The organism is Streptomyces sp. S.PB5, from assembly GCF_030403745.1.
Classification (GTDB): Bacteria; Actinomycetota; Actinomycetes; order Streptomycetales; family Streptomycetaceae; genus Streptomyces.
Genome location: NZ_JAQMWP010000002.1, coordinates 1 through 57,671 on the forward strand (window position 1 = coordinate 1; position 57,671 = coordinate 57,671).

At 70.3% G+C, this 57,671-nt stretch carries 48 protein-coding genes, 1 tRNA gene and 1 rRNA gene (1 of these 50 running past the window's edge); 31 read left to right on the plus strand and 19 right to left on the minus strand.

Annotated features, from left to right (window positions below):
- The first annotated feature begins 140 nt into the window (after positions 1–140).
- From rrf to PH203_RS04940, 3 genes are all read left to right on the plus strand, one after another.
- Positions 141–257, plus strand: a 5S ribosomal RNA gene (rrf, locus tag PH203_RS04930).
- 114 nt (positions 258–371) lie between these two features.
- Complete coding sequence (locus tag PH203_RS04935) at positions 372–1,034, plus strand: DegT/DnrJ/EryC1/StrS family aminotransferase (RefSeq protein ID WP_289918229.1); 663 nt, start codon at positions 372–374, stop codon at positions 1,032–1,034.
- A gap of 97 nt (positions 1,035–1,131) precedes the next feature.
- Positions 1,132–1,207, plus strand: a tRNA-Thr gene (locus PH203_RS04940).
- 55 nt (positions 1,208–1,262) lie between these two features.
- On the opposite strand, the gene PH203_RS04945 is transcribed toward PH203_RS04940, so the two are convergent.
- Entirely contained in the window at positions 1,263–4,016 is a 2,754-nt protein-coding gene (locus PH203_RS04945) for a SpoIIE family protein phosphatase (protein ID WP_289916668.1), read from the minus strand.
- A 378-nt stretch (positions 4,017–4,394) separates the two neighbouring features.
- Between PH203_RS04945 and PH203_RS04950 the strand changes: the two genes are divergently transcribed.
- From PH203_RS04950 to PH203_RS04990, 9 genes are all read left to right on the plus strand, one after another.
- Positions 4,395–9,860 (plus strand): HAMP domain-containing protein, encoded by a 5,466-nt coding sequence (locus PH203_RS04950; protein WP_289916671.1) that lies wholly within the window; start codon positions 4,395–4,397, stop codon positions 9,858–9,860.
- A gap of 274 nt (positions 9,861–10,134) precedes the next feature.
- On the plus strand, positions 10,135–10,821 hold the full coding sequence (locus PH203_RS04955; RefSeq protein ID WP_289916672.1) for a response regulator: 687 nt from the start codon (positions 10,135–10,137) through the stop codon (positions 10,819–10,821).
- A gap of 147 nt (positions 10,822–10,968) precedes the next feature.
- Positions 10,969–13,686, plus strand: a complete 2,718-nt coding sequence (locus PH203_RS04960; protein WP_289916674.1) for a DNA translocase FtsK — start codon at positions 10,969–10,971, stop codon at positions 13,684–13,686.
- A gap of 280 nt (positions 13,687–13,966) precedes the next feature.
- On the plus strand, positions 13,967–14,806 hold the full coding sequence (locus PH203_RS04965) for a helix-turn-helix domain-containing protein (RefSeq protein ID WP_289916676.1): 840 nt from the start codon (positions 13,967–13,969) through the stop codon (positions 14,804–14,806).
- A 107-nt stretch (positions 14,807–14,913) separates the two neighbouring features.
- Complete coding sequence (gene rimO / locus PH203_RS04970; protein ID WP_289916679.1) at positions 14,914–16,401, plus strand: 30S ribosomal protein S12 methylthiotransferase RimO; 1,488 nt, start codon at positions 14,914–14,916, stop codon at positions 16,399–16,401.
- Positions 16,398–17,117 (plus strand): CDP-diacylglycerol--glycerol-3-phosphate 3-phosphatidyltransferase, encoded by a 720-nt coding sequence (gene pgsA, locus PH203_RS04975; protein ID WP_289916680.1) that lies wholly within the window; start codon positions 16,398–16,400, stop codon positions 17,115–17,117. Before rimO ends, pgsA begins: the two co-directional genes overlap by 4 nt.
- Entirely contained in the window at positions 17,114–17,650 is a 537-nt protein-coding gene (locus PH203_RS04980) for a CinA family protein (RefSeq protein WP_289916681.1), read from the plus strand. Before pgsA ends, PH203_RS04980 begins: the two co-directional genes overlap by 4 nt.
- Before the next feature lie 109 nt (positions 17,651–17,759).
- Positions 17,760–18,140: a helix-turn-helix transcriptional regulator gene (locus PH203_RS04985; protein ID WP_003993396.1), complete on the plus strand. Its 381-nt coding sequence runs from the start codon at positions 17,760–17,762 to the stop codon at positions 18,138–18,140.
- Between the two features lie 169 nt (positions 18,141–18,309).
- A complete protein-coding gene (locus PH203_RS04990) occupies positions 18,310–18,582 on the plus strand; it encodes a hypothetical protein (RefSeq protein ID WP_289916691.1) in 273 nt (90 codons plus the stop codon).
- Between the two features lie 39 nt (positions 18,583–18,621).
- On the opposite strand, the gene PH203_RS04995 is transcribed toward PH203_RS04990, so the two are convergent.
- The 4 genes from PH203_RS04995 to PH203_RS05010 form a co-directional block, all read right to left on the minus strand.
- Positions 18,622–19,383, minus strand: coding sequence for an SDR family NAD(P)-dependent oxidoreductase (locus PH203_RS04995; protein ID WP_289916693.1), 762 nt, complete (start codon positions 19,381–19,383; stop codon positions 18,622–18,624).
- A gap of 36 nt (positions 19,384–19,419) precedes the next feature.
- Complete coding sequence (locus PH203_RS05000) at positions 19,420–20,235, minus strand: DNA-formamidopyrimidine glycosylase family protein (protein ID WP_289916695.1); 816 nt, start codon at positions 20,233–20,235, stop codon at positions 19,420–19,422.
- 448 nt (positions 20,236–20,683) lie between these two features.
- Positions 20,684–25,597, minus strand: a complete 4,914-nt coding sequence (locus tag PH203_RS05005; protein ID WP_289916696.1) for an ATP-dependent helicase — start codon at positions 25,595–25,597, stop codon at positions 20,684–20,686.
- 144 nt (positions 25,598–25,741) lie between these two features.
- Complete coding sequence (locus tag PH203_RS05010) at positions 25,742–26,686, minus strand: hypothetical protein (protein ID WP_289916699.1); 945 nt, start codon at positions 26,684–26,686, stop codon at positions 25,742–25,744.
- Between the two features lie 80 nt (positions 26,687–26,766).
- Between PH203_RS05010 and PH203_RS05015 the strand changes: the two genes are divergently transcribed.
- From PH203_RS05015 to recX, 5 genes are all read left to right on the plus strand, one after another.
- Entirely contained in the window at positions 26,767–26,961 is a 195-nt protein-coding gene (locus tag PH203_RS05015) for a DUF3046 domain-containing protein (RefSeq protein WP_289916701.1), read from the plus strand.
- Positions 26,962–27,021: 60 nt separating this feature from the next.
- The gene (locus PH203_RS05020; RefSeq protein WP_289916703.1) at positions 27,022–28,263 is read left to right on the plus strand and encodes an AI-2E family transporter; all 1,242 of its coding nucleotides are present in this window, start codon (positions 27,022–27,024) and stop codon (positions 28,261–28,263) included.
- A 97-nt stretch (positions 28,264–28,360) separates the two neighbouring features.
- A complete protein-coding gene (locus tag PH203_RS05025; RefSeq protein WP_289916705.1) occupies positions 28,361–28,636 on the plus strand; it encodes a hypothetical protein in 276 nt (91 codons plus the stop codon).
- 276 nt (positions 28,637–28,912) lie between these two features.
- Positions 28,913–30,034 (plus strand): recombinase RecA, encoded by a 1,122-nt coding sequence (gene recA, locus PH203_RS05030; RefSeq protein ID WP_289916707.1) that lies wholly within the window; start codon positions 28,913–28,915, stop codon positions 30,032–30,034.
- 3 nt (positions 30,035–30,037) lie between these two features.
- Positions 30,038–31,063 carry a recombination regulator RecX gene (gene recX / locus PH203_RS05035; protein ID WP_289916710.1) on the plus strand — a complete coding sequence of 342 codons (1,026 nt, stop codon included), beginning with the start codon at positions 30,038–30,040 and terminating at the stop codon, positions 31,061–31,063.
- A gap of 51 nt (positions 31,064–31,114) precedes the next feature.
- Here the strand turns inward: recX and PH203_RS05040 are convergent, their stop codons facing one another.
- The 8 genes from PH203_RS05040 to PH203_RS05070 all read right to left on the minus strand — a co-directional run bounded on the left by PH203_RS05040 (position 31,115) and on the right by PH203_RS05070 (position 37,565).
- Complete coding sequence (locus PH203_RS05040) at positions 31,115–31,498, minus strand: rhodanese-like domain-containing protein (RefSeq protein WP_289918231.1); 384 nt, start codon at positions 31,496–31,498, stop codon at positions 31,115–31,117.
- A 113-nt stretch (positions 31,499–31,611) separates the two neighbouring features.
- Positions 31,612–32,142: a cysteine dioxygenase gene (locus tag PH203_RS05045; RefSeq protein WP_289916711.1), complete on the minus strand. Its 531-nt coding sequence runs from the start codon at positions 32,140–32,142 to the stop codon at positions 31,612–31,614.
- Positions 32,143–32,222: 80 nt separating this feature from the next.
- Positions 32,223–32,309: a putative leader peptide gene (locus tag PH203_RS49610; protein ID WP_313960178.1), complete on the minus strand. Its 87-nt coding sequence runs from the start codon at positions 32,307–32,309 to the stop codon at positions 32,223–32,225.
- Between the two features lie 106 nt (positions 32,310–32,415).
- Complete coding sequence (locus tag PH203_RS05050; RefSeq protein ID WP_289916713.1) at positions 32,416–34,011, minus strand: FAD-dependent monooxygenase; 1,596 nt, start codon at positions 34,009–34,011, stop codon at positions 32,416–32,418.
- 175 nt (positions 34,012–34,186) lie between these two features.
- Complete coding sequence (locus PH203_RS05055) at positions 34,187–35,101, minus strand: amino acid ABC transporter permease (protein ID WP_289916715.1); 915 nt, start codon at positions 35,099–35,101, stop codon at positions 34,187–34,189.
- Positions 35,098–35,763 carry an amino acid ABC transporter permease gene (locus PH203_RS05060; RefSeq protein WP_289916718.1) on the minus strand — a complete coding sequence of 222 codons (666 nt, stop codon included), beginning with the start codon at positions 35,761–35,763 and terminating at the stop codon, positions 35,098–35,100. The genes PH203_RS05055 and PH203_RS05060 overlap by 4 nt, the downstream gene beginning before the upstream one ends.
- 99 nt (positions 35,764–35,862) lie before the next feature.
- Positions 35,863–36,711: a glutamate ABC transporter substrate-binding protein gene (locus PH203_RS05065; RefSeq protein WP_289916720.1), complete on the minus strand. Its 849-nt coding sequence runs from the start codon at positions 36,709–36,711 to the stop codon at positions 35,863–35,865.
- A 77-nt stretch (positions 36,712–36,788) separates the two neighbouring features.
- Positions 36,789–37,565: an amino acid ABC transporter ATP-binding protein gene (locus PH203_RS05070; protein WP_289916722.1), complete on the minus strand. Its 777-nt coding sequence runs from the start codon at positions 37,563–37,565 to the stop codon at positions 36,789–36,791.
- Positions 37,566–37,830: 265 nt separating this feature from the next.
- On the opposite strand from PH203_RS05070, the gene PH203_RS05075 reads away from it, so the two are divergent.
- Positions 37,831–38,517, plus strand: coding sequence for a response regulator transcription factor (locus tag PH203_RS05075; RefSeq protein ID WP_289916724.1), 687 nt, complete (start codon positions 37,831–37,833; stop codon positions 38,515–38,517).
- 9 nt (positions 38,518–38,526) lie between these two features.
- Positions 38,527–39,906, plus strand: coding sequence for a HAMP domain-containing sensor histidine kinase (locus PH203_RS05080; protein WP_289916726.1), 1,380 nt, complete (start codon positions 38,527–38,529; stop codon positions 39,904–39,906).
- On the opposite strand, the gene PH203_RS05085 is transcribed toward PH203_RS05080, so the two are convergent.
- Positions 39,896–40,882, minus strand: a complete 987-nt coding sequence (locus tag PH203_RS05085; RefSeq protein ID WP_289916728.1) for a TAXI family TRAP transporter solute-binding subunit — start codon at positions 40,880–40,882, stop codon at positions 39,896–39,898. The two genes, PH203_RS05080 and PH203_RS05085, sit on opposite strands and share 11 nt — an antisense overlap.
- 106 nt (positions 40,883–40,988) lie before the next feature.
- Between PH203_RS05085 and PH203_RS05090 the strand changes: the two genes are divergently transcribed.
- Positions 40,989–41,399 (plus strand): MazG nucleotide pyrophosphohydrolase domain-containing protein, encoded by a 411-nt coding sequence (locus PH203_RS05090; protein WP_289916729.1) that lies wholly within the window; start codon positions 40,989–40,991, stop codon positions 41,397–41,399.
- Positions 41,400–41,688: 289 nt separating this feature from the next.
- Here the strand turns inward: PH203_RS05090 and PH203_RS05095 are convergent, their stop codons facing one another.
- Both PH203_RS05095 and PH203_RS05100 read right to left on the minus strand, forming a co-directional pair.
- Positions 41,689–42,906 (minus strand): cation:proton antiporter, encoded by a 1,218-nt coding sequence (locus tag PH203_RS05095; RefSeq protein ID WP_289916730.1) that lies wholly within the window; start codon positions 42,904–42,906, stop codon positions 41,689–41,691.
- 4 nt (positions 42,907–42,910) lie between these two features.
- Positions 42,911–43,396, minus strand: a complete 486-nt coding sequence (locus tag PH203_RS05100; RefSeq protein ID WP_289916731.1) for a TrkA C-terminal domain-containing protein — start codon at positions 43,394–43,396, stop codon at positions 42,911–42,913.
- 138 nt (positions 43,397–43,534) lie between these two features.
- Here PH203_RS05100 and PH203_RS05105 point away from each other — a divergent pair, with 138 nt between their 5' ends.
- The 5 genes from PH203_RS05105 (at position 43,535) to PH203_RS05125 (ending at position 47,974) form a co-directional block, all read left to right on the plus strand.
- A complete protein-coding gene (locus PH203_RS05105; protein ID WP_289916732.1) occupies positions 43,535–44,560 on the plus strand; it encodes a HAMP domain-containing sensor histidine kinase in 1,026 nt (341 codons plus the stop codon).
- On the plus strand, positions 44,557–45,234 hold the full coding sequence (locus PH203_RS05110) for a response regulator transcription factor (RefSeq protein ID WP_289916733.1): 678 nt from the start codon (positions 44,557–44,559) through the stop codon (positions 45,232–45,234). The genes PH203_RS05105 and PH203_RS05110 overlap by 4 nt, the downstream gene beginning before the upstream one ends.
- Positions 45,235–45,362: 128 nt before the next feature.
- Positions 45,363–46,889 (plus strand): tRNA (N6-isopentenyl adenosine(37)-C2)-methylthiotransferase MiaB, encoded by a 1,527-nt coding sequence (miaB, locus tag PH203_RS05115; RefSeq protein ID WP_289916734.1) that lies wholly within the window; start codon positions 45,363–45,365, stop codon positions 46,887–46,889.
- 47 nt (positions 46,890–46,936) lie between these two features.
- On the plus strand, positions 46,937–47,227 hold the full coding sequence (locus PH203_RS05120) for a hypothetical protein (protein WP_289916736.1): 291 nt from the start codon (positions 46,937–46,939) through the stop codon (positions 47,225–47,227).
- Positions 47,228–47,236: 9 nt separating this feature from the next.
- On the plus strand, positions 47,237–47,974 hold the full coding sequence (locus PH203_RS05125) for a class III extradiol dioxygenase subunit B-like domain-containing protein (RefSeq protein ID WP_289916738.1): 738 nt from the start codon (positions 47,237–47,239) through the stop codon (positions 47,972–47,974).
- Positions 47,975–48,037: 63 nt separating this feature from the next.
- On the opposite strand, the gene PH203_RS05130 is transcribed toward PH203_RS05125, so the two are convergent.
- On the minus strand, positions 48,038–48,304 hold the full coding sequence (locus PH203_RS05130; RefSeq protein ID WP_289916740.1) for an antitoxin: 267 nt from the start codon (positions 48,302–48,304) through the stop codon (positions 48,038–48,040).
- Positions 48,305–48,328: 24 nt separating this feature from the next.
- Entirely contained in the window at positions 48,329–48,673 is a 345-nt protein-coding gene (locus PH203_RS05135; RefSeq protein WP_289916741.1) for a hypothetical protein, read from the minus strand.
- A 182-nt stretch (positions 48,674–48,855) separates the two neighbouring features.
- Between PH203_RS05135 and miaA the strand changes: the two genes are divergently transcribed.
- The 6 genes from miaA to hflX all read left to right on the plus strand — a co-directional run bounded on the left by miaA (position 48,856) and on the right by hflX (position 57,169).
- A complete protein-coding gene (gene miaA / locus PH203_RS05140) occupies positions 48,856–49,794 on the plus strand; it encodes a tRNA (adenosine(37)-N6)-dimethylallyltransferase MiaA (protein WP_289916743.1) in 939 nt (312 codons plus the stop codon).
- Positions 49,795–49,902: 108 nt separating this feature from the next.
- Complete coding sequence (locus PH203_RS05145) at positions 49,903–50,406, plus strand: hypothetical protein (RefSeq protein ID WP_289918233.1); 504 nt, start codon at positions 49,903–49,905, stop codon at positions 50,404–50,406.
- A 116-nt stretch (positions 50,407–50,522) separates the two neighbouring features.
- Positions 50,523–51,392 carry a diaminopimelate epimerase gene (dapF, locus tag PH203_RS05150; RefSeq protein ID WP_289916745.1) on the plus strand — a complete coding sequence of 290 codons (870 nt, stop codon included), beginning with the start codon at positions 50,523–50,525 and terminating at the stop codon, positions 51,390–51,392.
- A 285-nt stretch (positions 51,393–51,677) separates the two neighbouring features.
- Positions 51,678–53,792, plus strand: a complete 2,115-nt coding sequence (locus tag PH203_RS05155) for an HD domain-containing protein (RefSeq protein WP_289916747.1) — start codon at positions 51,678–51,680, stop codon at positions 53,790–53,792.
- Between the two features lie 155 nt (positions 53,793–53,947).
- Positions 53,948–55,456: a M1 family metallopeptidase gene (locus tag PH203_RS05160; protein WP_289916749.1), complete on the plus strand. Its 1,509-nt coding sequence runs from the start codon at positions 53,948–53,950 to the stop codon at positions 55,454–55,456.
- Positions 55,457–55,672: 216 nt separating this feature from the next.
- Positions 55,673–57,169 carry a GTPase HflX gene (hflX, locus tag PH203_RS05165; protein ID WP_289916751.1) on the plus strand — a complete coding sequence of 499 codons (1,497 nt, stop codon included), beginning with the start codon at positions 55,673–55,675 and terminating at the stop codon, positions 57,167–57,169.
- A gap of 61 nt (positions 57,170–57,230) precedes the next feature.
- Here the strand turns inward: hflX and PH203_RS05170 are convergent, their stop codons facing one another.
- On the minus strand, positions 57,231–57,671 hold the final stretch of the coding sequence (locus PH203_RS05170) for a hypothetical protein (protein ID WP_289916754.1). The gene runs 762 nt beyond the window's last position; the window shows 441 of its 1,203 coding nt (coding positions 763–1,203); its start codon lies beyond the right edge, outside the window — the gene reads right to left on this strand; its stop codon occupies positions 57,231–57,233.

Consider the following 57,671-nt stretch of genomic DNA (forward strand, 5'->3'; position numbering starts at 1 on the left):
AGCCCAGTAATGGGTGGAGGTGACCGGTACTAATAGGCCGAGGGCTTGTCCTCAGTTGCTCGCGTCCACTGTGTTGGTTCTGAAACCACGAACGGCCCCGCACCCCTCGTGGTGTGGTGCGGCTGACAGTTTCATAGTGTTTCGGTGGTCATAGCGTGAGGGAAACGCCCGGTTACATTCCGAACCCGGAAGCTAAGCCTTACAGCGCCGATGGTACTGCAGGGGGGACCCTGTGGGAGAGTAGGACGCCGCCGAACAATTATTCAAAGGGTTGGACCCTGAACTTCGGTTCGGGGTCCAACCCTTTTTTGTTCTGCGTCACTTGAAGTTCACGTTGCGCAATCACCATCCGAGGCATGAGTACTGCTGCAATGCTCAGGGCCGCCGGCGTCGGAGTCAGTGACGAGGTCGTGGTGCCGGCGTTCGGGAACGTCGAGGTCGCCGAGGCTGTCGTGTTGGCCGGTGCGCTCCCGGTGTTCGCCGACATAGATCCGGTGAGCTACTGCCTTGACGCGTCCGCTGTCGAAGCGGCCGTTACGTCGCGGACCGCGGCCGTGGTCGTCGTACACCGGTTTGGGCGGTGGGCCGATATTCGGGCGCTCCATGCTCTGGGGCAGCGGCACGGGCTGCTGGTGTTGGAGCAGGGGGAGTCCGAGGTGCCGTATGACGAGGTGGCTCAGCGGCGGGAGCGGGCTGCTTATCTGGATGGGAAGTTGAAGGGTGTGCGGACCCCTGATGGGGGTGATGGGCATACCTATCAGCAGTACGTCGTGCGGGTGCCGGGGAATGGGCGGCCCGATCGGGATGCCTTTGCGCGGGCCTTGCGGGGCAAGGGAGTTGAGTGCCGGGTGCCGGTGAAGACGCCTGTGCACCGGTTGCCGGAGTTCCGGCGTTGTGTGTCGTTGCGGGAGACGGAGCTTGCCGCGGACGAGACGTTGGCGCTGCCTGTCGATGCCTCGCTGACCAAGCGGGACATGCAGCGGATCGTGGGTGCGTGCAACGCGCTCGGGGGGTTGTTGCAGGCCGCCTTCTGAGCGGGCTGTCGTACCTCGTGGGCGTGGTTGGGAGCACGGGTCTGTTCGGGGTATGATCTATTTCGTTGCCGCGAGGGAAACCTCGGAAAAGCGACAGGCCCCCTTAGCTCAGTCGGCAGAGCGTCTCCATGGTAAGGAGAAGGTCAACGGTTCGATTCCGTTAGGGGGCTCCAGTCAAAAGACCCCGCCCAATCGGGCGGGGTCTTTTTTGTGCTCTCTGCGTGCTTCTCAGTCCTTGTGGAGGCCCGGGACGCGCATGGCGAGGATCGCCATGTCGTCGGACGGGGCGTCCGACGCGAAGCGCTCCACCGCGCGCATGATGCGGGCCGCCACCGCTCCTGCCGTCAGGCCCGTGCAGGTGGTGAGGACGTCCGTGAGACCGTCGTCGCCCAACATGCGGGCGCCCTCACGGCGTTCGGTGACGCCGTCGGTGACGCACAGGAGGACGTCGCCCGGGTCCAGGGTGACCGTCTGCTCGTACAGCTCCAGGTCCTCGATGACGCCCAGGAGCGGCTGGGGTTCGGCGGCCGGTTCGACTGTGCCGTCCTGGCGCAGGCGGAGGGGGAGGGGATGGCCGGCGCAGACCACCTTCAGTTCGGCACTGCCGTCCGCCTGGGGGCGCATCTCGCCGTAGAGGAGGGTCAGGAAGCGGCTGCGGGCTCCCTCGTCGAGGATCGCGGAGTTGAGGCGTTCCAGGACCGCCGGGCCGCTGAGGCCCTCTCTGGCGAGGAGACGGAGGGCGTGACGGGCCAGGCCCGTCACCGCGGCCGCGTTCGGGCCCGTGCCGCAGACGTCGCCGATGGCGAAGCCGTAGGCGCCGTCGCTGATGGGGAAGACGTCGTAGAAGTCGCCGCCGACCTCGTTGCCCTCGCCGGCCGCCCGGTAGATGACCTCGACCTCGACGCCGTCGATCTCGGGGAGTTCCGGGGGGAGGAGGCTGCGCTGGAGGGACTGGCTGATGGCGGTGCGCTCGGAGTACAGGCGGGCGTTGTCCAGGGCCAGGGCGGCTCGTCGTGAGAGGTCTTCCGCCAGCTCCAGGATTTCCTGGCGGAAGTGTTCGTCCGTCGGCTTGCCGAGCGTCAGCATGCCGATGACCCGGTTGCGGGCCACCAGGGGCAGGACGACGGTCTCGCCGCCCACCGCTGAGGCCGTGGCCAGGGTCGGGCCGATGCCTGCGCTGAGGCGGCCGATGGGCTCGCCCAGGCCCAGGCTGCGCATGGAGGTGCGCAGGGCCGCCTGATGGGCCGCTTCGGCGGGCGCCGACCAGACGCGGGCGCCCGGGGTGGGTACCGGGTCGGGCGGGGAGATCTTCGAGAGCAACGACTTGATGCCGTCGATGAGTTCCTCGTCCTCGTGCAGGACGTACGACAGGTAGGGCTCGGAGGCCTGGTCGGCGATCGTGTAGACCGCGCACCAGGTGGCGAGGGTCGGGACCGTCATCTGGGCCATCAGGGCCAGGGTCTGGTCGCGGTCCAGGGTGCCCGCCAGGAGGTCGGAGGCTTCGACCAGGAAGCTGAGCGAGCCTCGGCGCAGGCGTTCGAGTTCGCCGAGGCGGGCCGACTCCACCGCCAACGCGATGCGGTCCGCGGCAAATTGGAGGCGCAGGGCCTCTTCGTTCGAGTATCTGCCGGGGCCCTCCGCGGCGACGCCCAGGGAGCCGGTGAGGCGGCCCTCGACCTTCAGGGGGACGGTGACGACCGAGCGCATGCCGGTGCCGTTCAACAGCGGGACGGCACCGGGGACCGCTGTGAGGTCCTCGTGGACGGCCGGCATGCGGGCCGAGCCGTAGCGCCCCGGTCCGGCCTCGACGGGGACGCGGGCGAAGCGCTGGCGTGCGGAGGGCAGGCCGGTGGAGGCGCGGACCTCCAACTCGGTTTCGTCGTCGGTGGCCAGGAGCAGGAAGGCGGAGTCGGCGTCGAGCATGTCCCGGGCGCGCTCCACCGTGCGCTGGAGGAGGCCGTCGAGGTCGTCCGGGGCCGGTGAGCCGATGAAGACCTCGAAGGGGTCGGCGCTCTGCCCGTCGGAGGCGGGTGAGGTGTCGGAGGCCGGGATGCGCAACGGGGTCTGCAGGACCGCGCGTTCGTGGTCGCGGACCAGGAGACAGACCGTGGAGGGCTCGCCGCCGGTGTCGCGGACGCGGAGGTGGGAGGCGTACACGGGGGTGACGCGGCCGTTGGCGCCCCTTATGCCGTAGCTGCCTTCCCAGCGGGAGAGTTGGAGGGCTTCCGCGATGCCGGTGCTGGTGCCCGGGGTGTGCGGCCAGGCGGCGAGGTCGGTGAGGGGCTTGCCGGTGACCTGTTCGGCCGGGTAGCCGAAGAGTTCCTCGGCGTCCTCGTTCCAGGCCGAGATGGCCGCCGTGCGGTCGATCTGGATGACGGCGACGCGGACGCGGCCGTCGGAGGCGAGGGGGAGGAGGTCCGCCGGGAGGGACGGGCCGGCGGTGCGGGTGCCCACCGGACGTTCGGGGAGGTCGAGTTGGAACCAGACCTGCTTGTGGGTGGGTGTGTATTCGACGCCCCAGCGGGCGGCCAGTGCCGCGCACAGCTGGAGGCCGCGGCCGCCCTCGCGGTCGGGGCTGCCCATGGTGGCCAGGGAGCCCTGCAGGGGGACCTCGCGCTCGGGGTAGTGGTCGGCCACCTCGATGCGTACACCGTCGTCGGTGCGCAGGCACAGGAGGTCCGCTGTGGTGCCGGCGTGGACCACGGCGTTGGTCACCAGTTCGCTCGTCAGGACCACCGCGTCGTCGACGATGTCCGCGAAGCCCCAGCCCTGGAGTGTGTCGCGGACGAAGGAGCGGGCGCTCGCGACCGATCGCCCGACGGGCTCGAAGCTGGCGGCCGCGCGCGCGGTGATCACAGAACTCCTCGACCGGTTGTCGATGTGCAGGGCTCCGTGGCCGACCGGCTCGTGCCGCTGCTGCGGCAGGCCGTCCGTCGGCCGACGGTCCGGGGGATGTCCCCCAGGGATCAGTCCGGTGGTCATGTTGTGCGGCCGCCCCTCCGATGCCCGCTCGTTCTCGTGCCACCGCCCAGAGCCGGACGGACCGGTGCGGCTGGACAGCCGCATGCAAGGTTACTTACCTTCCCCGTCGATGAGGATGCCGGTCTGCAGTGTTTCCGTCCGGAGGGTGTGCGGACGATGTGCGAAGCTGCCGAACTGTTATGGCCTGGTTCAGCCAGGGTGAAACACTGGGCAAGCTTCTTGTGAAGGTCCAGGCAGTCCGAGTGTGGTCAGCGCAATGCGGGCAGCAGCCCGACGTGCGGCCTGGTATATCCGGCAGAAATGCGCAGCAGTAACTGGTACTCCGAACAGTAGTACCGGAGCACAGCAGTAACGGTCGACCCTTGCGGGAGGGACACAGTGGAGTCTGGCGCAGCGACGCGGGGCACTAAAACGCGCGCGAAGGGCGGACAGTCCCTGAACAACCAGCGCAAACCGCGCGGTGGGACCACCGCGGTGGACACAGCTGCCCTGAACCGACTGCTGGCGGCTCTGGTCTCCATGCGAGACGGGAATTTCCGGAAGCGGCTCACGGTGTCGGGCGACGGCGTGTTGTCCGAGATCGCGGCTGTTTACAACGAAGTGGCCGACCGGAATCTGCATCTGACGGGCGAGTTGTCGCGGGTGCGGCGCATGGTGGGCCGTGAGGGCAAGCTCACGGAACGGCTGGAAAGTGGTGCCTGTGAGGGCTCGTGGCTGACCGCCGTCGACGCTTCCAACGCCCTGGTCGACGATCTCGTACGACCTGTCTCGGAAGTCGGCCGGGTGCTGTCCGCGGTCGCGGAGGGCGATCTGTCGCCGCGTATGGAGCTGCGGACGCAGGCGGCGGACGGGGCCGGGCATCCGCTGCGGGGTGAGTTCCTCAAGGTCGGGCGGACCGTCAACAACCTGGTCGACCAGCTGTCGACGTTCACCGACGAGGTCACGCGTGTGGCCAGCGAGGTGGGCACCGAGGGCAAGCTGGGCGGGCAGGCCAAGGTGCGCGGTATGTCCGGTTCTTGGAAGGATCTGACGGATTCCGTCAATACGATGGCGTACCGGCTGACGGCGCAGGTGCGGGACATCGCGCTCGTCACCACGGCGGTCGCCAAGGGTGACTTGTCCCGGAAGGTCACGGTTCACGTGGCCGGCGAGATGCTCGAACTGAAGAACACCGTCAACACGATGGTGGACCAGCTGTCCTCCTTCTCCTCCGAGGTGACCCGTGTCGCGCGTGAGGTGGGTGTCGAGGGTGAGCTGGGCGGGCAGGCGCAGGTGCCCGGTGTGGCGGGTGTGTGGAAGGACCTCACCGATTCGGTGAACCTGATGGCCGGCAATCTGACGGCCCAGGTGCGCGGGATCGCCCAGGTGACGACCGCGGTCGCCAGTGGTGATCTGTCGCAGAAGGTGACCGTGTCGGCGCGGGGCGAGGTCGCCCAGCTCGCGGACACGATCAACCAGATGACCGAGACGCTGCGGATCTTCGCGGACGAGGTCACGCGTGTGGCCAACGAGGTCGGTGCCGAGGGGCAGCTCGGCGGACAGGCGAACGTTCCGGGTGCCGCGGGGACCTGGAAGGACCTCACCGACTCCGTCAACACGGTCTTCCGGAACCTGACCATTCAGGTGCGGGACATCGCGCAGGTGACGACGTCGGTGGCCAACGGTGACCTGTCGCAGAAGGTCACGGTGGACGTGGCCGGCGAGATGCTGGAGCTGAAGAACACCGTCAACGGGATGGTGGACCAGCTGTCTGCGTTCGGTGCCGAGGTCACGCGCGTGGCGCGCGAGGTGGGTGTCGAGGGTGAGCTGGGCGGGCAGGCGCAGGTGTCGGGCGCTGCCGGGACCTGGAAGGACCTCACCGACTCCGTCAACACGGCGTTCCGGAACCTCACCGGACAGGTGAGGAACATCGCCCAGGTGACGACGGCGGTGGCCAACGGTGACCTGTCCCAGAAGGTCACCGTCGACGTCTCCGGCGAGATGCTTCAGCTGAAGAACACCGTGAACACGATGGTGGACCAGCTGTCGGCCTTCGCGGACCAGGTGACGCGGATGGCCCGGGACGTGGGCACCGAGGGCCGCCTGGGCGGTCAGGCCGTCGTACCGGGCGTTTCCGGGACCTGGAAGGAGCTCACCGACTCCGTCAACTTCATGGGTGGCAACCTCACCTCGCAGGTGCGGCAGATCGCCCAGGTGACGACCGCGGTGGCCCGGGGTGACCTGTCCCAGAAGATCGACGTCGACGCGCGCGGCGAGATCCTGGAGCTGAAGAACACCATCAACACGATGGTCGACCAGCTCTCCGCCTTCGCCGACCAGGTGACCCGGGTGGCGCGGGAAGTGGGTACGGAGGGTCGGCTGGGCGGGCAGGCGCAGGTGCCTGGCGTCGCCGGTGTGTGGCGGGACCTGACGGACTCCGTGAACGGCATGGCGTCCAACCTGACCGGCCAGGTGCGCAACATCGCCCAGGTGGCCACCGCGGTGGCCCGGGGTGACCTGTCCCAGAAGATCACCGTGGACGCGCGCGGCGAGATCCTGGAGCTGAAGAACACCCTGAACACGATGGTCGACCAGCTGTCGTCGTTCGCCGAAGAGGTCACGCGTGTGGCGCGCGAGGTGGGCACCGAGGGCATCCTCGGCGGTCAGGCCGAGGTGCAGGGGGTCTCCGGCACCTGGAAGGACCTCACGCAGTCCGTGAACTTCATGGCGAACAACCTGACCATCCAGGTGCGCAACATCGCCGAGGTCACGACCGCGGTCGCCAAGGGTGACCTGTCGAAGAAGATCACCGTCGACGCCAAGGGCGAGATCCTCGAACTCGTCAGCACCGTCAACACGATGGTGGACCAGCTGTCCTCCTTCGCCGAGCAGGTGACCCGGGTGGCGCGCGAGGTGGGCACCGAGGGCATCCTGGGCGGTCAGGCGCACGCGTCGGGCGTCACGGGCATCTGGAAGGACCTGACCGACAACGTCAACCTGATGGCCAACAACCTGACCATGCAGGTGCGGAACATCTCCCAGGTCGCCTCCGCCGTTGCCAACGGCGACCTGACCCGGACGGTGACGATCGAGGCGCGCGGTGAGGTCGCGCAGCTCGCCGACACCTTCAACACCATGGTGAAGACGCTGAGTTCGTTCGCGGACCAGGTGACCAAGGTGGCTCGTGAGGTGGGTACGGACGGCATCCTGGGCGGTCAGGCGCGGGTGCCCGGTGTGGCCGGTACCTGGAAGGACCTCACCGAGTCCGTGAACCAGATGGCGTCCAACCTGACCGGTCAGGTGCGGAACATCGCCATGGTGACCACGGCCATCGCCAAGGGCGACCTGACGAAGAAGATCGACATCGACGCGCGCGGTGAGATCCTCGAACTCAAGACGACCATCAACACCATGGTCGACCAGCTCTCCTCCTTCGCCGAGGAGGTCACCCGAGTCGCCCGCGAGGTGGGCACCGAAGGACAGCTCGGCGGCCAGGCACGCGTGCGTGACGTCGACGGCACCTGGCGGGACCTCACGGAGTCCGTGAACGAGATGGCCGGGAACCTGACCCGGCAGGTGCGTGCCATCGCGCGCGTGGCGACCGCGGTGACCCGCGGCGACCTGAACCTGAAGATCGACGTGGACGCGTCCGGGGAGATCCAGGAACTCCAGGACTACATCAACAAGATGATCGCCAACCTGCGCGACACCACGATCGCCAACAAGGAGCAGGACTGGCTCAAGGGCAACCTGGCCCGTATCTCCGCGCTGATGCAGGGGCGCCGCGACCTCGCCGACGTCGCCTCGCTGATCATGAGCGAGCTGACGCCGGTGGTGTCCGCGCAGCACGGCGCGTTCTTCCTGGCGATGCCGCTCGTCGACGGCAGGGACGCGAGCGGCGACGAGGAGGACTCGTACGAACTGCGCATGCTGGGGTCTTACGGCTATTCGATGGGGTCCATGCCGACGTCCTTCAGGCCGGGTGAGGCGCTGATCGGGACGGCCGCGCAGGAGAAGCGGACGATTCTCGTGGAGAACGCGCCGAGCGGGTATCTGAAGATCTCCTCGGGGCTCGGGGAGGCTCCGCCGGCGCAGGTGATCGTGCTTCCGGTGCTGTTCGAGGGCAAGGTGCTCGGTGTCATCGAGCTGGCGTCCTTCACGCCCTTCACGCAGATCCAGAAGGACTTCCTCAGCCAGATCGCGGAGATGATCGCGACCAGCGTCAACACCATCTCCGTCAACACCAAGACCGAGCAGCTGCTGAAGCAGTCGCAGGAGCTCACCGAGCAACTCCGGGAGCGGTCCGCGGAGTTGGAGAACCGGCAGAAGGCGCTCCAGTCGTCCAACGCCGAACTGGAGGAGAAGGCCGAGCTGCTGGCCCAGCAGAACCGCGACATCGAGGTCAAGAACACCGAGATCGAGGAGGCGCGGCAGGTCCTGGAGGAGCGTGCCGAGCAGCTCGCGGTGTCGATGCGCTACAAGAGCGAGTTCCTCGCCAACATGTCGCACGAGCTGCGTACGCCGCTCAACTCGCTGCTGATCCTGGCCAAGTTGCTCGCCGACAACGCGGACGCCAACCTGTCGCCGAAGCAGGTCGAGTTCGCCGAGACGATCCACGGGGCCGGCTCCGACCTGCTCCAGCTGATCAACGACATCCTCGACCTGTCGAAGGTCGAGGCGGGCAAGATGGACGTCTCCCCGACGCGTATCGCGCTCGTGCAGCTCGTGGACTACGTGGAGGCCACCTTCCGGCCGCTGACCGCGGAGAAGGGCCTGGACCTGTCCGTACGGGTCTCGCCGGAGCTGCCCGCCACGCTGCACACCGACGAGCAGCGGCTGCTGCAGGTGTTGCGCAACCTGCTGTCCAACGCGGTGAAGTTCACCGACTCGGGGGCCGTGGAGCTGGTCATCAGGCCCGCCGGGGCGGACGTGCCGATGAAGATCCGGGAGCAGTTGCTGGAGACCGGTTCGCTGCGGGACGCGGACGCCGATCTGATCGCGTTCTCGGTGACCGACACCGGCATCGGGATCGCGGCCAGTAAGATGCGGGTGATCTTCGAGGCGTTCAAGCAGGCCGACGGCACGACGAGCCGGAAGTACGGCGGTACGGGCCTCGGGCTCTCCATCTCGCGGGAGATCGCCCAGCTGCTCGGCGGTGAGATCCACGCGCAGAGCGAGCCGGGGCGTGGCTCGACGTTCACGCTGTATTTGCCGCTGCACCCGAGCGAACTGCCCCCGCAGGGCTACCAGCAGCCCATGCCCGCGCTGGAGGCCGGGGAACTGCTCGCCTCGGAGAGCAACGGGCTGGCCGAGGTGGAGGTCGAGACGCCGGCCGAGGTGCGGTCGTACCAGGAGACGCAGAACGGTGCCGCCGCGCTCTTCCGGCGCCGGCGCCGGACGCTGCCGGAGGCCGAGCAGCGGCCCGTCTCGCTGGACCAGTGGTCCGCCCAGCAGGACGTGGCTCCGCAGGGGCCGCGGGGCATCCGGTTCGGCGGCGAGAAGGTGCTGATCGTCGACGACGACATCCGCAATGTGTTCGCGCTGACCAGCGTCCTCGAGCAGCACGGGCTCTCGGTGCTGTACGCCGAGAACGGCCGCGAGGGCATCGAGGTCCTGGAGCAGCACGACGACGTCACGGTCGTGCTGATGGACATCATGATGCCGGAGATGGACGGCTACGCGACGACCACGGCGATCCGCCGGATGCCGCAGTTCGCGGGCCTGCCGATCATCGCGCTGACCGCGAAGGCGATGAAGGGCGACCGGGAGAAGGCGATCGAGTCGGGCGCCTCCGACTACGTCACCAAGCCGGTCGACCCCGATCATCTGCTGTCGGTCATGCAGCAGTGGATGCGCGACTCGTGACCGGAAAGCGCGGGCTTCGGGTGGATGATGCGAGAACCTTCGGCGTTCACACGGAGTTGCTGACTCAGTGTGTTCGAAGCCGTGTAGAAGTACGGGAATCGGGGAACCTTCTGGTCTCCCGCTACGTTTCTGCTACGTGCACAGTGACATCGCGGTGACAGGGTGTGGCGACGGGCGGGGTGCGGCTACCATGACCGGCACAAGGACGGGCGGCGAAAGGGAGTCGTCCCCAGGGGCGGCGCCCGGTGCACATCCGGGGCGAGGAGGGCGGGCCATGGTGCAGAAGGCCAAGATCCTCCTGGTCGATGACCGGCCGGAGAATCTGCTCGCGCTGGAGGCCATCCTCTCCGCGCTCGATCAGACGCTGGTGCGGGCATCGTCCGGGGAGGAAGCGCTCAAAGCACTGCTCACTGACGACTTCGCGGTCATTCTGCTGGACGTCCAGATGCCGGGCATGGACGGGTTCGAGACCGCGGCGCACATCAAGCGGCGAGAACGCACCCGGGACATCCCGATCATCTTCCTCACCGCGATCAACCACGGCCCGCACCACACCTTCCGCGGCTATGCGGCGGGCGCGGTCGACTACATCTCCAAGCCCTTCGACCCGTGGGTGCTGCGCGCGAAGGTCTCCGTGTTCGTCGAGCTGTACATGAAGAACTGCCAGCTGAGGGAGCAGGCGGCGCTGCTGCGGCTCCAGTTGGAGGGCGGTGCCGGCGGCAAGGCCGCCCCCGGCGAGACGAAGGAACCGGCCGGGCTGCTGGCCGAGCTGTCGGCGCGGCTCGCGGCGGTCGAGGAGCAGGCGGAGGCGCTGTCCAAGCAGCTCGACGACGAGTCGGCGGACGCGGCGGCCGTGGCCACGGCCGCCCATCTCGAACGCAAACTCACCGGACTGCGGCGGGCGCTGGACGCGCTGGAGCCGGGCACCGGGCCCACACCGTCGGTGCCCTCGCAGAACTGACGTCCCTACGCGCGCGGAACTGCGCTCCGTCCACGGCCCAGTTGCTCATGAGCAGGCGTCAGTTCCACGCACTCGCAAGGACGACACGAACGGGTGAAGCACTGGGCACACGTGTCCGTTGTCGTCTCCACCGGTAACCTCACACCTATGGCCTCACGTCCCTCCGCTGCCAAGAAGCAGCCCGCGAAGAAGGCGGCGGCTCCGGCGAAGAAGGCCGCTGCGAAGAAGCCTCCGGCGAAGAAGGCGCCCGCCAAGAAGGCCGCGGCGAAGAAGGCCGCGCCGCCCCCCAAGCCGGCGCCGAACCCGACCGGCGGTATCTACAAGCTCGTACGCGCCGTCTGGCTGGGCCTCGCGCACGCCGTGGGCGCGGTGTTCCGCGGCATAGGGAACGGCGCGAAGAACCTCGACCCGGCACACCGCAAGGACGGCGTCGCGCTGCTGCTGCTCGGCCTCGCGCTGATCGTCGCGGCCGGCACCTGGTCGAACCTGCGCGGTCCCGTCGGCGACCTCGTCGAGATGCTGGTGACCGGTGCCTTCGGGCGCCTGGACCTCCTCGTGCCGATACTGCTCGCGGTCATCGCCTTCCGGTTCATCCGGCACCCCGAGAAGCCCGAGGCCAACGGCCGGATCGTGATCGGTCTGTCCGCGCTGGTGATCGGCGTGCTCGGCCAGGTCCACATCGCGTGCGGCGCGCCCGCGCGGAGCGACGGCATGCAGGCCATAAGGGACGCCGGCGGCCTCATCGGCTGGGGCGCGGCGACCCCGCTGTCGTACACGATGGGCGAGGTTCTCGCCGTACCGCTGCTCGTGCTGCTCACGGTCTTCGGGCTGCTGGTCGTCACCGCCACACCGGTCAACGCCATTCCGCGCAGGCTGCGGGAGCTCGGCGTGCGGCTCGGGGTGGTGCACGACCCGTCGGAGGACGAGTTCGACGAGTTCTCGGGCGACGACGAGCGTTACGAGGAGCAGTGGCGCGAGGCGCTGCCCGCGCGTAACCGCAGACGGGGACCGGCACCCGAGGCGTACGACCCCGATGGCGCCGAGCAGGAGGCCCTCACGCGGCGTCGCGGCCGCCCCAGGCGCTCCGCGGTGCCCCAGCCCGACATGGACCGTCCCATGGACGCCCTGGACGTCGCCGCCGCGGCCGCCGCCGCGCTGGACGGTGCCGTCATGCACGGGCTGCCGCCGTCGCCGATCGTCGCCGACCTCACCCAGGGGGTGAGCGTCGGGGACCGCGAGGACACGACGCCGACGCCGGTGCCGACCCCCGTGCCGGCCCCGGCCGCGCGCGGCAGGCAGGAGAAGCTCAAGGTCGAGGTCGCCGACCTCACCAAGCCCGCACCCGAGGCACCGGGCGAGCTGCCGCCGCGCGCGGAGCAGCTCCAGCTGTCCGGTGACATCACCTACTCGCTGCCCTCGCTCGACCTCCTGGAGCGCGGCGGGCCCGGCAAGGCGCGCAGCGCGGCCAACGACGCCGTCGTCGCCTCGCTGACCAACGTCTTCATGGAGTTCAAGGTCGACGCGGCCGTCACCGGCTTCACGCGCGGGCCGACGGTCACGCGGTACGAGGTCGAGCTCGGCCCCGCTGTGAAGGTCGAGCGGATCACCGCGCTGGCGAAGAACATCGCGTACGCCGTCGCCAGCCCCGACGTGCGGATCATCAGCCCGATCCCCGGCAAGTCCGCGGTCGGCATCGAGATCCCGAACACCGACCGCGAGATGGTCAACCTCGGCGACGTGCTGCGGCTCGCGGCGGCCGCCGAGGACGACCATCCGATGCTGGTGGCGCTCGGCAAGGACGTCGAGGGCGGCTATGTGATGGCCAACCTGGCGAAGATGCCGCACGTGCTCGTCGCCGGAGCCACGGGTTCCGGTAAGTCCTCGTGCATTAACTGCTTGATCACGTCCATCATGGTCCGCGCGACTCCCGAGGACGTCCGCATGGTCCTCGTCGACCCCAAGCGGGTCGAGCTGACCGTGTACGAGGGCATCCCGCACCTGATCACGCCGATCATCACCAACCCGAAGCGGGCCGCCGAGGCGCTCCAGTGGGTCGTACGGGAGATGGACCTCCGGTACGACGACCTGGCGGCGTACGGGTTCCGGCACATCGACGACTTCAACGAGGCGATCCGCAACGGCAAGGTCAAGGCGCCCGAGGGCAGTGAGCGGGAGCTTCAGCCGTACCCGTATCTGCTGGTGATCGTGGACGAGCTCGCCGACCTGATGATGGTCGCGCCCAGGGACGTCGAGGACGCGATCGTGCGCATCACGCAGCTCGCGCGCGCGGCCGGCATCCACCTGGTGCTCGCCACGCAGCGGCCGTCGGTGGATGTCGTCACCGGTCTGATCAAGGCGAACGTGCCCTCGCGGCTGGCCTTCGCCACGTCGTCGCTCGCGGACTCCCGGGTCATCCTCGACCAGCCGGGCGCCGAGAAGCTGATCGGCAAGGGTGACGGGCTGTTCCTGCCCATGGGGGCCAACAAGCCCACCCGTATGCAGGGCGCCTTCGTGACCGAGGACGAGGTCGCGGCGGTCGTGCAGCACTGCAAGGACCAGATGGCGCCGATCTTCCGGGACGACGTCGTCGTGGGGACGAAGCAGAAGAAGGAGATCGACGAGGAGATCGGCGACGACCTGGACCTGCTGTGCCAGGCGGCCGAGCTGGTCGTGTCGACGCAGTTCGGGTCGACCTCCATGCTGCAGCGCAAGCTGCGCGTCGGCTTCGCCAAGGCGGGACGGCTGATGGACCTGATGGAGTCCCGGGGGATCGTCGGGCCCAGTGAGGGGTCCAAGGCTCGTGACGTTCTTGTGAAGGCTGATGAGCTGGACGGAGTGCTCGCGGTGATCCGCGGGGAGGCTTAAGAGGACGTCGCCTCCGGAAACGGGGCACACCGGTCACCTTCCGGGTGGGTGGGCGATCGAGGGGTGTTCGATCGTGACTCACCCGTAAGGGATCATTGAGCAACCGTTTCCCTTCGGCGTACGTCAAGTTGAGGGAAGCGAAAAGCTGCTGCTCCACCATCGGCGTGTCCGGCCATACCGATGGCGTACAAAGTCCCACCGCCCGGTTGCCCCACCCTTTCGCACCCCCCCTAGACTGAACCCTCAGCACAGGTGGCTTAAACGCTCGAAAGGCGCCCCCGTGTCCATCGGCAACTCCCCTGAAGACGAGCGTCCGTTCGAAGACGACCGTGAGGATGCCCGCCCCTCGATCGGCCGCGCCCTGAAGCAGGCGCGTATCGCGGCCGGGCTGACCGTCGACGACGTCAGTAGTGCCACCCGGGTCCGTATCGCCATCGTGCATGCCATCGAGGCCGACGACTTCGCTCCCTGTGGCGGGGACGTCTACGCCCGTGGGCACATCCGGACCCTGGCCAAGGCCGTCCATCTCGACCCGGCCCCCCTTCTGGACCAGTTCGCCGCGGATCATGGCGGCGGGCGTCCGGCGCCGACCCCCGCGGCCCCGCTGTTCGAGGCGGAACGCATCCGTCCCGAGCGCCGCGGGCCGAACTGGACCGCGGCGATGGTCGCCGCGATCGTCGCCGTGATCGGCTTCGTCGGGTTCACCGCCTTCAAGGGCGACGACGAGGGCGGCAAGACGCAGGTCGCAGAGGGCGCCACGCCCTCGACCAGCGAGACCTCCTCGCCGACACCCAAGAGCGAGAAGCCCGAGTCGCCGAAGCCGGACCCGACCGACAGCGCCATCGCGGCCGCACCCCAGGACAAGGTGACCGTCCAGGTCACCGCGCCCGACGGGAAGAGCTGGATCTCCGCCAAGGACCACAACGGCCGGCTGCTGTTCGACGGGCTGCTCAAGCAGGGCGAGTCCAAGACCTTCCAGGACAGCGAGAAGATCAACCTGGTCCTCGGTGACGCCGGGGCGATCCAGCTGTATGTGAACGGCAAGAAGATCGACGACGACTGGCAGCCGGGGGCCGTGGAGCGGCTCACGTACACGAAGGGCGACCCCACGGTCGGCTAGGGCCGAGGGGGCCGTTCGACGCCCCAGGTGAGAGACGAAGGGGTTGGCGGCAAGATCGCCAACCCCTTCGACATGGGCTGTCAGTGGAACGAAGTAGTCTTGAGCCCATGCCTGAACGCCGTACCGTCGCACTCGTCACTCTTGGCTGCGCCCGTAACGAGGTGGACTCGGAGGAGCTCGCAGGCCGCTTGGAGGCGGACGGCTGGGAGCTCGTCGAGGACGCCGAGGACGCGGACGTCGCCGTCGTCAACACCTGTGGCTTCGTCGAGGCCGCCAAGAAGGACTCCGTCGACGCCCTCCTGGAGGCCAACGATCTCAAGGGGCACGGCAGAACCCAGGCCGTCGTGGCGGTGGGCTGCATGGCCGAGCGGTACGGCAAGGACCTCGCCGAGGCCCTCCCGGAGGCGGACGGCGTGCTCGGCTTCGACGACTACGCCGACATCTCCGACCGGCTCCAGACCATCCTGAGCGGCGGCATCCACGCCGCCCACACCCCGCGCGACCGGCGCAAGCTCCTGCCGATCAGCCCTGCCGAGCGGCAGGACTCCGCGGCGGCCGTCGCGCTGCCCGGGCACGGATCGGCCGCCGAGAGCGCGCCCGCCGACCTCCCCGAGGGGATCGCTCCGGTCTCCGGCCCCCGTGCGCCCCTGCGCCGCCGGCTGGACGGCTCCCCGGTCGCCTCGGTGAAGCTGGCCTCCGGCTGCGACCGGCGCTGCACCTTCTGCGCCATCCCGTCCTTCCGCGGCTCCTTCATCTCGCGGCGGCCCTCGGACGTCCTCAACGAGACGCGCTGGCTGGCCGAGCAGGGCGTCAAGGAGATCATGCTGGTCTCCGAGAACAACACCTCCTACGGCAAGGACCTGGGCGACATCCGTCTGCTCGAGTCCCTGCTGCCCGAGCTCGCCGAGGTCGACGGCATCGAGCGGGTGCGCGTCAGCTACCTCCAGCCGGCCGAGATGCGACCCGGTCTGATCGACGTACTGACCTCCACGCCCAAGGTCGTGCCCTACTTCGACCTGTCCTTCCAGCACTCCGCCCCCGGCGTGCTGCGCGCGATGCGGCGCTTCGGTGACACCGACCGGTTCCTGGAGCTCCTCGACACCATCCGGAGCAAGGCCCCGCAGGCCGGTGTGCGCTCCAACTTCATCGTGGGCTTCCCGGGCGAGTCCGAGGGCGACCTGGCGGAGCTGGAGCGGTTCCTGAACGGCGCGCGGCTGGACGCCATCGGTGTCTTCGGCTACTCCGACGAGGAGGGCACGGAAGCGGCCACGTACGACAACAAGCTCGACGAGGACGTCGTCGCCGAGCGGCTGGCACGTGTCTCCCGGCTGGCCGAGGAGCTCGTCTCGCAGCGGGCCGAGGAGCGCGTGGGCGAGACCGTGCGCGTGCTGGTGGAATCCGTGGACGAGGAGGGCGTGTACGGGCGTGGTGAGCACCAGGCGCCCGAGACGGACGGCCAGGTGCTGCTCACGAGCGGCGAAGGTCTGAGTGTCGGCCGTATGGTCGAGGCAAAGGTGGTCGGTACCGAGGGTGTCGATCTGGTGGCCGAGCCGCTGGCGGGCTCGCTCGCGTGTAGTGAGGAGGCGGGCAGATGACCGGAGTACCGGCATCCGCTGCGGGCGGCCCCTCCAAGGCGGGTACGCCCGGAGCGGCGGGTGCTTCCGGCGCCGACTCCGGTGCCAAGTCCGCGCGCAGCGGCAAGATCGTGGCCGCGGCCGTCAACGAGGCCAGCCTCTGGAACATCGCCAACATCCTGACCATGGTCCGGCTGTTGCTCGTCCCGGGCTTCGTCGCGCTGATGCTGGCCGACGGCGGCTACGACCCGGCCTGGCGCGCGTTCGCCTGGGCGGCCTTCGCCATCGCCATGATCACCGACCTCTTCGACGGTCATCTGGCGCGCACCTACAACCTCGTCACCGACTTCGGGAAGATCGCCGACCCCATCGCCGACAAGGCGATCATGGGGGCGGCGCTCATCTGTCTGTCCGCGCTCGGCGATCTGCCGTGGTGGGTGACGGGTGTCATCCTCGGCCGGGAACTCGGGATCACGCTCCTGCGTTTCATCGTCATCCGGTACGGCGTCATCCCGGCGAGCCGTGGCGGCAAGCTGAAGACCCTCATCCAGGGCATCGCGGTCGGCATGTACATCCTGGCGCTGACGGGGTGGCTGGCGACCGCGCGGTTCTGGGTGATGGCGGTGGCGGTCGCCCTGACCGTGGCGACCGGCCTCGACTATGTGAGACAAGCCATTGTGCTGCGCCGGCAGGGAATCGCCGCCCGCGCAGCGGCGTTGGAGGAGACGGAAGCGTGAATTCCCCGGCCACCGAAGTGGTGCGACTACTCACAGTGAGAGGCGAGACGCTCGCTGTCGCCGAGTCGCTCACCGGTGGACTGGTTGCGGCGGAAATCACAGCGGCCCCGGGTGCGTCCAAGGCGTTCCGGGGTTCGGTGACCGCCTACGCCACGGAACTCAAGCACGAACTGCTCGGTGTCGATGCCGCTCTGCTGGCGGAGCGCGGAGCGGTGGATCCGCAGGTCGCGGCCCAGATGGCGGCCGGGGTGCGCAAGGCGCTCGGTGCCGACTGGGGCCTTGCGACCACGGGTGTCGCAGGACCGGAGGAACAGGACGGAAAGCCCGTCGGAACGGTGTACGTGGCCGTCGACGGAGGCTCTCCGGAACGATCAGGTGGCGGGAAAGTGTCCTCGCTGCGGTTGAACGGCGACCGTGCGGAAATTCGTATGGAGAGTGTACGGAGCGTACTCGCACTGCTCCTTCAGGAGCTTGCGGGCGAACAGACCGGAAATGAGCGGGCACAGGATACGGAACGGAACGGGGGGTTTTGATGTTTGCAGCCCTGAGTGAACACGACATCGCTCCCCGCACGGCCGCGGCGCAAGGCGGTACGGTGGGGCGTGAAGGATGCGGCTACGCGGTCCGAGGAGGGAGCCACCGATGATTCTGCTCCGTCGCCTGCTGGGTGACGTGCTGCGTCGGCAGCGCCAACGCCAGGGCCGTACTCTGCGCGAAGTCTCCTCGTCCGCCCGAGTCTCACTCGGCTATCTCTCCGAGGTGGAGCGGGGGCAGAAGGAGGCTTCCTCCGAGCTGCTCTCCGCCATCTGCGACGCGCTGGACGTACGGATGTCCGAACTGATGCGGGAAGTGAGCGACGAGCTCGCCCTCGCCGAGCTGGCCCAGTCCGCTGCGGCCACCCCCAGCGAGCCCGTGCCCACGCCGGTACGTCCGATGCTGGGTTCCGTCTCGGTGACCGGTGTGCCACCGGAACGGGTGACCATCAAGGCGCCCGCGGAAGCGGTGGACGTCGTCGCTGCTTGAGCGTCGCCGGTGTTTGCGCATGAGACGCGCTTCAACATCAGCTGAGGGCGCGTGAAGAAGTGCACGAGGCCCCGGCCAGGTCTCTCCGGATCATCCGGAGAGGCGTTGGCCGGGGCTTTCGTGCATCGTGGAGTGACGTTGCCCCGGGTTGCCGCTGGAGGTGGGGTTCATGGCGCGACCGATAGTGCGGTGGGGGGTGGCGCTCGGGCTGGGGGCGTTGTGGTGGTGGGCCGTGCTGCGGCTGGCGTTCGCTCCCGGGTCCGGGGTGCTGGAGGGCGCGGTCGCCGCCGGGGGGTGGGGGCTGAGTCTGCTGCCGGTGCACTGTGTGCCGAGGGCGCGGGCGGCCGGGGCACTGGCCGCGGGGCGGTGGCGGGCGGCCTGGAGGGGCGGTACGGGGCCTGTGGTCACTATGGAATCGCCACGGGGGCGGGGGCGGGGGTGATGGGGATGCCGGGGGTGACGGGTTCTGTGGTTCCGCTGGTCACCATGGCATCGCGACTCCGCCGTTCGGACGCAGGATCTGGCCCGTCGTGAAGGACGAGGCGTCGGAGGCCAGGTACAGGACCGTGTGAGCGACGTCCGCCGGCTCGCCGACCCTGCCCAGGGGTGACATACGGGCCATGACCGCCTCTGTCCGCGCCTGGGCCTCGCCGTGGCGGTCGGTCATGGGGGTGCGGATCCAGCCCGGCGCGACCGCGTTCACGCGGATGCCGTGGCGGCCGACCTCGGTCGCCAGGGTCTTCGTCAGCTGGACGACCGCCGCCTTGGCCACGCCGTAGCAGAGCAGGCCCGGGCCGCCGGTGTCCACGGCGCCGGAGGCCATCGTGATGATGCTGCCCCTGGTCTGCTGGGCCAGCATCAGGCGGGCCGCCTCCTGGCAGGCGTACAGGACTCCCTTGAAGTTGACGTCCAGGACGCGGTCGAGGTCCTCGTCCCTCGTCTCCAGGACCGGGCTGCTGTGCATGATTCCGGCGATCGCGGCCATCACGTCGAGGCGGTCGCAGGAGGCGACGGCCTCGTGGAGCTGTTCGCGGTCGGTCACGTCGAGCTGGTGGGTGCGGGCGGTGCCGCCCGCGTCCTTGATGAGCGTCGCCGTTTCGTGCAGGCCCTGTGCGTCGCGGTCCGCGCAGTGCACGGTGGCGCCCGCTTCGGCGAAGAGGACCGCGGAGGCGCGGCCTATGCCGCCGGCGGCGCCGGTGACGAATGCGGTGCGTCCGGTCAGGTCGTACGCGCTGACGGTCATGAGGGGACGGTACGAGCGTTTCTGACGGGTCGTCAATTAGTTGTGTGGGGTGGGGTTCCGGGGGGTCGGGCCTGCCTGGCAGGACGGGCACCAGTAGGTGGGGCGGTCGCGGGTGCCGTCGCCCTGGTCGGCCACGCGGATGGGGGTGCCGCAGCGCAGGCAGGGGTGGCGGGCGCGGCCGTAGACGAAGAGGTCCTGGCCGCGGCGGCCCGTGGTGGTGCGGATCGGGCGGTCCCGGTTGGCTTCCAGGAGTTTCTTGGCGAGTACCGGGAGCTTGGCGGCGCGGTCCTCGGGGAGGGCGGCGACGGGGAGCCAGGGGGTGACGCCGAGCAGGAAGCAGAGCTCGCTCTTGTAGACATTGCCGATGCCGGCGAGGTTGCGCTGGTCCAGGAGGGCCTCGCCGAGGGGGCGGGTGGGGTCCTGGAGGAGGTTGGCGAGGGCCGCGTCCGGGTCCCACTCCGGGCCCAGGAGGTCGGGGCCCAGGTGGCCCACGACCCGGTGTTCGTCGGTGGTGCGGAGAAGTTCCAGGACGGGGAGGCGGTAGCCGACGGCTGTGCGGTCCGCGGTGCCGAGGATCGCGCGGATCTGGTGGGCGGGGCCGCCGGTCCAGCGCTGGTCGTTGGCGTACACCTTCCAGGAACCGTCCATCTTGAGGTGCGAGTGGAGGGTCAGGCCGCCTTCGATGCGGGTGAGGAGGTGTTTGCCGCGGGGGGTGACGTCCAGGACGGTGCGGCCCGTCAGATCGGCCGTGGCGTACTTGGGGACGCGGAGGTCGGTGCGGGTGAGGGGCTTGCCGGCCAGGGCGGTGTGCAGGAGGGTCGCTGCTTGCCAGACGGTGTCTCCTTCGGGCATGGGTCCAGGGTTGCATGGGGTGGGGCGGGGGTGGGGGTTGGTGCGATGGGTTGGGGGCCCCGGGTGGGTGGTCTCCGCCTAGTGGGGTGGTGGGGTCTGTTGTGGGGCGGGTGCGGGGGGTGTGTGGCTTGTCGCGCAGTTCCCCGCGCCCCTGGGTAGGTCTGGGCAGCCGCCAGCCGCCAGCCGCCAGCCCGCCGTCGGCCGCCCGCCGTCAGTAGCCTGCCACCCGCCGTCGGACGTGAGCCGCCCACTGTGAGCCAGCGGCCGACCGTCAGCCGTCAGCCGTCAGCCGTCAGCCGTCAGCCGTCAGCCGTCAGCCGTCAGCCGTCAGCCGTCAGCCGTCAGCCGTCAGCGGTCAGCCGTCAGCGGTCAGCCCTTGGCCGCCAGGCGTCCGCGCCCCCCGCCGCCCGCCGGGAGGTGAGAGGCGGGCGTGAGAGGGGGTGGGGCGTCATGCCCGGAGGCGTAGGCCCCGTGGGGTGGCGATGAAGCCTGAGGTCTCCAGGAGGGGGCCCATGGGGGAGGTCAGGGCCGATGTGCCGTTGATGCGTTCCACGGTGACTGTGCCCAGGGAGCCTGCGCGGGCGGCTGCTGCCAGGGCTTCGGCGGCGGACTGGAGGCGGGGGTCCTCGGTGGGTTTTTCGTCCGGGCTCTCGGGCCAGGCCAGGAGGGTTTTGCCGCCGCGTTCCATGTAGAGGGTCAGCTCGCCGTCGACCAGTACGACCAGGGAGCCTGCCTTGCGGCCCGCCTTGTGGGTGGCGCCGGTCGGGGGTTCTGGCCAGGGGAGGGCGGCGCCGTAGGCGTTCGCGGGGTCGGCGGCGGCCAGGACCACGGCTCGGGAGTCGGGGGTGCGAGACCGGGCGCGATGGGGGGTGACGGGGTGGGCCGGGGTGTACGGGCCGCCTGAGCCGTAGGGGCCTGGGCCGTACGGGCCGCTGCGGGGGGCGCCGGATCCCGGTGCGGCCAGGTCGCGGGGGGAGACGTAGTCGCCGGGGGAGTGCGGGGTGTCGTCCAGCCACGTGAAGTCGAGGTCGTCGGCCGGGGCGGTGGTACCGGGCAGTTCCGAGACGTGCTGCGGGGCGGTGAGGGCGAAGTCGTTGTCCGGGACCGGCAGGCCGTCGCCCCGTTCGCGGGCGTTCGCCACCGCGCGGAGGCGGTCCACCGCGCCGTCCATGGCGAACTGGGCGGCGCCGAGGCCTTCGACGACGTAGCCGCGGCGGGCCTGGCCGGTCTCCTCGAAGGCGGACAGGATGCGGTACGTCGCAGAGAAGCCGCCCTCGACGCCTTCCGCGGAGACCGCGCCCCGGGTCACCACGCCGTGCCGGTCCAGGAGGGTGCGGGCCAGGGCGTGAGCGCGGAGGGTGGGGTCGGGCTCGCGGTCGGGGAGCAGGGACCAGCGGCCGGCCACTGTGGGCGGGCCGGTGCGGGAGGCCGGGCGGGCGGCGGCGGTCAGGGAGCCGTAGCGGCCTCGGGGGATCGTGCGCTTGGCGCGGTGGGCCGTGGAGCCGGCGGTGCGGCCCGAGCCCAGGAGGGAGCGCATGGGGGTGAGGGTGTCGTTGGTGAGGCGGCCGGACCAGGCCAGGTCCCAGATGGCGTCGGCGAGTTGGGGGTCTGTGGCGTCGGGGTGGGTCGTCGCGCGGACCTGGTCGGCGATCTGGCGGAAGAAGAGGCCGTAACCGCCGGAGAGCGCGGTCAGGACGGACTCGTGGAGTGCCGTCAGCTCCAGGGGGTGCGGTGGGGGCAGGAGGAGGGGGGCCGCGTCGGCGAGGTAGAGGGAGATCCAGCCGTCCTTGCCGGGTAGGGAGCCGGCTCCGGCCCACACCAGCTCGCCCGCGGACGTGAGTTCGTCCAGCATGGCCGGGGTGTAGTCGGCGACTCGGGACGGCAGGACCAGTTTCTCCAGGGCGGACGCCGGTACGGAGGCGCCCTGCAACTGCTCGACGGCGCGCACCAGTCCGTCGATGCCGCGCAGGCCGTGGCCCTTGCCGATGTGCTGCCACTGGGGGAGGAACTGGGCGAGGGCCGGCGGGGGAACCGGCTCCAGCTCATGGCGCAGGGCTGCAAGGGAGCGGCGGCGCAGTCGGCGCAGTACGGCGGCGTCGCACCATTCCTGGCCGATGCCCGCGGGGTGGAACTCGCCCTGTACGACACGGCCGTTCGCGGAGAGTCGCTGGAGCGCTCCTTCCGTCACCGCCACGCCCAGGCCGAAACGGGCCGCGGCCGTCGCCGAGGTGAACGGGCCGTGAGTGCGGGCGTAGCGCGCGAGGAGGTCGCCGAGGGGATCCTTGACCGGTTCGGTGAAGGCTTCCGGGACGCCGACCGGCAGGGCGGTGCCGAGTGCGTCGCGCAGGCGCCCGGCGTCCTCGATCGCCGCCCAGTGCTCGGAACCGGCGATGCGGACCTTGATGGCGCGGCGGGCGGCGGCCAGATCCCCGGCCCAGTGCGGCTCCGCGCCCCGCTCGGTCAACTCCGCGTCGGTCAGGGGTCCCAGGAGGCGCAGGAGGTCCGCGACGCCTTCCGTGTCCTTGATCCGGCGGTCGTCCGTGAGCCACTGCAGTTCTCGCTCCAGCTCGGCCAGCACCTCGGCGTCGAGCAGCTCACGCAGCTCCGCCTGGCCGAGGAGCTCGGCCAGCAGGCGGGAGTCGAGGGAGAGGGCCGCCGCGCGGCGCTCGGCGAGGGGCGAGTCGCCCTCGTACAGGAACTGGGCGACGTATCCGAAGAGGAGGGAGCGGGCGAAGGGGGACGGTTCGGGGGTGGTGACCTCGACCAGGCGGACCTTTCTGGATTCGAGGTCGCCCATCAGCTCGACGAGGCCGGGGACGTCGAAGACGTCCTGGAGGCATTCGCGGACCGCCTCCAGGACGATCGGGAACGAGCCGAACTCGCTGGCCACCTGGAGGAGTTGGGCGGCGCGCTGGCGCTGTTGCCACAGGGGCGTGCGCTTGCCCGGGTTGCGGCGCGGGAGGAGGAGGGCCCTGGCGGCGCATTCGCGGAAGCGGGCGGCGAACAGGGCCGAGCCGCCCACCTGGTCGGTGACGATCTGGTCGACCTCGCCCTTGTCGAAGACGACGTCCGCGGCGCCGACCGGGGCCTGGTCCGCGTCGTACTCCGTACCGAGCTTGGTCGGTTCCTGGTCGAGCAGGTCCAGGCCCATCAGGTCGGCGTCCGGGAGGCGGAGCACGATTCCGTCGTCCGCGTGCATGACCTGGGCGTCCATGCCGTAGCGCTCGGAGAGCTTGGCGCCGAGGGCGAGGGCCCACGGGGCATGGACCTGGGCGCCGAACGGGGAGTGGACGACCACGCGCCAGTCGCCGAGTTCGTCGCGGAAGCGCTCCACGACGATCGTGCGGTCGTCGGGGATGTGACCGCAGGCCTCGCGTTGTTCGTCGAGGTACGCCAGGACGTTGTCGGCCGCCCAGGTGTCCAGGCCCGCCGCGAGGAGGCGGGGGCGGGCCTTGTCCTTGGGGAGTGAGCCGACCTCGCGGAGGAACGCGCCGACCGCGCGGCCCAGTTCGAGGGGGCGGCCCAGTTGGTCGCCCTTCCAGAAGGGGAGCCGGCCGGGGACGCCGGGGGCGGGGGAGACCAGGACACGGTCCCGGGTGATGTCCTCGATGCGCCAGGAGCTGGTGCCGAGGGTGAAGACATCGCCCACCCGGGACTCGTAGACCATCTCCTCGTCCAGCTCGCCGACCCTTCCGCCGCCCTTCTTGGGGTCGGCGCCGGCGAGGAAGACGCCGAAGAGGCCGCGGTCGGGGATCGTGCCGCCCGAGGTGACCGCGAGGCGCTGGGCACCGGGGCGGCCGGTGATGGTGCCGGCGACTCGGTCCCAGACCACGCGCGGGCGCAGCTCCGCGAAGGCGTCGGACGGGTAGCGGCCGGCGAGCATGTCGAGGACCGCGGTGAAGGCGGAGTCGGGGAGGGAGGCGAAGGGGGCGGCCCGGCGGACCGTGGTGAGGAGGTCGTCCAACTGCCAGGTGTCCATCGCGGTCATGGCGACCAGTTGCTGGGCAAGGACGTCCAGGGGGTTGGCGGGGACCTTCAGGGACTCGATGGAGCCGGTGCGCATGCGTTCGGTGACGACGGCGGCCTGGACCAGGTCGCCGCGGTACTTCGGGAAGACCACGCCGGTGGAGACCGCGCCCACCTGGTGGCCCGCGCGGCCCACGCGTTGGAGGCCGGAGGCCACGGAGGGGGGTGATTCGACCTGGACGACCAGGTCCACCGCGCCCATGTCGATGCCCAGTTCGAGGCTGGACGTCGCCACCACTGCGGGGAGGCGGCCGGCCTTGAGGTCCTCTTCGACCAAGGCGCGTTGTTCCTTGGAGACCGAGCCGTGGTGGGCTCGGGCGATGACCGGGGGTGCGCCCTGGGCCGCGCCGGAGCCGCCCATGAGTTCCGCGGGGGCGTGGTGTTCGTCCAGGGGTTCGCCGGTGGCCCGCTCGTAGGCGATCTCGTTGAGGCGGTTGCAGAGGCGTTCCGCGAGGCGGCGGGAGTTGGCGAAGACGATGGTGGAGCGGTGGGCCTGGACGAGGTCGGTGATGCGCTCCTCGACATGGGGCCAGATCGAGGGGCGCTCCGCTCCTTCGGTGCCGTCGGCCACCGGGGAGCCGCCCAGTTCGCCCAGGTCCTCGACCGGGACCACCACGGAGAGGTCGAACTCCTTGCCGGATTCGGGCTGGACGATCTCCACCTTGCGGCGGGGGGAGAGGTAGCGGGCCACCTCGTCGACCGGACGGACCGTCGCGGACAGGCCGATGCGGCGGGCCGGGTTCGGGAGGAGCTCGTCGAGACGCTCGAGAGAGAGGGCCAGGTGGGCACCGCGTTTGGTGCCGGCCACCGCGTGCACCTCGTCGAGGATCACTGTGTCGATGCCGGTCAGTGCGTCGCGGGTGGCCGACGTCAGCATCAGGAACAGGGATTCCGGGGTGGTGATCAGGATGTCCGGCGGGCGGGTGGACAGGGCTCGGCGCTCCGCGGCGGGGGTGTCGCCGGAGCGGATGCCCACTTTCACCTCGGGTTCGGGAAGGCCCAGGCGGACGGACTCCTGGCGGATGCCGGTCAGGGGACTGCGGAGGTTGCGTTCGACGTCCACCGCCAGGGCCTTGAGGGGGGAGACGTAGAGGACCCGGCAGCGCTTCCTCGGGTCCGCGGGCGGAGGTGTGGAGGTCAGCTGGTCCAGTGCGGCGAGGAAGGCGGCCAGCGTCTTGCCGGAGCCGGTGGGGGCCACCACCAGGACGTCCGAGCCCTCTCTGATGGCGGTCCACGCGCCGGCCTGGGCTGCGGTGGGCGCGTCGAAGGCGCCCGTGAACCAGCCACGGGTCGCGGGGGAGAAGCCTTGGAGGGCCCGGTGCGCAGTGCTGACCATGCGTCCATCCTGCACCCGGGGACTGACAATGGCTCTGAGCTGGGGATTTGTGTGGGCGGGACCGGAGGGCGTCCCGTGCGGGGACCGGGCGGGGGCCGGGCGGGGGCCGGACGCGCCGTTGTGCTGCCGGTACGCCTGCCGGGGTCAGCCGATGGAGTGGCCGTACGCCCTCAGGGTGCGGAGGGCCGTGATCGTCGCCATGGGGCGTGCTTCCAGGGTGGTGCCCGGGGCCCACTGGCGCCGGTGGACCGGCCAGCCGCCGTCCTCCTGCTGTTCGCTCTTGAGGAAGTCCAGGGAGCGGTCCATCTCCTCGTCCGTGAACCACGCGCGCGCGAGGGAGTGTGGCGTCTTCGCGTAGTCGTGGGGGAAGTGGTGCTCGTCCGGGGCGTAACCGGGCGGCAGGGGGTGGGTGTCCAGGCGCTCCGGATCCAGTGCGGCCAGGCGGTGTTCGCGGACCAGACGGCCGAGGCGGTCGGCGACGGCCTCCGCGCGCGGGCGGTCGGGAGCGGAGTCCAGGAAGGCCACGGCGGCCTGGATCTCGTACGGGTGGGTCCGGTGCAGGGATTCGACGGCCTGCCAGCAGAAGTCCGTGGCGCGGAACAGCCAGGCGTGCCACACCTCGTTGCGGTGCAGCAGGCCCACCACCGGGCCGGTGGCGAGGAGGTCGCTGGGCGGGTCGTCCTTGACCGGGAGGGACGGGGCTGCCGGGTAGCCGCGTTGGCTGGGACGGATCGCCGGAAGAGCGCCGTCCGGAGTGGAGACGGAGGTCAGATAGCGGCATACGCGTTCCACGCGCTGGCCGCCGCAGCGGCCGATGGCGTCCAGGACGCGCAGGGCGTGGCCGACGTGCAGGGGCTGGCTGACGGGGCCGCGCAGGTCGGGCTCCAGTGCGTGGCCGTATCCGCCGTCCTCGTTGCGGTACGCGTCCAGCGCGGTCTCCACCGGGTCGGCGTTGCCGTTGAGGAAGTGATGTGCGAAGAGGCGCTGTTCCAGCACGCGCGCGGTGAGCCAGACGAAGTGCTCGGCGCGGAAGAGCGGGGAGTGCGCCGGGGGCGTCGGGGGGAGTGGGGAAGCTCCTGTTTCAGCCATGCGTCAGACCGTAGGACGGAAAGCGTTCTCGACAAGCGGGACCGGACGAGGCCCACTCTCAGGGGCGGGATACTGGTGTCATGCGGTTGACGGTCTTCTGGCAGCGGATGGTGGATCACTTCGGTCCGGGCTACGCCGACACCTTCGCGCGCGACCACGTCATGGCGGAGCTCGGCGGGCGCACGGTGCACGAGGCGCTGGATTCCGGCTGGGAGGCGAAGGACGTGTGGCGAGTGGTGTGCATCGTCATGAACGTGCCACAAGAACAGCGCTGACCGGTCACGAAGATCCCCAGGGGGCAGCGGATTGTCAGCCGCGTGGGCGAAACTTGCACCGTGGCACCCACTGACGAGACCGACGACGTTTCCCAGCACGCGTCCCCCTTCGGCACGACACCACCCACGCGGCCCCCGGCCGACGGTGCCGGGACGAGCACCCGCATGCCGCGCTGGCTGCCGCGGGCCGTGGTGCTCACGCTCGCTCTCTACGCCACCTTCCAGTTGGGCACCTGGGCCTTTCACCAGCTCACCGGGCTGCTGATCAACATCCTCATCGCGTTCTTCCTGGCCCTGGCCATCGAACCGGCGGTGAGCTGGATGGCCTCGCGCGGGGTGCGCCGCGGGTTCGGCACGTTCATCGTCTTCTTCGCCGTACTGATCGTCTCCGCGGGCTTCGTCACGCTGCTCGGCACCATGCTGGCGAACCAGATCATCAATCTCGTCGAGGAGTTCCCCGCCTACCTCGACTCCGTCATCAACTGGGTCAACACGCACTTCCACACCGATCTGAAGCGCGTGGACGTCCAGGAGGGGCTGCTGCGCTCCGACTGGCTGCGCAACTACGTGCAGAACAGCGCCACCGGTGTCCTGGACGTGTCCGCCCAGGTCCTCGGCGGGCTCTTCCAGCTGCTGACGATCACGCTGTTCTCGTTCTACTTCGCGGCGGACGGGCCCCGGTTGCGGCGCGCGCTGTGCTCCGTACTGCCGCCGGCGAAGCAGGCCGAGGTGCTGCGCGCCTGGGAGATCGCCGTCAACAAGACCGGCGGCTATCTGTACTCGCGCGGTCTGATGGCACTGATCTCCGGCATCGCGCACTACATCCTGCTGCAGGCCCTGGACGTGCCCAACGCGCCCGTGCTCGCCGTCTGGGTGGGCCTGGTCTCGCAGTTCATCCCGACGATCGGCACCTATCTCGCGGGTGCCCTGCCCATGCTGATCGCGTTCACGGTCGACCCCTGGTACGCGCTGTGGGTACTGGTCTTCGTCGTGATCTACCAGCAGTTCGAGAACTACGTGCTGCAACCCAAGCTGACCTCGAAGACCGTCGACGTGCACCCCGCCGTCGCCTTCGGCTCGGTCATCGCCGGCACCGCCCTCCTCGGCGCGGTGGGCGCGCTGATCGCCATCCCGGCGGTCGCCACGCTGCAGGCGTTCCTGGGGGCGTACGTGAAGCGGTACGACGTCACGGACGATCCCCGGGTGCACGGTCACCGGATGTCGGACTCCGGCCTGCTCACGCGCGTGCGTGCGTTGTGGGCGAAGCGGACCGAGCGGGACTCGCCGGGCGACTCCTCCTGAGCCGATGCCTCTTCCCGGCGTGTCCGTTGTCGCCGGAGGGCGATGCCCGGGACTCTGGCTGCGGTACTCCGGTCACACCGACGAGCAGGGGGCAGCGATGATCGCGCGAGTAGCCGTATGGGAACCGATGCCGACCGACGACCGTGACTGGGTGCTGGAGGCGGCCGCCGGGGTTCCCGGCGTGCACGGCACCTACCACCTCGTCGACCCCGCCACCGGCAACGGCCTGTCCCTCGCCTTCTTCGAGGACGAGGCCGCCGCCCAGGCGGCGCGAGCGGCGATCGAGCGGCGCGCGGAGGAGATCGGCTGGTACGACGTTCCGCATCCCTCGCCCGCCTCCGCGACCCTCTACGAGGTCATGCGGCACGCGTAGCACGGCCGCCGGGCGCTGCCGGGCCCACGGCCGGGCCGGCCTTCACCGGGCCCGGGACACGGGCGCGCGAGTGCCGCGTGGTGCGCTTGACACGAAAATCGAACATCCATTCTTATGGAAGCTCCGGCGAAGCTTTCGGCGGGGGTTTCCGCACGGTTTCGGTGGAGAAGTCCCCGAGTTATCCACAGGCCGGACGGGCGTCGGGGCGCATTGTCAGTGGCAGGCGTTAGCGTCTTTGACGTGAAGCGATCGACTCAAGCAAATCGGGTGGAACCCATGGCAGGAACCGACCGCGAGAAGGCCCTGGATGCCGCGCTCGCACAGATTGAACGGCAATTCGGCAAGGGCGCGGTCATGCGCATGGGCGACCGGTCCAAGGAGCCCATCGAGGTCATCCCGACCGGGTCGACCGCGCTCGACGTGGCCCTCGGCGTCGGCGGCCTCCCGCGCGGCCGCGTGGTGGAGGTGTACGGACCGGAGTCCTCCGGTAAGACGACCCTGACCCTGCACGCGGTGGCGAACGCCCAGAAGGCCGGCGGCCAGGTCGCCTTCGTGGACGCCGAGCACGCCCTCGACCCCGAGTACGCGAAGAAGCTCGGCGTCGACATCGACAACCTGATCCTGTCCCAGCCGGACAACGGCGAGCAGGCCCTGGAGATCGTGGACATGCTGGTCCGCTCCGGTGCCCTCGACCTCATCGTCATCGACTCCGTCGCGGCGCTCGTCCCGCGCGCGGAGATCGAGGGCGAGATGGGCGACAGCCACGTCGGTCTGCAGGCCCGACTGATGAGCCAGGCGCTGCGGAAGATCACCAGCGCGCTCAACCAGTCCAAGACCACCGCGATCTTCATCAACCAGCTCCGCGAGAAGATCGGCGTGATGTTCGGCTCCCCGGAGACCACGACCGGTGGCCGGGCGCTGAAGTTCTACGCCTCGGTGCGCCTCGACATCCGCCGCATCGAGACCCTCAAGGACGGCACGGACGCGGTCGGCAACCGCACCCGCGTCAAGGTCGTCAAGAACAAGGTCGCGCCGCCCTTCAAGCAAGCCGAGTTCGACATCCTCTACGGCCAGGGCATCAGCCGCGAGGGCGGTCTGATCGACATGGGCGTGGAGCACGGCTTCGTGCGCAAGGCCGGCGCCTGGTACACGTACGAGGGCGACCAGCTCGGCCAGGGCAAGGAGAACGCGCGCAACTTCCTGAAGGACAACCCCGACCTGGCCAACGAGATCGAGAAGAAGATCAAGGAGAAGCTGGGCGTGGGCGTGCGTCCCGAGGAGCCGACGGCGGAGCCGGGTGCCGACGCCGCCGCGGTCACCGCGGACGACGCCGCGAAGACGGTGCCCGCCCCGGCGGCCAAGGCCGCCAAGCCCAAGGCCGCGGCTGCCAAGAGCTGACCCGTGACTCGACGAACCGACTGGGCCGAGTACGCCTACCAGGACGCCCTGCGCGAGCGGGGCAGGGCGGGCGACGGGGGATCTGCCGGGCCGGGCGGCGATGCGCACGGGGACGGTACGTACGGGGACGGTGCGGACTGGGGGCACGGCCGTGCGGCGTCGTACGGCTCGGGGGGCTCGTACGGCGCCGGGGGCTCGTACGGCGATGGCGGGGCCCGCGGTGACGGCGGGACCCATGGCGCCGACCCTCCGTACGGCCGTGACTCCTCGTACGGACACGAGCCGCCGTTCGGCGGTGAGCGGCCGTACGGCGGTGAGCCGGGTGGCGGGGAGTGGTCGGACGACGGGGCGGCGGACGGTTCTGCCGTGTCCGGTGGCCGTTCACGGCGTGGCGGTGGTCGCGCGCGTGGAGGCCGCGGCAGTGGTGCGGGCGGTTCCCGTGGGCGTCGGCAGCGACGCGGCGACGGGCCTCCCGATATGGACGGAGGCGCCTCTTCCTCGTCGAGGGCCGAGCAGGGGGAGCCTTCAGGGGACCCGGTCGAGCGGGCGCGGGGCATCTGTCTGCGCCTGCTCACCGGGACCCCGCGCACGCGGAAGCAACTCGCGGACGCCCTGAGCAAGAAGGGGATTCCGGACGAGGCGGCTGAGGAGGTGCTGTCGCGGTTCGAGGAGGTCGGGCTGATCAACGACAGCGCGTTCGCGGACGCCTGGGTGGAGTCCCGGCATCACGGGAGAGGGCTGGCCCGGCGGGCCCTCGCCCAGGAGCTGCGGACCAAGGGCGTCGACTCGACGCTGATCGACGCAGCCGTCTCGCAGCTCGACTCCGAGCAGGAGGAGGCGACCGCGCGTGAGCTGGTCGACCGCAAGCTGCGTTCCACTCGTGGCCTCGACCGCGACAAGCGTCTGCGCCGGCTCGCGGGCATGCTCGCCCGCAAGGGTTACCCCGAGGGCATGGCGCTGAGGGTGGTCCGGCAGGCACTCGAGGCGGAGGGCGAGGACGCGGAGTTCCTTGAGGACGAGGGGTTCTGAATCGGGCTCAGCTCACGGGGGTTGGGCGGCTAACGGAGGCCGCACCCACACCTACGAACCCACCGGCAGCCCCGCCGCCCGCCACGCCTGGAACCCGCCCACCAGGTCCGTCGCCCGGTGCAGCCCCAGCCGGTGGAGGGAGTCGGCCGCCAGGCTGGAGGCGTACCCCTCGTTGCAGATCACCACGACACGCAGGTCATGACTCGTGGCCTCGGGGGCGCGATGGCTGCCGTGCGGGTCGAGGCGCCACTCCAGCTCGTTGCGCTCGACGACGAGGGCGCCGGGGACCAGACCGTCCCGTTCGCGCAGGGCGGCGTAACGGATGTCCACGAGCAGCGCCTCACCGAGCCGGGCGGCCTCGTACGCCTCCTGTGCCTCGATCCGGTCGTAGCCCTCGCGTACCCGCTCCAGCAACTCGTCGATGCCGACGGGCAGTTGGTCCGAGCCCGGGCCCCCCGAACCCGAGCCCGAATCCCCTGGGCCCGAACCCGAGCTGGTATCGAGGACCCGCGTTCGCGCCCGGGCCCGCACCCCCACCCCACGCACCGTCACTGCCAGTCCTCAGGCCGTTCCACATGCTCCAGACGCAGCACCTGCCCGGTGCGGCTGTAGCGGCGGATCTGCGGCAGCGGCGGGTAGTAGGCGTGGACGGAGATCGCGTGCTCGGCGGTGGACTCGTTGAGGACCTCGTGGACATGGTGCTGTCCGAAGGAGCGGCCCTTGCCGGCGGGGAGCCGTCGCTCCCGGTCGATGCCCTCGGAGAGTTCGAGGGTCTTCCAGCCGTCCGCAGGGAGCCGAGCGGTGAGTGAGTTCTCCTTGAGTTCGCCGGCGGCCGTCACGAAGGCGCCGACGGACTCGGCGTGGTCGTGCCAGCCGGTGCCCGTACCCGGCGGCCAGCCGATCAGCCACGCCTCGCTGCCGCCGGGGCCCTCCAGTCGCACCCAGGTGCGGCCCTCCGGGTCGAGCGGGAGCGAGGAGATCAGCTCGGCGTCGGCGGCGGTCCGCCGTACGAAATCGAGGAGTTCCGCCTGCGTGGGCGCGGAAACGGCGGACACAGAGGGAGAGGGAGACACAGGCACCGTCCTGAAGAGCGTTCGCGGAGAGCGCGCGGCAGCCGGTACGACGGGCACGGCACGCGCGGGAGAAAGGGAGATGCGAATCAGCAGGACGGGCGACACACGCAGCCCGCATAGCGGACGAGGTCCATATGGACCCTCCGCCACAGGCGCACACAGGTGTCGGTCATGGTGCGGAGTAGACCATGACGGTAAGGACCGGTCAACTCGCCGTCACTATGTGGAACGCACAGATGTACACACCTCACAGTGACGGCGGATACGGCAGGGACCAGGTCAGCGAGAGCCGGTCGTCGCCTCCGACTTCGCCGGCCCGCCCAGGGTCGCCTCCGCGGCCGCGTACAGGTCGGCCGGGCGTACGCCGTTCAGCGCGGTCACCAGGTGGCCGTCGGGCCGGATCAGCAGCACGCTGTGCGCGGCCGCCCCCGGGTAGCTCTCCGCGACCAGCAGCTCGGCCGGGTGCGGCAGCGCGGTCACCGCCCCCGCCAGCCGGGGCATGAGCCCGGCGCCCACCCAGTGCTTGCGCTCCCACACCCCGGTCCCCGGCGCGATCAGCACGACGAGCAGCGCCCCGCGGCCGAGCCGGTCCCGCAGCCGTACGAAGGAGCCGTCCTCGGCGGTGACCCGTACATCGGTGATCGGCGCACCCGGGGCCGTGTCCACCGGGACCTCCGCCTCCAGATGGCGGGGCGCGAGCGGCGAGGAGGTGTACGCCCCCGGCGCGCCGAGTGTGCCGCGCCCCAGGTGGCCGTCGGTGAGGAGCGTGTCGTGGCCGCGCGCCGAGCCGGGGACGACGGACCGCAGACCGCCACCGCCGCGCACCAGCGGCAGCGCCTGGTCGGCGGCGCGCAACCGGGCGGCGACGACCGCGCGCCGTTCCGCCTGATAACTGTCGAGCAGCGCCTCGTGCGGCCCGTGGTGCCAGGCCGGCGCCAGCTTCCAGGCGAGGTTGTCGGCGTCCCGCAGCCCCTCGTCCAGCCCTTGCGTCCCGAGCGCGCCGAGCAGGTGCGCCGCGTCCCCGGCGAGGAACACCCGCCCGACCCGCCAGCGGCGCGCCAGACGGTGGTGGACCGTGTGCACGCCGGTGTCGAGGAGCTCGTACGGCGGTGTCGGGCCGTCCGTCCAGCCGGCGAGGGTCTCGCGGATGCGGGTCACGAGGAGTTCGGGTGTGACGAGGTCCTTGCCCGGCGGCAGGAGCCAGTCGAGGCGCCACACACCGTCCGGGAGGGGACGGCCGGTGACCTCGCCGGCTGAGGGTCCCGAGGTCCGCCACGGCGGCATGCGGTGCAGCAACGCCTCGTCCTGCCACGGGAGTTCCGTGCGCAGCGCGGCGACGGCGTGGCGCTCCACCGCCGTACGGCCGGGGAAACGGATGTCGAGGAGTTTGCGGACCGTGGAGCGGGGGCCGTCGCAGCCGACCAGGTAACTGCCGCGCCACCACGTGCCCTTGGGGCCGCGGGTGTGGGCGGTGACGCCGGCGGGCTCCTGCTCGACGGCGTCGAGGCGGCTGTCGGCGCTGACCTTGACGAGCCGCTCGTCGGCGCAGGCATCGCGCAGGGCGCCGGTCAGTACGTGCTGGGCGATGTGCAGGGGCGAGGGCTCGGAGGCGTCGAAGGTGACCTCGCGCATCACCTGCTTGCGGCGCAACGACCGCCATCCGGCCCAGTGGGCGCCCGCCTCGGACAGGGCGACACCGGTCAGGCGTTCGATGAGGGCGGCGGTGTCCTCGCGCAGGACGACGGTACGCGCGGGGCGGGGCTCGTCCTTGCCGGGACCTTCGTCGAGGACCACGGACGGCACGTCCTGGCGGGCCAGGGCGAGGGCGAGCGTGAGCCCCACGGGCCCAGCTCCGACGATGATCACCGGGTCCACGGCGTGGCTCCCCCTGCCCGCGAGGGCGTCCCGAGGGACGTATGTGAACAGGAGGTTGGAGCAGGGTGCACGATCACAGAACGTATGCAACCCATTGCCGGTGCTTGCGTCAAGTGACGGAGGCAGTGGCGATCATGCCACTGCCTCCGTGTGGTTCAAGCTTCTTGACGGATCATCAGAGTCCGCCGCCACCGCTGGTGTTCTCACCGGTCCCGAGGGTCCCGGGGATCGCTGCGGGATTGATCTCCGTGTCCTCGCCGAGCACCGCACCCGTGCTCTTCTTGCTGCGCCGCAGCCTCTTCTCCAGCCAGCTCGCGAAGCTGGTGAGGATGAAGTTCACGATGATGAAGATGATCGCGACGACGATGAAGCTGGGGATGACGTTGGCGTAGTTGGCGGCCAGCGTCTGGCGCGCGTTGAGCAGCTCGGTGAAGCCGAGCATCACGCCGCCGAGCGCGGTGTCCTTCACGATGACGACCAGCTGGCTGACGATCGCCGGGAGCATCGCGGTGACCGCCTGCGGCAGCAGGATGCTGGTCATCGTCTGGCCCTTGCGCAGACCGACCGCCTTCGCCGCCTCCGTCTGCCCCCGGGGCAGGGCCAGGATGCCGGCCCGGACGACCTCGGCGAGGACCGACGCGTTGTAGAGCACCAGGCCGGTGACGACGGCGTACAGCGGGCGCTGCTCGCTGCTGATGTCCGTGGAGCGGACGTAGAACTCGTTGGCGAACAGCATCAGCAGCAGCACCGGGATGGCCCGGAAGAACTCCACCACCGTGCCGGCCACGGAACGCACCCAGAGGTGGTCGGAGAGCCGGGCGATGCCGAAGACCGCGCCCAGCGGAAGGGCGATCACCATGGCGAGGGCCGCGCCCTTGAGCGTGTCCCCGAGTCCTGGCAACAGATATGTCGTCCAGGCCTGCTCGGTGGTGAACGGCTCCCACAGGGCCCACTCGAGCTGGTTCTTGTCGTCCATCATCGACCAGACCCACCACATGAGGAGGGCCAGCAGGAGGAAGAAGACCACCGAGATCAGGATGTTGCGCCGCTTGGCGCGGGGGCCCGGAGTGTCGTACAGAACGGAGCTCATCGCTTCACCGCCAGTCGCTTGCTCAGCCACCCGAGGAAGAGGCCGGTCGGCAGGGTCAGGACCACGAATCCGAGGGCGAAGACGGCGCCGATGGCGAGCGTCTGGGCCTCGTTCTCGATCATGGTCTTCATCAGGGCGGCGGCCTCGGCCACACCGATCGCGGCCGCCACGGTCGTGTTCTTGGTGAGGGCGATCAGTACGTTGGCGAGGGGGCCGATGACCGCGCGGAAGGCCTGCGGCAGCACGATGAGCCGCAGCACCTGGCTGAAGCTCAGCCCGATGGCACGCGCCGCTTCCGCCTGTCCGGTCGGCACGGTGTTGATGCCGGAGCGGATGGCCTCGCAGACGAAGGCCGCGGTGTAGGCGACGAAGCCGAGGACGGCCAGCCGGAAGCCCTGGACGTCGAAGTCCTTGGAGCCCAGCGTCACACCGAAGATGTCGGCGAGACCGAGCGAGCAGAAGACGATGATCACCGTCAGCGGGATGTTCCGGACGATGTTCACGTACACGGTGCCGAACCCGCGCATCAGCGGGACCGGGCTGACCCGCATCGCGGCCAGCAGAGTGCCCCAGATCAGGGAGCCGAGGGCGGAGAGGGCGGTGAGCTTCACCGTCATCCAGAACGCCCCTAGGACGTCGTAACCATCAAGAAAGTCGAACACGATCTCCCGCGCTTCCGGGTGTCTGGGGTACGTGGAGGGGCACGGCGCGCCGCCGCCCTGATCGCTGCGGGCGGCGGCGCGCCGGTGGAATCCCTTGCGTTACGAGACGATGTCGCCGATCTTCGGCGCGGGCTCGTTCTTGTAGTTGGCCGGGCCGAAGTTGTCCTTCACGGCCGTGTCCCAGGCGCCGTCCTTGACCATCTTCTCCAGGGCGGCGTTGATCTTGTCCGTGGTCGCGGTGTCGCCCTTCTTCACACCGATGCCGTAGTTCTCGTTGCTCAGCTTGAGGCCGGCGAGCTTGAACTTGCCCTTGTACTGGTCCTGCGCGGCGAAGCCGGCGAGGATCGAGTCGTCCGTGGTCACCGCGTCCACGGCACCGCTCTGCAGGGCGGCGATGCACTCGGAGTAACCGCTCACCTGCTTGAGGTTGGCCTTCGGGGCGAGCTCGTTCTTGACGTTCTGCGCCGAGGTGGAGCCGGTGACCGAGCAGAGGTTCTTGCCATTGAGGTCGGTGGCCTCGGAGATGTCCGAGTCCGCCTTGATCAGCAGGTCCTGGTGGGCCAGCAGGTACGGGCCGGCGAAGTCGACCTTCTGCTTGCGCTCGTCGTTGATCGAATAGGTGGCGGCGATGAACTTGACGTCACCACGGGCGAGCGCGTTCTCACGGTCGGCGCTCTTGGTCTCGACGAACTCGATCTTGTCGGCGTCGTAGCCGAGCTCCTTGGCCACGTACGTCGCGACGTCCACGTCGAAGCCGGAGAAGGAACCGTCGGGCTCCTTCAGACCCAGACCGGGCTGGTCGAACTTGATGCCGACCTTGATCTTGCCACCGCCGCCGGAGCCCGTGTCGGCGCTGTCGCTGTCGCCGTCGTCCCCGCCGCACGCGGTCGCGGTGAGCGAGAGGACCAGCGCGGCGGCGGCCGCGGCGGTGACCTTGCGGAGCTTCATGGTGAACATCCTTTGTGTGATGAGAGATGCGGTCCGTCGAAAGGGGCGGCGGGTGACGCGGATCGTGCGGTGCGCCGTCAGTGGTGCAGGATCTTGGACAGGAAGTCCTTGGCGCGATCGCTGCGCGGAGCACTGAAGAACTGGTCCGGCACAGCCTCCTCGACGATGCGGCCGTCCGCCATGAACACCACCCGGTTCGCGGCCGAACGGGCGAACCCCATTTCATGGGTGACGACGATCATGGTCATGCCGTCGCGGGCGAGCTGCTGCATGACCTCCAGGACCTCGTTGATCATCTCGGGGTCGAGGGCCGAGGTCGGCTCGTCGAAGAGCATGACCTTGGGGTCCATGGCCAGGGCGCGGGCGATGGCGACCCGCTGCTGCTGGCCGCCGGAGAGCTGGGCGGGGTACTTGTCGGCCTGACTGCCCACACCGACCCTGTCGAGCAGCGCGCGGGCCTTCTCCTCGGCCTTCTTCTTGTCCGCCTTGCGGACCTTGATCTGGCCGAGCATCACGTTCTCGAGCACGGTCTTGTGCGCGAAGAGGTTGAAGGACTGGAAGACCATCCCGACGTCGGCGCGCAGCTTGGCCAGCGCCTTGCCCTCCGCGGGGAGCGGCTTGCCGTCGATGGTGATCGTGCCGTCGTCGATCGTCTCCAGGCGGTTGATGGTGCGGCACAGGGTGGACTTCCCGGACCCGGAGGGTCCGATGACCACGACGACCTCGCCGCGGGCGATCGTCAGATCGATGTCCTGGAGAACATGCAACGCGCCGAAGTGCTTGTTGACGCTCTTCAGGACGACCAGGTCTCCGGTCGCGGCCAGATCTTCCTTGGCCACCGATACTTCGGTCATCGCTATCGGGCTCCGTCCTCCTCGGTTTCGGAGGACACTAGTGACCCCACGCGACCTGCGTCATCAGCTTTGAGGGGAATCTGAGCATCACGATCCGATAGCAATCGGACACGTGTCGTAGCAGTTGTGAGCAGGGCGCATATCGGCCGGGTAACGGAAGCGGCGCGCAACCGGAACCCACTTGACGCCGTCCTCTTCCATCAGCGTGACTGCACAAGGTGTGCCTAGTACCGATCGTACGGCCGATGAACCGAAGGAGGCCCGGATGAGACTGCTCCTCGTAGAGGACGACAATCACGTCGCCGCCGCTCTGTCCGCGGTTCTGGCACGGCACGGTTTCGACGTCACCCATGCGCGCAGTGGCGAGGAAGCCCTCCAGGCCCTGGTCCCGGAAGGCGCCGGCTTCGGAGTCGTCCTCCTCGACCTGGGCCTGCCGGACCAGGACGGCTACGAGGTCTGCGGCAAGATCCGCAAGCGCACCAGCACGCCGGTGATCATGGTGACGGCCCGCTCCGACGTCCGCTCCCGTATCCACGGCCTCAACCTGGGCGCCGACGACTACGTGGTGAAGCCGTACGACACCGGAGAGCTGCTCGCCCGGATCCATGCCGTCAGCCGCCGTACCGTCCACGAGGACGCCGCCGCGGACGCCGAGACCGCGCTGCACCTCGGTTCGGTCCGGATCGAGCTGCCGACCCGTCAGGTCAGCGTGGACGGCTCGGTCGTCCAGCTGACCCGCAAGGAGTTCGATCTGCTCGCCCTGCTGGCGCAGCGTCCCGGAGTGGTCTTCCGCCGGGAGCAGATCATCAGCGAGGTGTGGCGCACCAGTTGGGAGGGGACGGGACGCACCCTGGAGGTGCACGTCGCCTCGCTGCGCGCCAAGCTCCGCATGCCGGCCCTCATCGAGACCGTACGCGGAGTCGGCTACCGGCTCGTCGCCCCGTCCTCGTAGTGTGCCGGGGTGCGCACCCGACTTCTTCCGCTGCTGATCATCCTGATGGCGGCCGTGCTGCTGGCGCTCGGCATTCCGCTGGCCTTCAGTGTGGCCGCCGCCCAGCAGCAGAAAGTGATCGTCGACCGGATCGACGACACCGCGCACTTCGCGGCGCTCGCCCAGTACGTCACCAGACAGGGCGACGAGCGGCAGAAGACCCTCCAGAGCGAACTCGACAGCTACTGGGAGGTCTACCGGATCAAGGTCGGCGTGTTCTACCGGTCGGAGATCATGGCCAACGCGCCGGCGACCTTCTTCATCCCCACGACGGGCGAGGTGAGGGAGGCGTTCGACGAGGCGCTGCTCAGCCGGCGCAGCGAGGACCCGCCGCAGGTCTTTCCCTGGCAGCAGGGGCGGCTCGTGGTCGCCTCCCCAGTCATCCGGGACGGTGACGTCGTCGCGGTCGTCGTCACCGACTCGCCCACGGGGGAGATGCGGTCGCGGATCCTGCACGGCTGGCTCGTCATCGGGGCGGGCCTGACGGCGGCGATGCTGGTGGCCGTCGGCGCGGCCCTCCGTCTGACGGGCTGGGTCCTCAGACCCGTACGCGTCCTCGACGCCACCACGCACGCGATCGCGAGCGGCCGCCTGAAGTCCCGGGTCGCGGCCGCCGGCGGGCCGCCGGAACTCCAGCGCCTGGCACGGTCGTTCAACGAGATGGCGGACAACGTCGAGGACGTCCTGGAGCAACAGCGCGCCTTCGTCGCCGACGCGTCACATCAGCTGCGCAACCCACTGGCCGCGCTGCTGCTCCGCATCGAGCTGCTCGCCTTCGAACTCCCGGAGGGCAACAAGGAGATCGCGTCCGTCCAGACCGAGGGCAAGCGTCTGGCCCAGGTCCTGGACGACCTGCTCGACCTCGCCCTCGCCGAGCACACCGACGCCGACCTGCGCGTCACCGACATCGGCGCGCTGGCCGCCGAGCGGGTCGCGGCCTGGGCCCCGACCGCCGAGGCCAAGGGCGTACGACTGGTCGGCGACTGTCCGCCCACCACCGGCTGGGCGGACCCGGTCGCCCTCTCCAGCGCGCTGGACGCGGTCATCGACAACGCGGTCAAGTTCACCCCTGACGGCGAGTGCGTGGAGGTGACGGTCTCCTCCGACGGCCGTACGGCGACGGTGATCGTGACGGACAACGGCCCCGGACTCACCGACGAGGAGCTCGCCCGCATCGGCGACCGCTTCTGGCGCAGCAACCGCCACCAGAACATCAAGGGTTCGGGCCTGGGCCTGTCCATCTCCAGGGCCCTGCTGGACGCGGGCGGCGGCCGGATCTCGTACGACCATCACGAACCGCACGGCCTGAAGGTGACCGTGACGGTGCCCCGCAGCGCGGCTACGGCTTGACCGAGCGGTAGTAGCGCCGGGCGCCCTCGTGCAACTGCAGCGGAGAGGTGTAGATCGCCGTGCGCAGGTCGACCAGCTGGGCGGAGTGCACCTTGCTGCCGATGTCGTCCCGGCTGCGGATCACGGTGCGGGTCAGCCACTCGGTGAGGCGGGGGTCCAGGTCCTCGCGGGTGATCAGCAGGTTGGACACGGCGATCGTCGGTACGGCGTAGGCGTCCTGGCCGTCGTAGGCCGACTCCGGGATGTTGGTGGGGCGGTAGTAGCGGTTGGCGGCGCTCTGGGTGTGCAGTTTGGCGACGAAGGCGGCCGTGATCGGGACGAACTTGAACGACGACGTCTTGGCGAGCGTCTTCAGGCCGTTCGTCGGCAGGCCGCCGGACCAGAAGAACGCGTCGATGGTGCGGCCGAGCTCGTTGACCTTGTCGATCCCGTACGCGTACGGCGTGATGTCCTTGGCCGGGTCGATGCCCTCCGCTTCGAGCACCCGGTTGGCGATCAGCCGCACACCCGACGTCTCCCGCCCTATGGCGACCCGCTTGCCCTTCAGCGCGGCCACGGAGTCGATGTTCGAGTCCCGCGGGACGACGAGCTGCACATAGTCGTCGTACAGCCGCGCGACCCCACGCAGCCCGGCGGCCTTCTCCGGGTTGTTGATCGCGTACGACTCCACCGCGTCGGCCGCCGCGATGGCGAAGTCGGCGTCGCCGGACGCCACACGCCGGACGTTGTCCTGCGAGCCGTCACTGGTCTCCAGGTCCACCTTGAGATCGGGCATGTCCTTGGCGAACTCCCCGGTCAGATCCTCGCCGTACTCCTCGTAGACGCCGCCGGGAGAGCCCGTACTGAACACGATCGTCCCGCCGGGGGGCTCCTCACCGGGGAGCAGCCACCACAACAGCAGGCCGAAGGCCAGGAAACCGGCGATCGCTCCCTGGAGCGCGCGGGTTCTGCTGAGGTGGGGGAAGGGCTTGGACATGGGCGCGATCCTGCCAGGTGGGGGGCGGGGGTGGCCAGGGTGAGGCGGACGCGGCGGAGGTGACTGAGGCGGCTGAGGTGTCAGTGGGCGTCGATAGAGTCGCCGTATGAGCTCATCGCCCGCCGACCTGGTCCGTGAATTCCACCTCGCCTTCGGCCTGGACGCCCGCAGCACGCCGACCACGGTGTCGCCGGAGCTGGCCGCCCGCCGTGGCGAGCTGCTCGCCGAGGAGGCCGCGGAGGTCGCCGAGGTGGCCGTCGAGGGCCCGCTCGACCGGCTGGCGCACGAGCTCGCCGACGTGGTCTATGTCGCCTACGGCACCGCCCTCGTCCACGGCATCGATCTCGACGCGGTGATCGCCGAGATCCACCGCTCCAACATGACCAAGCTGGGCCCCGACGGCCATGTCGCCCGCCGCGCCGACGGCAAGGTCCTCAAGGGGGATCACTACGAGGCGCCGGATGTGTCGGGGGTGCTGCGGCGGCAGGGGTGGGTGTCTTCGGAAGGGGTGGGCTGACGGGGGTGGGCTGACGGGGTGGGAGTGGCTGTGGCGCGTTGCGCTGAGTGGTGCTGGGTGATGGCGGGTGGTGGGGGCGCCGGACCGCCCCGCCGCCCCGCGCGCGACGCCCTCCCGGGCCGCCGACCCGCACTCGCAACACGTTGCCCTCACGGGAGCGGCGCCATCGGACCGCCCTTACCGGACCGACTCCGCCGGACCGCCCCGCGCGCCACGCCCTCCCGGCTCCCCGGGTCCCGCACTCGCAACACACCGCCCCCACCCCCTCAGACCGCCACCAACGCCTCCGTCACTCCGCCACCGAAGCCTCCCGCACCCCCGCCCCCTCCCCGCCCAACTCCCGGCGCTCCCCGAACCGCCGCGTCCACCGTGACGCCAACGGCTCCGTGTAGCGGGCCGTCAGAGGGCCGAGGACGACCAGGATCAGGACGTAGGCCGTGGCCAGGGGGCCCAGGGAGGGTTCGATGCCGGCGGTCACCGCGAGGCCGGCGATGACGATGGAGAACTCGCCGCGGGCGACGAGCGCTCCGCCCGTTCGCCAGCGGCCCTTGGCCGAGATTCCGGCGCGGCGGGCCGCCCAGTAGCCGGTGGCGATCTTGGTCGCGGCGGTGACCAGCGCGAGTGCGAGGGCCGGGAGCAGGACCGGCGGAATGCTGGCGGGGTCGGTGTGCAGTCCGAAGAAGACGAAGAAGACCGCCGCGAACAGGTCCCGCAAGGGGCTGAGCAGGGTGTGGGCCCCTTCCGCGACCTCACCCGACAGCGCGATGCCCACCAGGAACGCGCCCACCGCCGCCGACACCTGGAGCTGCTGGGCCAGGCCCGCCACCAGGATCGTCAGGCCGAGGACCACCAGCAGCAGCTTCTCCGGGTCGTCGCTCGACACGAAACGGGAGATGAGGCGGCCGTAGCGCAGCGCCACGAAGAGGACCAGGCCGGCCGTGCCCAGCGCGATCGCCAGCGTCACGCTCCCGGCGAGCAGCCCGGCTCCCGCCACCAGCGCGGTCACGATCGGCAGATACACCGCCATCGCCAGGTCCTCCAGGACCAGGACGCTCAGGATCACCGGTGTCTCACGGTTCCCGACCCGGCCCAGGTCGCCGAGCACCTTCGCGATGACGCCCGACGAGGAGATCCACGTGACGCCCGCCAGGACCACCGCCGCCACCGGGCCCCAGCCCAGCAGCAGCGCGGCCGCCGCACCCGGCACCGCGTTCAGCGCGCAGTCCACCAGCCCGGACGGATAGTGCGCCTTGAGGTTGGTGACCAGATCACCCGCCGAGTACTCCAGGCCGAGCATCAGCAGAAGCAGGATGACGCCGATCTCGGCCCCCGTCGCGATGAACTCCTCGCTCGCGCCGAGCGGCAGCAGCCCGCCCTCCCCGAACGCGAGCCCCGCCAGCAGATACAGCGGGATCGGCGAGAGCCGGAACCTCGCCGCGAACCGGCCCAGCAGGCCAAGACCCAGGATGATGGAACCGAACTCGATCAACAGGACCGCGGAGTGCACCCGTTCACTCCCGCCCGAGTATCGCCGCAGCCGCGTCCACGCCCTCACGCGTACCGACCACGATCAGCGTGTCGCCGCCGACCAGCCGGAAGTCCGGCGCGGGCGACGGGATCGCCGCCGCCCGCCGCAGCACGGCCACCACCGACGCGCCCGTCTCCGTACGCATCCGTGTCTCGCCCAGCACCCGCCCGTTCCAGGGCGAGGCCGCGGCCACCTCGATGCGCTCGGCCACGAGCCCCAGATCCGTCGTGTACAGCAGGCTCGCACTGTGGTGCGACGGCATCAGCGCGTCGATCAGCGACCCCGCCTCCGCCCCGGTCAGCCGCAGCGACTGCGCGCAGGAGTCGGGATCGTCGGCCCGGTACACGCTCACCGTCCGGGCACCGTCGCGGTGCGCCACCACGGACAGATGGCGGTGTTCGCGCGTCACGAGGTCGTACTGGACCCCGATCCCCGGCAGTGGCGTCGCCCTCAGGCGGGGTGCGGACACGTTTCTTCCCTTCGGCGAGCGTCGGTGGGCTTCAGCTCGGTGAACAATCGGCCGGCTTGCGCGGCCTCGGTGGTCATCGGTGGTCGGGTGATCAAGGTGCCGAGTCCGCATGCTGCCATCGGCCCGTACGGTGGCGATATGGGTGCTGCCACGGATATACGGGCCCGCCGACGGGCGGCGAGGCTGGTCACCGAAGGACCACGAGAGGAGGCCGGGACCAGCCACGTGTCACTGTTCTGGCGGATCTTCTCCCTCAACGCCGCCGGCCTGGTCGTGGCCGCCGCGCTGCTGCTCGGCCCGGTCACCGTGTCCACCCCGATCAGACGGGCCGAGGCGTTCGTCGTGCTCGCCGGCCTCGTCCTGCTCCTGCTCGCCAACGCGGCGGTCCTGCGGATCGGCCTCGCCCCGCTCAAGCGGCTCGGCCGTGCCATGGCCACCGCCGATCTGCTGCGCCCCGGCGCCCGCGCCGACGTCGCCGGTCCCGCCGAAGCGGCCGAGCTCATCACGACGTACAACACGATGCTCGACCGGCTGGAGGCCGAGCGCGCCTCCGGAGCGGCTCGTGCCCTGTCCGCCCAGGAACGCGAGCGCCATCGCATCGCGCGCGAGCTGCACGACGAGGTCGGGCAGACCCTGACCGCCGTCCTGCTCCAGCTCAAGCGCGTCGCCGACCGGGCGCCCGAAGAACTGCGGGAAGAGGTGGCGCAGGCCCAGGAGGCCACCCGCGCGGGGCTCGACGAGATCCGTTTCATCGCCCGCCGACTGCGCCCCGGCGTGCTGGAGGAACTCGGTCTGGCCAGCGCCCTGCGCTCGCTCGCCGGCGAGTTCAGCGCCCATGGCCTGACCGTGCGCCACCACGTCCCCGGCGGACTGCCGCCCCTGACCGAGGAGTCGGAACTCGTGCTCTACCGGGTCGCCCAGGAGGGCCTCACCAACACCGCCCGGCACGCCGTGGCCGACCACGCCGAGGTCCGGCTGGAACAGGTCGACGGCGGGGTCGAGCTGCTCGTCCGGGACAACGGGCAGGGTGTGGGCGAGGCGCCCGAAGGGTCCGGGATACGGGGGATGCGCGAGCGGGCGCTGCTCATAGGGGCGACGCTCGCGGTCGGCCCGGCGCCGGGCGGGGGCACGGACGTACGCCTGCGGGTGGGAGGGCCGCGATGACACCGGCCACTCCCGTCACCACCGGCCGCCCCGTCCGCGTCCTCCTCGCCGACGACCACACCCTCGTACGACGAGGAGTCCGCCTCATCCTCGACGGCGAGGACGATCTGACGGTCGTCGCCGAGGCCGGTGACGGGGCGGAGGCCGTGGAGCTGGCACGCGCGCGTGACGTCGATCTGGCGGTGCTGGACATCGCGATGCCCCGGATGACCGGCCTCCAGGCGGCCCGCGAGCTCTCCCGCCGCCTGCCCGACCTGCGCATCCTCATCCTGACCATGTACGACAACGAGCAGTACTTCTTCGAGGCCCTCAAGGCCGGCGCCAGCGGCTACGTCCTCAAGTCCGTCGCCGACCGCGACCTCGTCGAGGCGTGCCGGGCGGCCGTACGCGACCGGCCCTTCGTCTACCCGGGCGCCGAGCGCACCCTCGTCCGCTCCTACCTCGACCGCCTCCACCGCGGCGACGCACTGCCCGAGAGGGCCGTCACCGAGCGCGAGGAGGAGATCCTCAAGCTCGTCGCCGAGGGCCACACCTCCAAGGAGATCGGCGAGCTGCTCTTCATCAGCGCGAAGACCGTCGAACGGCACCGCGCGAACCTGCTGCAGAAGCTCGGGATGCGGGACCGGCTGGAGCTGACGCGGTATGCGATACGGGCGGGGCTGATCGAGCCGTGAGCCGTGAGCAGTCCCGGCCGAGGTGTCGCAACCGGTTCCCGCATCCTGCCCTGTGACCGTCCGTGGTGGTGCGGCTGCGGACGGCGGGCGGCGGTCGGGGGGCTCCCGGAACCGCCTACCCTTGACCCATGACCACCAGCAGCGACCGGAGCCCGGCAGTGGACGTCTCATCGCCCAAGACCTACGAAGTACGCACCTACGGGTGCCAGATGAACGTCCACGACTCCGAGCGATTGTCCGGCCTGCTCGAAGGCGCCGGTTACGTCAAGGCCCCCGAGGGGTCCGACGGTGACGCCGACGTCGTCGTCTTCAACACCTGCGCGGTCCGCGAGAACGCCGACAACCGGCTGTACGGCAACCTCGGCCGCCTCGCGCCCATGAAGACCAAGCGCCCCGGCATGCAGATCGCGGTCGGTGGCTGTCTGGCGCAGAAGGACCGCGACACCATCGTGAAGAAGGCGCCCTGGGTGGACGTCGTCTTCGGCACGCACAACATCGGCAAGCTGCCCATCCTGCTGGAACGCGCGCGCGTGCAGGAAGAGGCGCAGGTAGAGATCGCCGAGTCCCTGGAGGCGTTCCCCTCCACGCTGCCGACCCGGCGCGAGAGCGCCTACGCGGCCTGGGTCTCGATCTCCGTCGGCTGCAACAACACCTGCACCTTCTGCATCGTCCCGGCGCTGCGCGGCAAGGAGAAGGACCGCCGCACCGGCGACATCCTGGCCGAGATCGAGGCCCTGGTCGGCGAGGGCGTCTCCGAGATCACGCTGCTCGGGCAGAACGTCAACGCGTACGGCTCGGACATCGGCGACCGTGAGGCGTTCAGCAAGCTGCTGCGGGCCTGCGGGAAGATCGAGGGCCTGGAGCGCGTCCGCTTCACCTCCCCGCACCCGCGCGACTTCACCGACGACGTCATCGCCGCCATGGCCGAGACGCCGAACGTGATGCCACAGCTGCACATGCCGCTCCAGTCCGGCTCGGACACGATCCTCAAGGCGATGCGCCGCTCGTACCGGCAGGAGCGTTTCCTCGGGATCATCGAGAAGGTGCGCGCCGCCATGCCGGACGCGGCGATCTCGACCGACATCATCGTGGGCTTCCCCGGCGAGACCGAGGAGGACTTCGAGCAGACCATGCACACGGTCCGCGAGGCCCGCTTCACCAACGCCTTCACCTTCCAGTACTCCAAGCGCCCCGGAACCCCGGCCGCGACCATGGACGGGCAGATCCCCAAGGAGGTCGTCCAGGCGCGCTACGAGCGTCTCGTCGCCCTCCAGGAGGAGATCTCCTGGGACGAGAACAAGAAGCAGGTCGGCCGCACCCTGGACCTGATGGTCGCCGAGGGCGAGGGCCGCAAGGACGGCTCCACCCACCGTCTCTCCGGCCGCGCCCCGGACAACCGCCTCGTCCACTTCACCAAGCCGGACGAGGAGGTCCGCCCGGGCGACGTGGTCACGGTCGAGATCACCTACGCCGCCCCGCACCACCTCCTCGCCGAGGGCGCCGTCCTGAACGTGCGCCGCACGCGCGCGGGCGATGCCTGGGAGAAGCGCAACGCGGCCGAGGCGGCCAAGCCGGCGGGCGTGCTGCTGGGCCTGCCGAAGATCGGCGTACCGGAGCCGCTGCCTGCGGCTACGGGGGGCTGCGCGGTCGACTGAGCCCAAGTCATACTCGTCGTCCGGCAGCGGCGGACGAGGGGCGGGACATGGCGCGTTGGGTGGTCGTGGTGCAGGCCGGGCTCGGGGAGTCGTACGACATCGACGAGGCGGAACACTTCGAGGGCACCCTTGAACAGGCCCGCGCCCGGCTCTACGAGCTCGCCTGCACGCATCGGCCGAGGTTTGGGCTGCGCCAGCGGAGTCGGCAGGTCTACCGGATCGGCGACGGGGACGCGTACTACGCCAAGATCGAGGGCGCGATGTCCACGCATCGGGTGCTGTACCGGCTGGCGGAACTGGCGTGGAGCACGGATTCCGAGCCGAACCCCTGCCAGTAGGCTCCGATCATGCTTGTCGCCGCCGCCGTCTGCCCCTGTCCGCCGCTGCTCGTGCCCGAGGTCGCCGCGGGAGCCGCGCCCGAACTGGACGCGGCACGGGCCGCGTGCACGGATGCGCTGGGGGTGCTCGCCGCCGCCCGGCCGGATCTGCTCGTCGTCCTCGGGCCTGCCGAGCAGAGCGGGCGGGGGACGCATCCGGGGGGTACGGCGGGTTCGTTCCGCGGCTTCGGAGTGGATCTCGACGTCCGGTTGGGCACGGGCGACGGCGCGGACGAGAGCACTGACCAAGGCGCGGCGGCCGGACGTGAGCTGCCCCCCTCCCTCGCCGTCGCCGCCTGGCTCCTGGAACGCACCGGATGGTCGGACGCCCCGATCGAGGGACTCGGCGTGGGGGAACCTCTGGCCGCCGAGCGGTGTATTGAAGTCGGACGGGAAATCGCCGCGCGGGCCTCGCGCGTGGCGCTGCTGGTGATGGGCGACGCCAGCGCCTGCCGCACGCTCAAGGCACCTGGCTACCTCGACGAGCGCGCGGCCCCCTTCGACGCGGAGGTCGCGCGTGCGCTGGGGGCGGCGGACGTGGCGGCCCTCGCGGCGCTGGACGTGGAGCTGGCCTTCGAGCTGAAGGTCTCGGGGCGTGCCCCGTGGCAGGTCCTCGCGGGCGCGGCCGAGGGCGCGGGTCTCGGCGGGGAGCTGCTGTACGAGGACGCGCCGTACGGCGTGGGATACGTGGTGGCGACCTGGTCCTGACCGTTCACAAAACGGCGGACGGCCGGGAGCGCTGAGCCCCGCGGCCGTCCGTCGGTGTGCCGTTCAGGAAGCGGGCGGCGGTGCGGACGGGGGCGTCGTCGTGCCGCCGCCCATGCCGTCGTCCTTGTGCGCGAGTCGGTCCATGGCGTCCTTGGCCTTGCCCGTGCCCGTCTGGATCTTGTCGCTGTACTTGCCCTTGGTCTTCTCGTCGACGACCTTCGCGGCCTTGTCGAGACCGTGCTGGATCTTGTCCCCGTGCTGTTGTGCGAGGCCGGAGACCTTGTCCTTGGCCGGGCTGAGCTTGGCTTTCAAATTGTCCAGGAGACCCATCGTTCACCTTCCCGCGCGGGGCAGTTATGTGCGGGCGCCCTCGCCGGCCTCGCTGTCGGCCGCCTCCTCGGCGGACTGCTGCTTGGGGATGTCGACGCCCTCGGCGGCACGGCCCTCGACGGCCTCCGTCGCCGTCGCCTCAGCCGTGTCCCGGGCTTCGGAACCTGCCTCGGCTCCGGCCTCGGAACCGCTGTCGGACCCGGCTTCGGAACCTGCCTCGGTCTTGGCCTCGGCCGTGGTCCCGGCCGACCCCTTCGCCTCTGCCGCCTCCGCCTCGGATTCGGCCGTCAGCGTGGCGGCCCCTGCCTCGGCGGTTGACGCCTCCTCCGTAGCCTTCGACCTCCGGAGAAGTCGTGCGAAAACGCCCATATCCACTCCATACGTTACTCGTGCGGGGGAAATCCCGCGTTGCCCGGTGCGTCCGTTTGCGTCACCCGGGGCGCCGCCCCTCGAAACCGACGGCGAAAACCTCGCAACAGGCAACGACCCCGGAGGTGTGCCGTCACGTAACTCGTTCGAGGCCATGCCCCGACGTTTGCGAGACTGGGTCGGTGAGCAGCGCACCCCCCGCCCCCCGCGTCATCGCCGTCGTCGGACCCACCGCGGCCGGAAAGTCCGATCTGGGCGTCTTCCTGGCCCGGCGTCTCGGCGGTGAGGTCGTCAACGCCGACTCCATGCAGCTCTACCGAGGGATGGACATCGGCACCGCCAAACTGACGCCCGAGGAGCGCGACGGCGTCCCGCACCACCTGCTGGACATCTGGGACGTGACCGTCACCGCCTCCGTCGCCGAGTACCAGCGGCTCGCGCGCGAGCGGATCGACGCGCTTCTGGCCGAGGGCCGCTGGCCGATCCTGGTCGGCGGGTCCGGGCTGTACGTCCGCGGCGCCGTCGACAACCTGGAGTTCCCGGGCACCGACCCCGAGGTCAGGGCGCGACTGGAGGACGAGCTCACGCTCCGCGGCTCCGGCGCCCTGCACGCCCGCCTGGCCGCCGCCGACCCCGAAGCCGCCCACGCGATCCTGCCCAGCAACGGCCGCCGGATCGTCCGGGCCCTCGAGGTCATCGAGATCACCGGCAAGCCCTTCACCGCCAACCTCCCCGGCCACGACTCGGTCTACGACACCCTCCAGATCGGCGTCGACGTCGCCCGCCCCGAACTCGACGAGCGCATCGCGCGCCGTGTCGACCGGATGTGGGACGCGGGCCTTGTGGAGGAGGTGCGGGAGCTGGCGGCGCACGGGTTGCGCGAGGGGCGTACGGCCTCGCGCGCGCTCGGGTACCAGCAGGTCCTCGCGGCGCTCTCCGGGGAGTGCACGATGGAGGAGGCGCGGGCCGAGACCGTACGTGCCACCAAGCGCTTCGCGCGCCGCCAGGATTCATGGTTCAGGCGCGACCCGAGGGTGCACTGGTTGAGTGGGGCTGCGGCGGATCTCACAGAACTTCCGCAGCTCGCACTGGCGTTGGTCGAACGACCGGTTACAGCCTGATCACGTCCTGGCATCGGGACGCTCAGGCCGTCATCCGGCCCTCCGGCGCCGTGCCATCATCGAGCTTCGATCGACCAAGTGGAGTCCGAGTTGGGAGGGCGCGTGGCGATGGAGGCCGGCCCTCGCGACACCGCACAAGGCACCGAGCCCCTCACCGTCGACGACGGTGAATCGGAACAGGACGGGGACCGTCTGAGCCCTGACGGGCCCGACGACACCCAGGGCGGCGTCACCGCCGACGGCCCCGAGCCCGAGGAGATGTTCGCGGGCGGCCCCGAGGTCGAGGTCGAGCTGCGCCCCCAGCGCCGCATGCGCATCTGGCAGCTCGCCCCCATCGTCTCCCTGGCCGCACTCGGCTCGCTGATGTTCGCCTTCCCGCTCGCCTTCGACTTCGGCGACAGCGGCGCGGTGATCGCGATGCTGGGCCTGCTGATCTGCTCGTGCGCGGCCGGCTGGGGCATGATGGCCGCCCGCCGCGTCGGTTACACGTGGCCCGGCTGGCCGCAGCGGGGCTCCGGCCGGCGCGTGGACTGGCGCGTGGCACTGCTGTACGCCGTGCTCGTGGCCGGGGTGGTCGCGCTGGCGGTGTTCCGCGTGGCCAGACTGCGCTGACCTCCACGCGCGCGTGAGGCGCCGTACGGCCACGCATGCGTGGACAGCGCGTGGGAAGGGGGAGGCCGTACGGCCGTCGGTGTCCCGGTGTCGTACCCACCCCGTACGATCGAGGAATGAGCACGCGGATCGCCTTCCTCAAGGGACACGGGACCGAGAACGACTTCGTGATCGTCCCCGACCCCGAGAACGCCATCGACCTCTCCCCGGCCGCCGTCGCCGCCCTGTGCGACCGCCGCGCGGGCATCGGCGCCGATGGTGTGCTGCACGTCGTGCGGTCCGCCGCGCACCCCGAGGCGAAGGCCATGGCCGCCGAGGCGGAGTGGTTCATGGACTATCGCAACGGCGACGGTTCGATCGCCGAGATGTGCGGCAACGGCGTACGCGTCTTCGCGCGCTACCTCCAGCACGCCGGGCATGTCACCGAGGGCGACCTAGCCGTGGCCACGCGCGGGGGCGTGAAGACCGTGCACATCGCCAAGGACGGTGACGTCACCGTCGGCATGGGCAAGGCGCGTCTGCCCGAGGGGGACGTCACCGTGAGCGTCGGCGAGCGCAGCTGGCCCGCGCGCAACGTGAACATGGGCAACCCGCACGCCGTCGCCTTCGTGGACGACCTCGCCCACGCGGGCAAGCTCTTCGACCCGCCGCCCTTCAGCCCGGCCGCCGCCTACCCGGACGGGGTCAACGTGGAGTTCGTGGTCGACCGCGGCCCCCGCCATGTCGCCCTGCGCGTGCACGAGCGCGGCTCCGGCGAGACCCGGTCCTGCGGCACGGGCGCGTGCGCCGTCGCCGTGGCCACCGCCCGCAGGGACGGCGCGGACCCGGCAGCGGACGGCACGCCGGTGACGTACACCGTCGACGTGCCCGGTGGCACCCTCGTGATCACCGAGCGGCCCGACGGCGAGATCGAGATGACCGGTCCCGCGGTGATCGTGGCCGAGGGTGAGATCGATGCGGAATGGCTGGAAAACGCGGTTCGCTGAGCGAGCGAATCGTGGGGTTCGGTGGGACCGGCCACCGGGATCCGTAGCTCCGGGCAGCCGGAATGCTGGGAAACGACGGAGCGTCGCAGGTCCGGTGGCTCGAAATCGTAAACCTGGAAACCATCGCTCGAATGGGTGATCCGTTTCACGCTCGACGAGAGGCGGTCAGCCGCGCGTGGTGGGCTCGGTAGCATCAAGCACCGGCCCGGACGGGGAAATGCCATCCCCTGAGCCGTGTCCGCCATGGGGCACCCCGTCCGCCGGTCCACGCAGCCGGAGGTGCCCATGAGTGCGGAGGCCACGAACCCCGCGACCCCAGGTCCGGTCACAGGACCTGCGGCGCGCTGGCGGGCGCGGATCGACCTGCGCCGCCTGGGCCGCGCCGCCCTGCTGGGCCCGGCGGCCCGAGACCGGCTGCCCGACGCCATCAGCCATGTCGTCGAGGCCCACCGCGCCCACCACCCCGACGCCGACCGCGAGATCCTGCGCCGCGCCTACGTCCTGGCCGAGTCCTCGCACCGCGGCCAGATGCGCAAGAGCGGCGAGCCTTACATCACCCACCCGCTCGCCGTGACCCTGATCCTCGCCGAACTCGGCGCCGAGACCACGACGTTGACGGCCTCCCTGCTCCACGACACCGTCGAGGACACCGATGTGACGCTCGATCAGGTCGGCGAGCAGTTCGGCGCCGAGGTGCGCTATCTCGTCGACGGCGTCACCAAGTTGGAGAAGGTCGACTACGGCGCCGCCGCCGAACCCGAGACCTTCCGCAAGATGCTCGTCGCCACCGGCAGCGACGTCCGTGTGATGTCGATCAAACTCGCCGACCGGCTCCACAACATGCGCACCCTCGGCGTCATGCGCCCCGAGAAACAGGCGCGCATCGCCAAGGTGACCCGCGACGTCCTCATCCCCCTCGCCGAACGCCTCGGCGTCCAGGCTCTGAAGACCGAGCTGGAGGACCTGGTCTTCGCGATCCTGCACCCCGAGGAGTACGAGCACACGCGCGAGCTGATCGTCGACAACGCCTCCCGCGCGGACGACCCCCTCGCGGAGATCGCCGACGAGGTCCGCGGCGTCCTGCGCGACGCCGACATCCAGGCCGAAGTCGTCATCCGGCCACGGCACTTCGTCTCCGTCCACCGCGTCGCCCGCAAGCGCGGCCAGCTGCGCGGTGCCGACTTCGGCCGACTGCTGGTGCTCGTGAACGAGGACGCGGACTGTTATGGCGTACTCGGCGAACTCCACACCTGTCTGACGCCGGTCGTCTCGGAGTTCAAGGACTTCATCGCCGTACCGAAGTTCAACCTGTACCAGTCGCTGCACACCGCCGTCGCCCGCGGGGACGGCCAGGTCGCCGAAGTCCTCATCCGCACCCACCAGATGCACAAGGTCGCCGAGGCCGGCGTCATCGCGCTCGGCAATCCCTACGCTCCTCCCTCGGAGGAGCCCGTCGACGGTGAGCGCGAGGACCCCACGCGCCCCGGCTGGCTCTCCCGCCTCCTCGACTGGCAGGAGGCCGCGCCCGACCCCGACACCTTCTGGTCGACGCTCCGCGAGGACCTCGCCCAGGACCGTGAGATCACCGTCTTCCGCCCCGACGGCGGCACCCTGGGCCTGCCCGAGGGCGCGACCTGCGTGGACGCGGCCTACGCACAGTACGGCGAGGACGCGCACGCGTGCATCGGCGCCCGCGTCAACGGCCGTCTGGCGACCCTCAGCACCGTTCTGCGGGACGGTGACACCGTCCAGCTCCTCATGGGCCAGGACCCCGCCTCCGAGCCCTCCAGGGAGTGGCTGGAGCACGCGCACACGCCCGCCGCGCGGATCGCCATCCAGCGGTGGATCGCGACGCATCCCTCGCACGAGGAACGGCACGAGGAGACCCGCGAGGCGGCGCCGCGATCCGCCGCCGGGGCGCAGTTCGCGGACGGCCCACTGGTCCGCCCGGGCGGCGCCGACCTCCTCGTCGACCAGCCCGGCGCGACCGTACGGCTGGCCGGCTGCTGCACGCCCGTACCGCCCGACGACATCACCGGCTTCGCCGTGCGCGGGGGAGCGGTCACCGTGCACCGCGTCGGATGCGCCGCGGTGGCGCGGATGAAGGACTCGGGGCGCACGGAGGTCGGCGTGCGCTGGGGCGACACCACCCAGTGCCGGGTCACGCTGTTCGCTGAATCGTTCGGCCGCCCCCATCTGCTCGCCGACCTCACCGAGGCCATGGCCCTCGAAGGCGCCGAGATCGTCTCGGCGACCGTCGAACCCCCCAGCCAGCAGCGCGTCCGCCACACCTATACCGTCCAGCTCCCGGACGCGGCCCTGCTGCCCGCGCTCATGCGGGCGATGCGCAACGTCCCCGGGGTGTACGACGTGAGCAGGGCGCAGACGCCGGGGGCGTGACGGGACAAGCCGCCGGGGAGCCTGTCGGACGCGCACCGACAAAAGCCCGAGGCACGCGCCTCGCACGGCCCGCATCCGACCAGCCCGTTACCCGTTCGGGTGGGCCGGTCGCGCGTCGTCGCCGTACGGCACACGCGCGCTGGTAGCGGTGGTGCATGCTGCTCACCCCCCATGCCAGGAGCCCACGTCGGCAGAAGGCCGCCGCGCTGCTCGCCTCGGCCGTCTCCGTCTGTCTCGTCGCCGCGAGCGCCCCCGCCGCCCAGCTGGGCGTCGGCGACCGCCTCTTCCCGCACCTGGGCAACCCCGGGTACGACGTGGCGTCGTACGACCTGTCCTTCACCTATCCCGGTTCCAACAGCAAGCCGCTGCAGGCCGTCACCACGATCGACGCCTGGACGACCGCCGAACTGCAGCGCATCAACCTCGACTTCGCGCACGGCAAGGTCAAGTCGGTCGAGGTCGACGGGGAGCCCGCCAGGTTCGCGGGCGCGGGCGAGGATCTCGTGGTCACGCCCGAGGAACCGCTGCCCGGCGGGAGCTGGATGCGGATCACGGTGAAGCACACCAGCGATCCCGTCGCCGCCGAGGACCGGGACGGCGGCTGGGTGCGGACGACCGACGGGCTCGCCATGGCGAACCAGGCCGACGCCGCCCATCTGGTGTTCCCGTGCAACGACCACCCCTCCGACAAGGCGATGTTCACCATCCGGGTCACCGCGCCCGACGGCTACACCGCCGTCGCCAACGGACTGCCGGCCGGGGTGAGCCGGGTCGCCGGGGAGACCACCTGGACGTACCGGACCCAGCACCCCATGGCCACCGAGCTCGCACAGGTCTCCATCGGCCGCTCCAGCGTGCTGCACCGCGAGGGCCCGAACGGACTGCCGATTCGTGACGTCGTACCCACCAAGCACCGCAAGGCGCTCGAACCCTGGCTGGAAAAGACGCCGGAGCAGATCCGCTGGATGGAGGACAAGCTCGGCCGCTATCCCTTCGAGACGTACGGCCTGCTCGTGGCCGACGCCGACACCGGCTTCGAACTCGAGACGCAGACCCTCTCTCTCTTCGAGAGAGACCTGTTCACCGAGCCCGCCTATCCCAAGTGGTACGTCGAGTCGATCATGGTGCACGAGCTGGCCCACCAGTGGTTCGGCAACAGCGTCAGTCCGCGCAACTGGTCGGGCCTGTGGCTCAACGAAGGGCACGCCACCTGGTACGAGGCCCTGTACGCCGAGGAGAAGGCCGGCCGGACCCTGGCTGCGCGCATGAAGGCTGCATACGGCGCCTCCGACCGCTGGCGCGCCGCCGGCGGGCCCCCGGCCGCACCCAAGGCGCCGGACGCCGGCCAGAAGATCAGCATCTTCCGTCCCAACGTGTACGACGGCGCCGCACTCGTCCTGTACGCCCTGCGCGAGCGGATCGGCCGCCCGGCCTTCGAGGAGCTGGAGAGGGCCTGGGTGAGCCGCCACGAGGACGGCGTCGCCACGACCGCCGACTTCGTCGTGCTCGCCCAGGAGATCTCCGGGCGCGACCTGGACGGGTTCTTCCAGGACTGGCTGTACGGCAAGAAGACCCCGCCGATGCCGGGGCACCCGGACTGGAAGTCGGTGGCGCCCGCCAAGGAGGGCGCCGGGAAGGCGGCCTCCGGGGAAAGCACCCGCTGAGGAAGTGGTCGCTGAGGAAGCAGTCGCTGGGTGAGCGGCCGCGAAATAAGGCGGTGACGAGACGCCCCGTGCCGTGCGACCATCTTCGGGTCGGCGCGGCACGGGACACGGGAATCTCCCGGGGTACTCGTGCGTTGAGCACAGTGACCGGCGGTGCGATCGCCGTGGTCGCCGTGATGATCGCCGTATCGGAATCCCCAACGACGTAAGGACCCAATGACCTCCTCTTCATCCCCTTCCCAGGACTCGCAGCGCTTCGCGCACACATACCCCGAAGGTCTTCGGGCCGATGCCCTGATGGAAGAGGACGTCGCCTGGAGCCACGAGATCGACGGAGAGCGGGACGGCGACCAGTTCGACCGCTCCGAGCGCGCGGCTCTGCGCCGCGTGGCGGGCCTCTCCACCGAGCTCGAGGACGTCACCGAGGTCGAGTACCGCCAGCTCCGGCTGGAGCGGGTCGTCCTCGTCGGCGTCTGGACCACGGGGACCTCGCAGGACGCGGAGAACTCCCTCGCGGAGCTCGCCGCCCTCGCGGAGACCGCGGGCGCGCTCGTGCTCGACGGCGTCATCCAGCGCCGCGACAAGCCCGACGCGGCCACCTACATCGGATCCGGCAAGGCCACCGAGCTGCGGGACATCGTCCTGGAGACCGGCGCCGACACCGTCATCTGCGACGGTGAGCTCAGCCCGGGCCAGCTCATCCACCTCGAAGACGTCGTCAAGGTCAAGGTCATCGACCGTACGGCCCTGATCCTCGACATCTTCGCCCAGCACGCCAAGTCCCGAGAGGGCAAGGCACAGGTCGCGCTCGCGCAGATGCAGTACATGCTGCCGAGGCTGCGAGGCTGGGGTCAGTCGCTGTCCCGTCAGATGGGCGGCGGCAAGGGCGGCGGCCTCGCCACCCGTGGTCCCGGTGAGACCAAGATCGAGACGGACCGGCGTCGGATCCGCGAGAAGATGGCGAAGATGCGCCGGGAGATCGCGGAGATGAAGACCGGCCGCGAGATCAAGCGCCAGGAGCGCAAGCGCAACAAGGTGCCGTCCGTGGCCATCGCGGGCTACACCAACGCCGGCAAGTCCTCGCTGCTCAACCGCCTGACCGGCGCCGGGGTCCTGGTCGAGAACGCCCTGTTCGCGACCCTGGACCCGACCGTCCGGAGGGCCGAGACGCCCAGCGGGCGCCTGTACACCCTCGCCGACACGGTTGGCTTCGTACGGCACCTGCCGCACCACCTGGTCGAGGCGTTCCGCTCCACCATGGAAGAGGTCGGCGAGTCCGACCTGATCCTGCACGTGGTGGACGGCTCGCACCCGAACCCGGAGGAGCAGCTGGCCGCCGTGCGCGAGGTGATCAGGGACGTCGGTGCCACCGGCGTGCCCGAGATCGTCGTGATCAACAAGGCCGACGCGGCGGACCCGCTGACGCTGCAGCGGCTGATGCGGATCGAGAAGCGCTCCATCGCGGTCTCGGCCCGTACCGGCCAGGGCATCGACGAACTGCTCGCGCTCATCGACAACGAGCTCCCGCGGCCGTCGGTCGAGGTCGAGGCGCTCGTGCCGTACACCCACGGCAAGCTCGTCGCCCGCGCACACAACGAGGGCGAGGTGATCTCCGAGGAGCACACCCCGGAGGGCACCCTGCTCAAGGTGCGGGTGCACGAGGAGCTGGCGGCGGATCTGGCGCCGTATGTGCCGGCACCGGTCGTGGCCTGACCGCTTGTTCGCACCGAAGGCCCGCTCCCTGTCCCAGGGAGCGGGCCTTCGGCATGTGCGGCTACTGACCGCCGTACGTCTTGCTCATGCTCTGGTAGATCGCCTCGGCCTCCTGGCCCAGCTGCGGGCCCGCCAGCCAGGTGTTGTCGGCCGGGCCGATCGAGGTGTTCGAGACCAGCTTGGTCTCACCGTCCACCACCCGGAACCAGCCGCCGCCGGACGAACCGCCGGTCATCGTGCAGCCGATCCGGTACATCGTCGGCAGCGTCGAGCTGAGCGAGAGCCGGCCCGGCTGGTCGATGCACTTGAACATCTTCAGACCGTTGTACGGCGCCGCCTGCGGGTAGCCCCAGGCGCCCATCTTGGCGACCTCGGTCGCGGAGGGCGCGGAGAAGTCCACGTCCAGCGCGGCGCCGACCGTCTCCTCCAGCGACTTCGAGCCGGACTCCGGCTTCACATGCAGCACCGAGAAGTCGTATGCCGCACCCGCGCCGCCGGTCTC

Coding starts and splice junctions, on each gene's coding strand:
- PH203_RS05160 (WP_289916749.1), top strand. CDS start 53,948: ATGCTGCTCACCCCCCATGCCAGGAGCCCACGTCGGCAGAAGGCCGCC.
- PH203_RS04985 (WP_003993396.1), top strand. CDS start 17,760: ATGATTCTGCTCCGTCGCCTGCTGGGTGACGTGCTGCGTCGGCAGCGC.
- PH203_RS05010 (WP_289916699.1), bottom strand. CDS start 26,686: ATGGCTGAAACAGGAGCTTCCCCACTCCCCCCGACGCCCCCGGCGCAC.
- PH203_RS05015 (WP_289916701.1), top strand. CDS start 26,767: ATGCGGTTGACGGTCTTCTGGCAGCGGATGGTGGATCACTTCGGTCCG.
- dapF (WP_289916745.1), top strand. CDS start 50,523: ATGAGCACGCGGATCGCCTTCCTCAAGGGACACGGGACCGAGAACGAC.
- PH203_RS05145 (WP_289918233.1), top strand. CDS start 49,903: ATGGAGGCCGGCCCTCGCGACACCGCACAAGGCACCGAGCCCCTCACC.
- PH203_RS05065 (WP_289916720.1), bottom strand. CDS start 36,711: ATGAAGCTCCGCAAGGTCACCGCCGCGGCCGCCGCCGCGCTGGTCCTC.
- PH203_RS05000 (WP_289916695.1), bottom strand. CDS start 20,235: ATGCCCGAAGGAGACACCGTCTGGCAAGCAGCGACCCTCCTGCACACC.
- recA (WP_289916707.1), top strand. CDS start 28,913: ATGGCAGGAACCGACCGCGAGAAGGCCCTGGATGCCGCGCTCGCACAG.
- PH203_RS05155 (WP_289916747.1), top strand. CDS start 51,678: ATGAGTGCGGAGGCCACGAACCCCGCGACCCCAGGTCCGGTCACAGGA.
- PH203_RS05075 (WP_289916724.1), top strand. CDS start 37,831: ATGAGACTGCTCCTCGTAGAGGACGACAATCACGTCGCCGCCGCTCTG.
- PH203_RS05135 (WP_289916741.1), bottom strand. CDS start 48,673: ATGGGCGTTTTCGCACGACTTCTCCGGAGGTCGAAGGCTACGGAGGAG.
- hflX (WP_289916751.1), top strand. CDS start 55,673: ATGACCTCCTCTTCATCCCCTTCCCAGGACTCGCAGCGCTTCGCGCAC.
- PH203_RS05130 (WP_289916740.1), bottom strand. CDS start 48,304: ATGGGTCTCCTGGACAATTTGAAAGCCAAGCTCAGCCCGGCCAAGGAC.
- PH203_RS05110 (WP_289916733.1), top strand. CDS start 44,557: ATGACACCGGCCACTCCCGTCACCACCGGCCGCCCCGTCCGCGTCCTC.
- pgsA (WP_289916680.1), top strand. CDS start 16,398: ATGACCGGAGTACCGGCATCCGCTGCGGGCGGCCCCTCCAAGGCGGGT.
- rimO (WP_289916679.1), top strand. CDS start 14,914: ATGCCTGAACGCCGTACCGTCGCACTCGTCACTCTTGGCTGCGCCCGT.
- PH203_RS05120 (WP_289916736.1), top strand. CDS start 46,937: ATGGCGCGTTGGGTGGTCGTGGTGCAGGCCGGGCTCGGGGAGTCGTAC.
- PH203_RS04935 (WP_289918229.1), top strand. CDS start 372: ATGCTCAGGGCCGCCGGCGTCGGAGTCAGTGACGAGGTCGTGGTGCCG.
- miaB (WP_289916734.1), top strand. CDS start 45,363: ATGACCACCAGCAGCGACCGGAGCCCGGCAGTGGACGTCTCATCGCCC.
- PH203_RS05005 (WP_289916696.1), bottom strand. CDS start 25,597: ATGGTCAGCACTGCGCACCGGGCCCTCCAAGGCTTCTCCCCCGCGACC.
- PH203_RS05085 (WP_289916728.1), bottom strand. CDS start 40,882: ATGTCCAAGCCCTTCCCCCACCTCAGCAGAACCCGCGCGCTCCAGGGA.
- PH203_RS05070 (WP_289916722.1), bottom strand. CDS start 37,565: ATGACCGAAGTATCGGTGGCCAAGGAAGATCTGGCCGCGACCGGAGAC.
- PH203_RS05125 (WP_289916738.1), top strand. CDS start 47,237: ATGCTTGTCGCCGCCGCCGTCTGCCCCTGTCCGCCGCTGCTCGTGCCC.
- PH203_RS05025 (WP_289916705.1), top strand. CDS start 28,361: ATGATCGCGCGAGTAGCCGTATGGGAACCGATGCCGACCGACGACCGT.
- PH203_RS04960 (WP_289916674.1), top strand. CDS start 10,969: ATGGCCTCACGTCCCTCCGCTGCCAAGAAGCAGCCCGCGAAGAAGGCG.
- PH203_RS49610 (WP_313960178.1), bottom strand. CDS start 32,309: ATGACCGACACCTGTGTGCGCCTGTGGCGGAGGGTCCATATGGACCTC.
- PH203_RS05090 (WP_289916729.1), top strand. CDS start 40,989: ATGAGCTCATCGCCCGCCGACCTGGTCCGTGAATTCCACCTCGCCTTC.
- PH203_RS04955 (WP_289916672.1), top strand. CDS start 10,135: ATGGTGCAGAAGGCCAAGATCCTCCTGGTCGATGACCGGCCGGAGAAT.
- PH203_RS05105 (WP_289916732.1), top strand. CDS start 43,535: ATGGGTGCTGCCACGGATATACGGGCCCGCCGACGGGCGGCGAGGCTG.
- PH203_RS04945 (WP_289916668.1), bottom strand. CDS start 4,016: ATGACCACCGGACTGATCCCTGGGGGACATCCCCCGGACCGTCGGCCG.
- PH203_RS05055 (WP_289916715.1), bottom strand. CDS start 35,101: ATGAGCTCCGTTCTGTACGACACTCCGGGCCCCCGCGCCAAGCGGCGC.
- PH203_RS04995 (WP_289916693.1), bottom strand. CDS start 19,383: ATGACCGTCAGCGCGTACGACCTGACCGGACGCACCGCATTCGTCACC.
- PH203_RS04990 (WP_289916691.1), top strand. CDS start 18,310: ATGGCGCGACCGATAGTGCGGTGGGGGGTGGCGCTCGGGCTGGGGGCG.